Here is a 57,671-nt window from a genome sequence, read left to right on the forward strand (position 1 = left end):
GGATGGCCGCAGGAGCACGTGGTGAAATGCCTGGTGTTTTATCATCCCAAGGATAGCGAGGCGATGCGGCTGGAGCAGGAAGCGCTAATCTCCGAGGTCTATCATGCCTGCTGCCAGTCCGGCCATGAACTGCTGCTGGAAGTGATCCTTCCAGAGGACAATCCGGACCGGGATGAAAGGTATTATAGCGAGATCCTGTCGCGTTTTTATGCGCTGGGGATCCTGCCGGACTGGTGGAAACTGCCTCCGTTGTCTCCGGCCGGCTGGCGGGATATCGGCCAGATTATCGAACGCAATGACCCTTACTGCCGGGGCGTGGTGATTCTGGGACTGGATGCGCCGGAAGCCTCCTTGAAAGCAGGATTCGCGGCGGCGGCAGACGCGCCCTGGGTGAAAGGATTCGCGGTAGGCAGAACGATTTTTGGCGAACCGGCCACCAAGTGGTTTAAGGGCGAGCTGGATGACGCCCAAGTGGTAGATGCAGTGAAACAGAATTTCCTCAAGCTTATCGGTTACTGGCGGATTTATCGCCCCGAAGCCCTCTGAGGCGTAATACCATAAAATGTCTTCGCGCGGGGGAACATCGTTTTCCCGCGCAAACCTCTTCTCTCCTATAGCCGGCCCCGCTCTTCGCGCATAATTTATGGCTGCGGGCGGCGTTGTCATGCGGGCATCAATGTAATCGCTCCCGCTCTCAATGGGGCTATATTCCCCGATTTATGAAATAATAATTTCATAAAGGAAATTGCGATTTCCATCGAAAATATTTTTATCCGTGGTTTTCGCCAATAAAAAAACACTGGTTCGCTATTTATGACGACGATATTCGCCAGGCTATCCGATAGGGCGCGGCATCGCTGTTCAGATCCGCCATCACCGCCGGAATGTGGCCTGGAACGGGCATCTCATCGCTGCGGCTATCCCGTAATATCTTACCGATCCGGCTAAAAACGGATCTTTCCCTGGCGCATTGAAATGCGTGGCGGATCGGCTGATGAAAAATGGCCTAACGTTTCCAATAGTTTGATCTTTCTCTCATAATAAAATTATTTTTCCATAAACCAATTTTGTGAAATTTTAATGTGTATATACTCATTTCATACTTTAATGCGGGACGAGGATTCGGTCTGGCATCAAGTCAACGTTTTGAGCCGTTGTGCATTGTTTTGAGCAGTTGTGCATTGCGCCGGATGATTCGCACCGGTAGCCGGCATTCATCCCGCTACAGGTGGAAGTTATACCGAAAACAATGATTTATGGTTGTCTCAATTTATTAGGTAATTTCAATTGGTTGAATGTCGGCGGTGTTAAGGCTTCTGATTTCGGGCGTATTCAGCCGGGTATAGCGATGAAACCGTAGGGTCAGAATATTTACACCCATTTATGGAACTAATTTTTTATTGTGAGGATCATTATGTTGAAAATTGCATTATTAGGCGCCGGGCGTATCGCTAAGATCCATGCTAATAATATCCATGCACATCCTGATTCAACGCTGTATTCCGTTTCCGATATTAGCGACGATGCCGCCCAGTCGTTGGCCGGTCAGTATCAGGCCAAGGTTCTCTCCGTTCAGGAAGCGATAAATCATCCCGATGTGGATGTTGTATTGGTCGCGACATCGACGGAAACCCATGCCGAGTTCTCTTTGCTGGCGGCGAGAGCCGGCAAGGCGATTTTCTGTGAAAAACCCATTGATTTGAATATTGAGCGCGTGAGAGCGTGCGTGGCTGAAATCAAGCAGCTTGGCGTGCCTTTCATGATCGGCTTCAACCGCCGTTTCGATCCGAATCACGCGCATCTGCATCGCGCATTGCGTGCGGGTGAAATCGGCGAGCTGGAACATCTGCAAATCAGCTCCCGCGATCCGTCGCCGTTGCCGGATGATTATTTGCTGGCATCCGGCGGTATGTTCAGGGATATGACCATCCATGATTTCGATATGGCGAGATTCCAGCTTGGCGAAGAGCCAGTTTCCGTTTCGGCAATCGCTTCCGCGCTGGTCAGCCCCTCGGTAAAAGCGGTCGGCGATATCGATACGGCGGTCATCACATTGCAAACAGCCTCTGGAAAGATTGCGGTGATCAACAACAGCCGGCGGTCAGGTTACGGCTATGATCAGCGGATTGAGGCTCATGGCCAGAAAGGAGCCTTGCGCGTTGATAACGTCCCCACGACGACACTGGTCAAACTTACCGAAGAAGGCGGCGTACAGGCGCAGAAACCGCTGCACTTTTTCCTGGAACGCTATCACGATGCATTCAAGGATGAATGGAATGCATTTATTACCGCGCTCAAGACCAAGACACCGATGCCCACCACGGCCAGCGACGGTTTGAAAGCATTAATGCTTGCCGAGGCGGCGATCGAATCTCTGAAAACACAGAAGGTTGTTAATGTCTCATTAGAAGGGATTTAACATGAAACTGGGTATCGTGTCAGACAGCCTTAGCCAGCTTGCAACGGATGAGGTCATTAAAACGGCGGCGGAATTGGGGTTGACCCGCATTGAATTCGCGACGGGAAACTGGTCGACCGCGCCGCATCTTAATCTTGAAGCGCTGTTGGCGAGCGCGTCGGCCCGGTCGGAATTAAAAAGCAAACTCAATGATTATGGGTTGACCATCTCCGCCCTGAACGCAAACGGCAACCAGCTGCATCCCGGCGAGTCCGGGACCAAACACGCGGAATGCGTTGATAAGTCTATTCAGCTTGCATCGCTGCTTGAGGTTGAAAATGTAGTCATGATGTCTGGATTGCCGGCGGCGCCGGGGGATAGCTATCCTAACTGGATCGTATGCGCATGGCCGCCTGAAACCCAGGTTATTCTGGAGCACCAGTGGGATGTCGCGAAGAACTACTGGCAGGGGCTGTCGCAGGCCGCCAGGGAGCGCGGCGTTAAACTCTGCATTGAGTTGCACAGCCAGCAACTGGTCTATAACCTGCCGTCATTTTACCGCTTAAGGGATATAACGGGCGATATCGTCGGTATTAACCTCGATCCCAGCCATATCCTCTGGATGGGCGGCGATCCCATCGCCCTTATCCGTGAGGCCGGGAACATGATCTATCATGTTCATGCTAAAGATACCTATATCGATCGTTACAACCGGGCCACCACCAGCGCGCTGGATAACCGTCCGATGACGATGAGTAGGGAAAGAAGCTGGTCTTATGTCACGCTCGGTTATGGGCAGCCGGAAGATTGGTGGAAAGAGTTTTGCTATACGCTGGCGCATTTTTCCAACCCTGAGCTGACGTTGAGCATCGAGCATGAAGATATGAATTTGTCCTGCATGGAAGGGGTTAAAAAGTCAGTGGATCTTTTGCAACGGACTGCAATGTTTGAGCCTTCTGATTACCAACTGCCCGCCATTTAATTCCGGAGTAAATACGGTTGGCCGGCGTCTTGTAGTGAAAACCGGCCTGATGGATGCCGCGGAGCTTTGATAGCCTTAATTTCCGCGCCCAGTAACGGCGAATTATCGTAGGTTCAAAGCCTTTATCGATGCTTGATAAGGGCTTTTCATTTTTTCATATCGCCAAACCGCCAAACCGCTCTAAATTTCCGCATAGGACAATATTCCATTCTGTATTCCCCAACGTTTCGCAGAGTTTCTCTATTTGCTGAAATACCTGCAGGTTTATCGCTGAATAACCCTGGTTAAATGTAAATTTGTTTCACTATCTGGGTACGGCGGGCGTCGCCCCCAATGTTCCCGGCCGCGTGAGCACCGTTCCGCCGGGAGAGCATGGCGGCAATATTGATAACTGGCGTATCGGCGCCGGCGCGACCATGTACTATCCGGTGCAGGTGCCGGGCGCGCTGTTTTCCATCGGCGATCCGCATATTTCTCAGGGCGACGGTGAAATTAGCGGTACGGCCATTGAAGCCTCCCTGAATGTCATCATGCAGATAAAGGTGCGCAAAGACTTCCACTTTCCGTCGCCGCTGCTGGAAACCGCGGATTTCTTTATTACCCATGGCTTTAACGAAGATCTTGATTTGGCCATGCGCCAGGCGAGCGTCAACATGCTGTCGCTGCTGAGCGACCATTTCGGCATGACGCGTGATGATGCCTATTCGCTGATGAGCGTGGTGGTGGATGGCCGGCAAGGGGTGCACGCGAAAATTTCGCGCACGCTGCTCAAAGCGCGTATCGCCTGAGATAAATATGCGCGATGCGCCAGCGGACGGACGCATCGCCATTAAGCGTTAACCTGCCCGTATTGATCTGATGGATCGCCGCTTATAAGCGGCCGTCGGCCGAAAGTTGAATTAACCCACCTCAATGGAGTCTAAATTGCGATACCGAACCCCTTTCACTCAGAAGGGAAGAAAAAGGCTTCCAATCGGTAAATCGCAGCTATCGCAGCTTATGGCAATCTCGCGTTCATAAAAGCGTGTTATTTAAATGATGCCGTGAAAGACTGCATGCTAATAATTAGAGACATAGACTCTATGCTTAATACCCAGGAAAAATTTTCACACTATGCCCATCCCCGGCACTGGTCATTATGGTTTGGACTGGGGGTACTGTTTTTTCTGGTCCAGTTGCCTTATCCCGTACTGGTAAAGTTGGGCGGCTGGTTAGGACGCCAGTCGATGTATTTCTTAAAAAGACGTGTGGCGATCGCCAGACGTAATCTGGAACTCTGTTTTCCTGACGACGACGCGCGGCAAATCAATGCCAAATTAACCGATAATTTCTCCTCCCTCGGCATAGGGCTGATGGAAACGGGCATGGCGTGGTTCTGGCCCGACAAACGGATAAAAAAGTGGGTTGAGGTGATCGGGCTGGCAAATTTGCAGGAAGCGGAGAACAAGCGGCGCGGAGTGATCGTTATCGGCGTCCATTTTATGACGCTCGAACTTCATTTCCGCATGCTGGGGCATTGTAAGCCGATGACGGTGATGTATCGGCCGCACAACAGCAAAATCATGGAACTGGTGCAAAAGAGGGGACGTTCAAGGTCAGGGAATGAACTGGTCAGCCGGAAGAAACTGGTTGGCATGGTGCATAAATTAAAACGCGGCGGCGTCGTTTGGTTCGCCCCCGATCAGGACTATGGCCCCAAGGGCAGCGTATTCGCGCCATTTTTCGGCGTAGAGCGGGCGGCGACCACCAACGGCACTTTCATTATCTCTAAACTGGCCAGACCGGAGCTGGTGACCGCGGTGGTGATCCGTAAACCCGGCGGTCAGGGATATCAATTGAATATCTCTTCCCGGCTGGAAAATTATCCCTATGATGACAATCTGGCCGCCGCCAGCTATATCAACCGGGTTATCGAATGTGAGATCATGAGGGCTCCCGATCAATATCTCTGGCTGCACCGGCGTTTTAAAACCCGTCCGGCTGGCGAGTCATCCTTGTATATTTAATTGATTCGATAAATACCATTAATATGATGGCGTTGCCCGAAGCGTTCCGATCCGCTTCGCTGTTATATTCAACGGCCGGACATTTTATCGACTACACTTGTCTTCTCTCTATACGCTTTTCTTAAATGTCGCTCCCGACATGAGCGAATTCGAATCGTTGACGCATTTCCCATACTAAGTGCCGACATGCCTGCGCCAATAAGGTTTGCCAGCTTTCTGGACGTTACCTTCAATATGCCTGCGCGGATTTTACGTTCAGGCTAAAAGGCGATTATGAAAATATCTCCTCGCGCGCTTATTTTTCTGCGCAAAGCCCCGCCGATCTGGCATGACATTCTGCCGGTAAGAGGCGAACTGTTTGGCATGGAACGCTTGGAACAGCATGGCCGCACGCTTGCGGCCGCACAGCCTGTAACCCTGTCGCCGCCCGCCGTCATGTCTTTACACCATCGCCTGAATGATAATGCCAAAGTGCTATTGGCCGCTTACCGCGCCAGCGCCGCCGAGCTGGAAAAAGGCGGCAGCGTGGTCCCGGCCGCGGAGTGGTTATTGGACAACTACCATCTGGTCGCCGCGCAGATTCGGGAAATTCGTGAAGATCTTCCCCCGCGCTATTACCAACAGTTGCCTAAATTATCGCAGGGGCCGTTTGTGGGTTATCCCAGGGTTTTTGGCCTGGTATGGGCTTTCATCGCCCATACGGACAGCCATGTCGATCCTGAAGCGTTGCGCCGGTTCATTATGGCGTATCAGGGCGTGCAGCCGCTGACGATAGGGGAACTGTGGGCGGTAGCCATTACCCTGCGCATTGTGTTGATAGAAAATCTGCGCCGTCTGGCCGATCAGATGACCGCCGGACGCAGCGCGCGCGCCGAGGCCGAGCTGGCGGCGAATAATCTTTTGCAAGCGGACGACGGACAGGCCGCCCTGGCGAAGGAGATTGCCCGTCATAGCGGCGCGCCGCTATCCGAAACGTTCGCGGCGCAGCTGGTAAAGCGGTTACGCGATCAGGATCCGCGCACCACCCCCGCGCTGGGGTGGCTGGAACAGCGTTTGAACCAGCAGGGGAGTTCGACGGACGAGGTCGTGCAAAATGCGCAGCAGCGTCTGGGGGTATCTAACGTCACCGTGCGCAATATTATCACCAGTATGCGGCTGATTTCCGATATTGACTGGGCGACGTTTTTTGAACGCGTCAGTCTGGTGGACGCGCGCTTGCGGCACGGCAGCGCGTTTGCGCAGATGGATTTTATCACGCGTAATCTCTACCGCAGCGCCATCGAACAGCTTGCCCGCCAGGCGGCCTGCACGGAACTGGATATTGCCGAAAAGGCGTTATCGCTGGCGAACAACGCGCCCGATGGGATGGCTAGCGACGATCTTGACGATCGCAGGCGTGAGCCGGGATATTACCTGATCGCGGAAGGGCGGCCGCAGCTTGAAGCGCTCATCGGATTTCGGCCCAGACCATTACTGCGTTTCAACCGCTTGACGCTGCGTCTGGGCGCGGCGGGCTACCTGGGCGCTATCGGGCTGTTCACCGCGCTGCTGCTTGGCGGCGCGCTATTCGTGCTGTCCGCTTCGTCCGTCTCAACCATCTGGCTGGCGGCTATCGGCCTTATCTGCCTCATTCCGTTCTCTGAAGTCGCCACGGCCTGGGTTAACCGGCTGGCGGCCTGGCTGTTCGGCGCCGCGCCGCTGCCGGGGCTGGAATTTCTGCAAGGCGTGCCGACGCATTGCCGAACGATGGTGGCGATCCCCACTTTGCTCTCCAGCGAGCAGGATATTCTGCAACAGGTAGAGCAGTTGGAAGTGCATTATTTGTCCAGCGGACTGGGGGATATGACCTTCGCCCTGCTGACGGACGGCGTTGACGCCGAAACGGAAACCCTGGCCGGCGATAGCCTCCTGCTGAAGCGGGCGGCCCAGGCGATACGGCAGCTTAATCACCGCTATGGCGCTGGGGAGGCCGGCGATCGCTTTTTACTGCTGCACCGCAGAAGACAGTTCAATCGCGGTGAAAACGTGTGGATGGGGTGGGAGCGTAAACGGGGGAAACTGCATGAGCTTAACCGGCTATTGCGCGGCGCCGCCGATACCAGTTTTATCCCGGTCGAGGGGCTTGCCGTTGGCGTTCCGGCCGATGTCCGCTATGTGATTACGTTGGATGCGGATACCCGTCTGCCCAGAGACGCGGCCTTAAAGCTGATTGGCAAAATGGCGCATCCGCTTAACCAGCCCCGCTGGGATGCCGGCGGGCGGCGCATCGTCGCCGGTTATGCCATTTTGCAGCCCCGAATTACGCCTTCGCTGCCTGCGGGACATGAAGGATCGCTGTATCAGCGTATTTTTTCCGCGCCGGGAGGCATCAATCCTTATGAGGCCGCGGTGTCCGATGTCTATCAGGATCTGTTCGGCGAGGGCTCCTATACCGGCAAAGGGATTTACGACGTCGATGCCTTTGAGCGGGCGTTACGGGATCGCATTCCTGAAAACAGCCTGCTGAGCCACGATCTGTTTGAAGGCATTTATGCCCGTTCGGGGCTGGCCTCGGATGTTGAACTGGTCGAGGCGTTTCCTTCCCGCTACGACGTTATCGTGCAGCGGCAACACCGCTGGACGCGCGGCGACTGGCAACTGCTGCCGTGGCTGCTGGGATTGGCGCGCACGGATTCCGGCAAGGCGGCGCGGATATCCGCGGTCGGGCGCTGGAAGATGATCGATAATTTACGCCGGGCGTTATTAGCGCCCAGCCTGCTTTTGATGCTGTTGTTTTGCGGCGTGCTGCCGTTATCGCTGGCGTGGAAAGGCTTTGTCATGGCGCTGCTGGTGCTGGCGTTTCCCGCCTGTCTGCCCGCGGTATGGGATATGGTTTCCCGCTGCTGGCGGGGGCTGACGAGGCAGCAGCCGTTTAATCAAAGCCGCCCTTTCCGGCGCCTGTTCGGCGATCTCAAGCTGGCGTTTATGCAGGTTTTTCTCTCGCTGGCGTTTCTTGCCGACCATAGCTGGCGGGCGCTGGACGCCTTGATTCGCACGCTGATCCGCTTGACCGTCACCCGGCGGCGTCTGTTGGAATGGACGACGGCCGCTCAGTCGGGGCGGCGTCCGCGGCTGACGCTGGCGGGATTTTATCGGCGGATGCTGGGCGGTCTGTTGCTCAGCGTGGCGACAGTGGGATGCGCGCTGGCGATATCGCCCGCCAATTGGCCGCTTTGGCTGCCGCTCGCGCTGCTGTGGCTGGCGGCGCCGGCGCTGGCGCTGTGGGTTAGCCGGGTACGTCCGATTACGCGGCAGGAAAATATTGATGAATCCGACAAGCTATTGTTGCGGCTAACCGCCCGGCGAACCTGGCGTTTTTTTGAAACCTTCGTCACCGAACAGGAACACCACCTGCCGCCGGATAATTTTCAGGAGCAGCCTAAACCGGTTGTCGCTCACCGAACCTCGCCGACCAATATCGGCCTGTATTTACTCTCCACGGTGGCGGCGCGGGATTTCGGCTGGCTCGGCATCGTCAATACCCTTGAACGCCTGGAAGCGACCTTGGCCACGATGGATCGGCTGCAACGTTTTAAAGGCCATTTTCTTAACTGGTATGACACGCGGGATCTGCAAACGTTGCCGCCGGCCTATGTCTCTTCCGTTGATAGCGGAAATCTGGCCGGCGACCTGATCGCGCTGGCGAATGCCTGCGAGCTATGGCGGGAAGCGAACTGGGATCAGAATATCCGCGAGCCGTTGGCCGACCACCTTCAACTGATTCGCGAGTCGCTGCCGCTGCGCCAGGAAACGCAGGGAGAAGCGGTGTTGCTCCAGCGGTTGGGCAAACTTGACGCGCTGTTGAACAGCAGCCTGCCGCCGGAACGTCTGTTATCGGAATCGGTTTTGCAGTTGGATCAGCTCTTGCTGCGCGCTAATGCGCTATTGCCGCAATGCGTTGATGAGCCCCTCGCCGAACCGCTTTTCTGGATGAACGCAACCCGGTTGATGTTGATGGCGCATGAAAAAGAGCGGATCTGTTCCGTTATTGAGCGCGAGGCGTTGAACGCGCGTTTGCAGACGCTGGCTTCCCGCTCGCGCCAAATGGCGATGGAGATGGATTTCGCGTTTCTTATCGATCCTGAGCGTAAGCTGCTGTCGATCGGCTATTTGATGGCGGAAAATCAGCTTGATGTTAGTTGCTATGATCTGCTGGCGTCCGAAGCCCGGCTCGCCAGCCTGTTTGCCATCGCCAAAGGCGATGCCGGCACGCGCCACTGGTTTCGTCTTGGACGCGCGGCGGCGCTGACCGGTCGCGGGGCGGCGCTTATGTCGTGGTCCGGTTCGATGTTCGAATATCTGATGCCGTCGTTGGTGATGCGCGCGCCGGTGGGGAGTTTGCTGGAGCAGACGACGCGCCTGATCGTTGCGCATCAGCAGGCTTACGGCCGCATCTTATCGGTTCCCTGGGGCATTTCCGAATCCGCCTATAACGCCCGCGATATAGATTTTACCTATCAGTATTCGAATTTTGGCGTGCCAGGGTTGGGGTTAAAGCGTGGTCTGGCGGATAACCTGGTGGTGGCGCCTTATGCGACCGGGTTGGCGGCCATGGTCGATCCGCTCGCCGCCTGCCAAAACTATCAGCGCTTGGCGGGGATAGGGGCTTCGGGCCGTTACGGTTTCTATGAAGCGCTCGATTTTACCCCTGCGCGGCTGCCGGAAGGGAAAAAGGTGGCCATCGTCTACAGTTTTATGGCGCACCACCAAGGGATGACGCTGGTGGCGATCGCCAACACCCTGCATGACGGCAATATGCGCAGCCGTTTTCACCGCGAACCGATGATCCAGTCCTGCGAGCTGCTGTTGCAGGAAGGGCTGCCAGCGCACGTCGCTATCGCCGAACCGCAGCCGGACGATGTGAAAGCCAGCGGGGAAGAAAACCGCAATGAAGCCGCCGCGTTGCGGCGTTTTTCCGCCACGCCCGCCGGAGCGCCGATCACCCATTTACTTTCCAACGGCCGCTATGCGGTAATGCTGACCACCACCGGATCCGGCTATAGCCGCTGGCGTGAGCTGGCGGTTACGCGCTGGCAGGAAGACGTCACGCGCGATAGCTGGGGCAGCTTTGTGCTGTTGCGCGATATGCGCAGCGGCCGGATCTGGTCTGCCGGCGAACAGCTTCAGTTAAGCGAATCGGCGGGCAATCTCCCGGCGCCGTCCGGTATTATCAGCGGCAAAACCGGCGCGCCGGTGCACCGCTATGATGTGGTGTTCGGGGAGGATCATGCCTCTTTCGTTCGCCATGAAAAGACGTTGACCACCCGGCTGGACGTGCTGGTGTCCGGGGAAAGCGATGGCGAAGTGCGGCGGGTAACCCTGACCAACAGCGGACGGCGGCAGCGGGATATTGAGCTAACGTCCTACGCGGAGATCGTGCTGGCGCCTCCGGCGGCCGACAGTGCGCATACCGCTTTTTCCCGGCTGTTTGTGCAGACGGAATATCTGGAAGAATTCTCCGCGTTGATTGCCGCCCGGCGGCCGCGCTCGCCGCATGAACAGCCGGTCTGGGCGGCGCATTTCGTGGTGCTGGAAGGCGCGATCGGCGGCAAGATGCAGTATGAGTCGGACCGGGCCAAGTTTATCGGCTATGGCAAGTCGGTTATGACCGCCGATGCCATTTTAGGCCATCAGCCGTTATCCAATACCACCGGAACCGTGCTCGATCCGATCTTTTCACTGCGTCAGCAGGTGAGTATTCCCGCGGGCAAAACCATTCGTCTGGCGTTTTGGACCGTGGTCGCCGCTTCCCGCGACGAGCTGATTGATGTGATTGATAAGCACCACGATCGCAGCGCCTATGAACGCGATAAAACCTTTGCCTGGACTCAGGCCCAGGTGCAGTTGCGCCACCTGGGCGTGAAGACCGAGGAAGCCGCGGAATTTCAGCGTCTGGCGGCCCCGGTGCTGTATGCCGATCCGCGTTTCCGGGCGCCTTCCGAATCGATCGTTAACGGCGCGGGAATGCAATCCGGCCTGTGGCCGATGTCCATTTCGGGCGATCTGCCGATTGTGCTGTTACGCATTGATGATATTGACGATATGGCGCAGGTTCACCAGTTGCTGCGGGCGCATGAATACTGGCGTCTGAAGCTGCTGAACGTGGATCTGGTGATCGTTAATGAGCGCTCATCCTCTTATATTCAAGACTTGCAGATCGCCATCGAAACGGCGATCCGCAGCAGTCAGTCAAGGCCCAGATTGGGAAGCGCGTCAGCGCGCGGCGAGGTCTTTGCGCTGCGCGCGGATTTAATGTCGGCGGAGTCCAGGGCTTTGTTGTTATCGGTTGCCCGGGTCTCGTTGCTTGCCCGCCGGGGGCCGCTCTCTCGCCAACTGGCGTTAATCCCTTATTCGCCGCCTCAGCCGCGCCTGCCGCATACGCTGAAGCCGAGCGCGCCGGACAGCGCGCCGCAGCTTGAGGAGCTTGAATTTTTTAACGGCATCGGCGGGTTCGCCCGCCAGGGACGCGAATATGTCACGGTGCTGGATGCCGAACACGCCACGCCCGCGCCGTGGATCAATGTCATTGCCAATCCCACATTCGGATTTCAGGTGTCGGCGCAGGGCAGCGGATACACCTGGGCGGAAAACAGCCGTGAAAATCAGCTAACGCCCTGGGGAAATGACGCGGTGGTCGATCCCGGCGGTGAAGCGTTGTATGTGCAAGATGATGTCAGCGGCGTACTATGGACGCCGACGGCGTGGCCGATCAATGACGGCGGACGCTACACCGCCCGCCACGGATTTGGTTACAGCCAGTTTACCCATCAGGCCAATGACATTGAGCTGACGTTATTGCAGTTCGTTCCGCTGGCGGATCCGATAAAAATATCCCGTCTGCGATTGCGCAATACCTCCATGCAAGCGCGGCAGTTGACGATCACCGGCTATGCCGAGTGGGTGTTGGGGCCGTCGCGCAGCGGCAGCGCCCCTTATCTGTTAAGCCGGGTGGATGCGCAGACGGGAGCGATGCTGGTTAGCAATCCCTGGTCCGGCGGTTTCCCCGGACGCGTCGGCTTTGCCGATTTATCCGGTAAGCAGTTGTCGTTCACCGCCGACAGAACGGAATTCCTGGGGCGTAACGGGCATATGCGCTCGCCGGCCGCGCTGGCCCAGGGGCGAAGGCTATCCGGCAATACGGCGGCCGGATACGATCCCTGTAGCGCATTGCAGACGCGCATCAGCATAGAGCCAGGCGAGCAGGTGGAGATCGTCTGGCTTATCGGTCAGGACGCCAGCGTTGAGCAGGCCAGAAACCTGATTGAGAAGTACCGGGAGATCGACCTGGAGCAGATTTTGAGCGAGGTTGAAGCGCACTGGCTGGCGGTAACCGGCGCGATACAGGTTAAAACGCCGGACCGCTCGATGGATATCATGCTCAATGGCTGGCTGCTTTATCAGACGCTGTCCTGCCGTATTCAGGCGCGCTGTGGTTTTTATCAGGCGAGCGGGGCGTATGGCTTCCGCGATCAATTGCAGGACGGCATGGCGTTCACCTTTTCCCGCCCTCAGGAGACGCGGAGCCATCTGCTGCGGGCCGCCGGCCGGCAGTTCCCCGAAGGGGATGTGCAGCACTGGTGGCTGCCCCATTCCGGCGCCGGGGTCAGGACGCATATCTCTGACGATCGTGTCTGGCTGGCTTTCGCCACGGCGACTTACGTGCAGGTCACTCAGGACGACGGCGTGCTCGCCGAGCGAATCGGCTTTCTGGACGGGCCGCCCGTCGCGCCGGGCGAACATGACGCCTTCTTCCAGCCCATGCCGTCGGCCGAATCCGCCTCGCTGTTTGAACACTGCGCCCGCGGTCTGGATCAATGTCTGCTGTTGACCGGAGCGAACGGTTTACCGCTTATCGGCGGGGGTGACTGGAACGACGGCATGAACCGCGTCGGCGAGGGCGGAAAAGGCGAAAGCGTATGGCTTGGCTGGCTGCTGATTCGCACCATCGCCATCTTTGCCCCGCTGGCGGATACCCGTGACGCGGCGCGCGCCTCGCGCTGGCGCGCCCATGCCGAATCGGTGCGGCTCGCCATTGAACGTTCGGCGTGGGACGGCGCCTGGTATCGCCGCGCGACCTTTGATGACGGCGCCTGGCTCGGCAGCCGCGATAACGATGAGTGCGCTATTGATGCCATCGCTCAGTCATGGGCCGTGCTTTCCGGCGCGGCCGATCCCGAACGCGCGGCGACGGCGATGGCCTCACTGGAGGAACATCTGATTCGCCGGCAGGACGGTCTGGCTTTGTTGTTCACGCCGCCGTTCGATCGCACCGCTCACGATCCCGGCTATATCAAAGGCTATCCGCCCGGACTGCGCGAAAACGGCGGACAATACACCCATGCGGCGATGTGGTCGGTGCTGGCGTTCGCCCAATTGGGGCAAGGCAATAAGGCGGGGCAGCTGTTTGCCTTGCTTAACCCGATTAATCATGGCTCGACGCCGCAACAGGTTTCCCGCTACCGGGTTGAGCCGTATGTCATCGCCGCCGATGTTTATTCCGTGCCGCCGCATGCCGGGCGCGGCGGTTGGACCTGGTATACCGGTTCGGCCGGATGGATGTACCGGTCGGGCATCGAAGGCATTCTGGGTATCCGCCGGGAGGGCAATCACCTGCTGCTTAATCCTTGCATCCCGGATTATTGGCCGGAATTTGAGGCGGAAATCACCCTGGGGGAATGCCATTATCATATTTGCGTGATGAATGATAATCGCCGGTGCCGGGGAATTTTACGGGCAATATTGGATGATGCGCCAATACCGGTTGATGAAGGAAAGGTAAATATTGAATTAAAAAAAGGCGGCCATTATCTGACGCTGACGTTATAAGACGATGAATGGCATGGTTATCGAGGTCCGTTATTGATGTCCTGAATAATTCGGGCCGCAGGAGCGTTAAGCTCTCTGCGGCGGGAAATATGACGGGAATAACGGACGTTGATATATCTGGTTGATGTCCGCGATTTATTTTTCCTCGCCGGTTTTGCTGAATTATCAATTATTACATTTCCTGCATGAAGCTTTACGTCAGGGTGCGGAATCTCTCGGTATCGATGGAATGTTTGTCTTTATACTGCCAGAGCGATAATAGCTGCATAAAGGGAATATTATGGATCTCAAATTATTTAAGCATTACGGGAGAATATGCGCTCTCGCATTTTCTCTGCTGCCGTGTCTCTTGACCACGGCGCAAGGCGCGGAATCGGCCAAGCCGGTCGAGTTGAATATCGTCAAACCCGCGGTAGCCTGTTCGACGCTGACGCAATTCGATTTGACGAAGATCGGCGGCGAAGGGAGCCGGATTACCTCGGCGCGGGAAACGCCGATGAACGGCGCGGCATTTTGCGTCGTCGAAGGCGTCATGATGCCGGAAATTACGTTTAAGCTGCTGCTGCCGGTGGAGAGCTGGGGCCAGCGCTATATGCAAATCGGCTGCGGCGGATTGTGCGGGCAGATTAATCTTCAGGTCGGCGCGGCCGCCGGTTGCGAAGCGCTCAAGGCCGATGGCTTTGCGATGGCCGCAAGCGATATGGGCCATAAGGCGAGCGAACAGGACTTCGGCAACGATGCGCAAAAACGCAAAGACTTCGCTCATCGTTCCGTTCATCTTACCTCCGTCGCCTCCAAGGCGCTGATTGAGGCCTACTATCAGCGGCCCGCCGCTCATTCCTATTTCAACGGCTGCTCCGACGGCGGGCGGGAAGCCTTAATGGAGGCGCAGCGCTATCCGCATGATTTCGACGGCATCATTGCCGGTGCGGCGGCGATGAACTTCCAGGTGCAGAATGCGCTGTATCACTCCTGGCAGGCCATCAGCAATACCGGAACGGACGGCAAAGCCATCATTACCGCCGCGGAACTTCCGCTGATCCACCGCGCCGTGCTGGCGCAGTGCGACGCTCTTGACGGGCAGAAGGATGGTTTGATCGCCGATCCGCAAGCCTGCCATTTCGATATGAGCGTGCTGAAGTGCGGCGCGACGAACGCCGGCCAGTGTCTGACGGAGACGCAACTAACCGCGCTGAGGCGGCTGTATGAAGGGCCGAAAGACAGCGCAACCGGTAAAAGACTCACCGTGGGCGGACCGCAGTATGGATCTGAACTGGCCTGGGCCGGCGTCTTTGTTCCGCAGCAGGCCTCCGATCCGATTTTCAGTCAGTTAATCGCCTTGCCCGCGCTGAGGTATATGCACTTTGTGAAAAATCCGTCGGAAACGTTTTCGTTAAAGGATGTGAAATTCACCGAGGCGACCTTTGATGAATTACGCAAACTTCATCCTTTTTATGACGCCACCAACCCCGATCTTAAGGCGTTCGCGGCGGCGGGAGGAAAGCTGATTATCTGGCACGGCTGGTCCGATCCGCATATCTCTCCGCTGAACTCGATTGCCTATCACAATGCGGTCGGCCAGTTTATGGGCGAGGCGAAGCGCGACGAATTTGAACGTTTATACCTGCTGCCCGGCGTTTATCACTGCTCCGACGGGGAAGGGCCGAGCCTGGTTGATTTCCTGACGCCGATGATGAACTGGGTGGAAAAAGGCATTGCGCCGGATAGCGTGATTACCTGGCAGGCCGCCGCGGATGAGAGCAACAGTTTTGGTCAGCCGGTAAAAGACGAAAAACCGGATCGCAACGGCTTGCATCTGGAAACCATCCCGGCAAATGCCGCGTCGCGTCCGGTATTCCCGTATCCATACTATGCGGCATACGACGGCAAAGGCGATGAGAAATCCGCTGCTTCCTATGTCCGCAAACCGCTGCTCAAAACCTATGACCATTATTCGTGGCTGGGTGAAAACTTCTATCAACCCTATACCTTCATCGACTAAAAATTCGCAGGGCGGCGCTAACGCGGCCCTGCGTGCTCCCTTTTTTGCCGATGCGCCCGCCAACCGGTTCAGCCGTTGCGGGCGTCTCGATTAGCGATGCCGGTATTGGGTGGGACTGCATTTTTCGTAAACCCGGAAATAGTGGCGCAGCGTGGCTTCCGACGTATGGCCGGATAACTCGGCGACTTTTTCCACCGACCAGTCGGTATCGCGCAATAGCTGCTTGGCATAGGTCAGCCGGCGTTGCGCCAGCCACTGCATGACCGACATGCCGGTGGCGTCTGAAAAATGGCGCTGCAAAGAGCGTTCCGACATCATCATGCGTCTGGCCAGTGAACTGATGGTATGCGGCTGGATAAAATTCCCGTCAAGCCAGTCCAGCAGTACGGCCATGCGATTTTCCCCTTGTTCCACGATCCGGCTTTGCGCCTGCTGGCGGTGTTTACCCGCGCGCAGGAATGGGATCACCATTCTTTCCGCCACCATATTGGCTATGCGCGCGCCGTGGTCGCATTTCACCAGATAGAGCAGCATGTCCAATCCGGCCGCCGATCCCGCGGAGGTGAGGATTTGTCCCTCATCGATATAGAGCGCGGAAGTCGACACATTAATATCCGGGTATTGCTGCGCCAGCAGGCGGGCATGGTGCCAATGCGTCGTAACCTTCTTGCCGTGCAACAATCCGGCCGCGGCCAGCACAAAGGCGCCGGTACAGATACTGCAAATTCGCACGCCGCGCCGCCAGGCTTCGCGCAGCGCTTGCAGCAAGGCTTCCGGCGGCTGGTCGTGAATATTGCGCCAGGCGGGGATCACGATGGTGTCGGCGGCGCTCAGTATTTCCAGCCCGTAGGGAACCGTGACTTCAATGCCGCCGGCCGCCTTCAGCGTGCGGGATTCCGCCGAACATACTGAAAACCGATACCAGTCGGTTTTCAATTCCGGGCGTTTAACGGCAAAAAACTCCACGACGCAGCCAAATTCAAACGTGCGCAGCCCGTCATAAGCGACGGCGACCACATGGTGTGCTTTTTTGGCGCTTTTTTTACGCATTTTGGCTTTTCTCTGACTGGTTTGATAAAGCGGTGATATATGAAAATGCCATAAGTTTCCTACGTATTCACGTTACTTGATCTTTTTTTGCCGATCGTGGATTGGCGTATTTATGACATTACTATGCTCCTGAAAAATAACCAGGACATGCCTCTAATTATTGGCTTCGGCTATCAGGGCGGCCGGCTTAATCAATCAGGAGTTGCAGCGATGAACAGCGGAATTTATGTGAAACTGATGCTATCGGCATTTTTCTGGGGAAGTTCGGTTGTCGCGGGGAAATATGCATTACAGATTTATCGTCCGTCGGAGGTGTCGTTTTTCCGATTTTTTATTGCCGCGGTGATTATGTTTTTCCTGGTGAGTCCGAAAAAGGCGATATTCGCCGTTAGCCTGCGCGATCATCTGCGGCTGTTTATACTCTCTTTGTCGGGCGTAACGCTGTGCTACTACTTTTCTTTCAGCGGGCTGCATTTAAGCTCTGCGTTTAATACCGGGATTATTGAAGCGACCACGCCGTTGTTAACCCTGCTGCTCGCCGTGGTGTGCGGCATGGAACGTATGACCTTCAATCAACTGGCCGGGCTTATCACGGCCTATCTTGGCATCGGGATCACCATCAGCAACGGCAACTGGCAGACGCTGGTCAATGCCGACTACAACAGCGGCGATATTCTGATACTGCTCAGCACTCTCTGCTTTGCCATTTACAATATCCTCACCCGAAAATGGCAGCTTGCCATTCCCGATCGGGTGTTTATGTTTTACTTTTTCTTTTACGGCTGCCTGGCGCTGTTCCCCTGGCTTATCCTTGATGCGGGAAATCGGGACGCGATCCCCTGGTATGACGCGCTGCGGCCGCTGCCGCTGTTCTCCATCCTGCTTATGGCGGCCGGCGGGTCGGTAATCGCCTACCTATTTTTCAATCAGGGCATCAGCGCCATCGGGGTATCTAAAGCGGCTTCTTTCATTAATCTGGTGCCGCTGGTTACCGTGTTTCTCTCCGTTTGTCTGCTCGGCGAAACGGCGGGGGTTTCCCAGTGGGCGGGCGCCGTTATCATTCTCGGCGGCGTATTCCTGGCCAATAAAAACGTTGCGAATAAAAAAAACGCTATGCGGCTGGCGAAAAAACCGTTGAAAAATCTGGAGTGACGGACGCGGGCGGCTACGCCAGCGCACGCAGCGGTTTCCCCGCCAGGAACGCGTGAATATCTTCAACGGCTTCGGTGAAATAGGTTCGATAGTTGTCGTCGGCTACATAGCCGAGATGCGGGGTCGCCAGCACATTGGGCAGGGAACGGAACGGATGATCGGCGGGGAGCGGTTCAATATCAAAGACATCCAGCCCGGCGCCGGCGATTTGCTGCGTGCGCAGCGCGTGCAGCAGCGCGTTTTGATCGACAATCGCCGCCCGCGAGGTATTAATCAGCAGCGCGGCGGGTTTCATCCGCGCCAGTTCCGCCGCGCCGAGCAAACCGCGCGACCGCTCGCCAAGCACCAGATGAATCGACACGATATCGCTGCCGCTCAGTAATGCCTCTTTTGATTCGGCGAGGGAGACGCCGTGCTCCGCCGCGCGTTCCGCCGTCAGATTCTGGCTCCAGGCGCTGACCTCCATGCCGAAGGCCTGCGCAATGCGCGCCATTCTCTGCCCGGTTTTACCCAATCCCAACAACCCCAGCCGCTTACCGCTTAACCCGATGCCAAGGGTGCTTTGCCACGCGCCGTTCTGGCGTAACGCATTGTTTTCGGTCAGCAGACGGCGGGCCAGACCGAGGATCAGCGCCCAGGCCAGCTCAACCGGCGCCGCCGACCCGCTGCCGGTGCCGCAAACGGTCACGCCGCGGGATTTTGCCGCGCTCAGGTCGATGGCCGCATTGCGCATGCCGGAGGTGATCAGCAGCTTAAGTTTGGGCAGACGGGAAAACAGCGAGGCGGTAAACGGGGTGCGCTCGCGCATGATAACCACGATATCCGCATCGGCCAGCACAGCGGCCAGTACGGTTTCGTCGGCAATATGCTGCGTCAGCGAGCGGCATGTTACCTGAGGCGCCAGCCCCGACCAGTCGGCGAGCGACAGCGCAACGTTTTGGTAATCGTCAAGAATGCAGCATTGCAACGGTGCGGATGCGGACATAGCGCGGCCTTATCAGTAACAGAGGAACACTGATTAAGGGTTATAGCATCAATGCGAAAAATCCAACAGTTCGGCGGCCAAACCTCTGCTGGCAGGTCACGGATTTCTTGTCCGCTATCGGCGCCGGGCGGGGCGTTTTCCCGCGCTTAGCGCCGCATCAGCGCACAAATTGTTACTGTTGAACGGCGGTAATCATGTTTACATTTAGCGTTTAAGATATATCATGAATATGTTTTATACATTGAATGAGAATGATTTCCTTACGCCGGACAATAAATCGCGGTGGATGGCGGCATCACGCTGGGCTAAGTTTTGCCTGCAACCAGAACGAAGGAGAACGATTTTGCGTAATAACGATGAAGAGAATAACAACCGTATTCCACGCCGCGTGCGTAACGAATTGCGCATTCGCCCTATTGAAGTGGTCAGCAAGCGCAAGATTGCAGACTGCTTCTACCGCATTGAATTTGCGGGCGAGGCGCTGGCGGGATTTGCGTCTTTAGGCTTTGACGACCATATCAAAGTGTTTTTCCCCGATCCTGAAAGCGGGGCGCTGCATATGCCCGAAGTGACCGAGCAGGGCGTAACCTGGAAAGACGGCGTGCGTCCAACCGGCCGTGATTACACGCCGCTCTATTTTGACGAGCGGCAGAATCGCCTGACCATCGATTTTTATATTCACCAGGGCGGCGTCGCCAGCGACTGGGCGACGCAGGCGCAGCCTGGCGACGCGCTGGCGGTGGGCGGACCTCGCGGCTCGCTGATTGTCCCGACGGATTACGCCTTTCAGCTCTACGTGTGCGATGAAACCGGGTTGCCCGCGTTTAAACGCCGTCAGCGGAGCATCCGGGCCGAACATGTCAAATTGTTCGCCTTTACCGACGAAGCGGCCGGCCGCGCCTATCTGGACAATCTGAGCGGCGTGGCGGCGAGTTGGCTGGGCAGCGGCAAGATGCAGCCGGAAAACCTGACGGGGCTGATCGCTGAACTGGATAGTATCGATCTGCCCGACGAGGATTATTTTATCTGGCTGACCGGCGAGGGGGACGCGGTTAAAAAGCTGAGCGACTACTTTATTGAACAGCGCGCGCTGGATCCCGATTTCGTGCGTGCGGTGGCCTATTGGCATCGGAAATAACGCCGCCGCGCCGATTCACCGAATCCTACCGCCGCCTGTGTTGAATTTCGCCGGGTGGCGCACTACCATCAACCCCCTTTACATTTTGGCTTAGGCAGGCGATGAAACTTCAGCAATCTTCCCCTTTGCGGCAATCCGACGATGAACGGCGTTCAGCATGCGTCAAGCTGCGCAGAAAGCGTCGCGATAAAATGCTGGATGCCAATGATATCCGTTTGCTGATCCTCCACTTCCTGTCGCAAGGCGCCGCGCATGGCTATGAGCTGATTAAATCGATTGAAGATCTCTCCAAAGGCGAATATACGCCAAGCCCAGGGATTATCTATCCCAGTCTTACCCTGCTGGAAGAGATGGCATGTATTCGCGCGCTGGACGATAGCGCCACGCGCAAAGCCTACAGCCTGGAAGCAAAAGGTCGGACGTTGCTGCAACAGAATCAGGATAGTTTAACCGTCATCATCGGGCGTTTAACGTCACTGGCTATTTTGGTCAATAATCGCAGTATTCCCGAGGTCGAGCGCGCTATTCATAATATGAAAACGGCCCTGAATTCCCGCCTTTCCAAGCAAGATCTTTCCCAGCAAACGCTCCATACCATTATTGATGCGATGGATGAAGCGGCCAAGAAAATAGAGCGGAGTTGATGTTCTGACTTTTATTACCGCGCCGGTTCGGCATTATCTCGCCGGAATGTTAAATTCCATGTGAACCAGTGCCGCTGTAATTTTAAATTAATGTAAAATTTTTGGTTTATCGAAAAAGACATGGGTATTGTGTGGGCATATCATTGTTGAGAGAGACCCCGCCATGTCGAAGTCAGAGCGCTTTTCCGGTGTGCAGATTGCGTTGCACTGGGCCGTATTTATTCTTTTGATCGTGACTTACGCCACCATCGAACTACGTGGTTTGGCTCCGCGGGGAACCCTTGCCCGTCAGATTGTTATGGGCCTGCATTTCAGCTGCGGCTTTACCATCCTGCTGCTGATGGTCGCCCGCCTGTTTTATAAGATGAAATACGCCACGCCGCCCGTCGAACCGCCTTATCCGCGCTGGCAGCACTATCTGGCGCACCTGACGCACGGACTTATCTACGCGCTTTTTCTGGCGCTGCCTATCCTGGGGCTGTCCTCTCGCTATTTGCGCGGCAATGACTGGGCGCTTTTCGGCATCGGGATGCCGGTGGCGTCGGCGCCCAATGCCGAACTGGCGCGCTCCCTGATTGATATTCATGAAACGCTGGCGCCGTTGGGATATTGGCTGATTGGATTGCACGCCGCCGCGGCGCTGTTCCACCACTATTTCATGCGCGACAACACGCTGCTCAGAATGATGCCCGCCAGAAAAAAACGCACCTCGGCGTAAACGTTCCGGGGATGTTTATCCGGCGGGGCGCGATATTTACAGCGCTCCGCTGGTGAAATGCTCAGGATATTCCATCAGATCGGCGACGGTGGCCAAATTCTCTTCACACATCTGACGATTGTAAGCGCCGCCGAGGCACAGGCGCAGCGCGGCGGGCGGATTATTATCGGTGCTGAACGCCGCGCTGGATACCGCGCTAACGCCTTGTTCTCGCAGCCTGATCGCCACATCGGAAGGGTTCCAGTGCCAATGCCTGGGCAGATGGAGCCACAGGTGAAAGCCGTCGCTATCCGCCTGATAGTGGAATTTATGCAGGTATTTGGCCGCCAACTGCTGACGCAGACGCGCCTCGTGACGGATGGCCGCCAGCACGGTATCGGCGGTGCCGTCGCCGATCCACTGGGTCGCCAGCGCGTTGGTTATCGGGCTGGACATCACGGTTAATGCTCTGAGCGCTCCCGCCAACAGTTGGGTGGAACGTTTGCCCGGACCTTTGATATAGGCAATGCGCAGACCGGCGCCAAAACATTTCGACAACCCGGTAACGTGCCAGGTGAGCTCCGGCGCCAGCTCGGCGAAGCTGGTTACGCTATGTGCGGGCAACGCCGAGTAGGCATCGTCTTCAATAATCGGCACGCTGTAGCGCAAGGCGATATCGGCCAGCGATTCCCGGCGGCGCAGCGGCACCGTCAGCGTGGTGGGATTATGGATGGTCGGATTGAGGTACAGCGCGCTGACGTGGTTCGTCTGGCATTGATTCTCAAACGCGCGCGGCAGCGGGCCGTCGCCATCGCACTCCAGCGCCTGTAGCGGGATATTCAACTGACTGGCGATGGCTTTCAGACCGGGATAAACCAGACTCCCCACGCAGATTACCCCGCCTTTGCGCCCGAGCAGCGTAGACAATCCCACCAGCGCACTGTGGATCCCAGGACAGACCAGCACCTCGTCCATTTCCAGTTTCGGCAGCCGTTTTCCCAGCCAGATCATCGCCGCTTCTTTATCGCCGACCGTACCGCCAAAGTCCTGATAGCGCAGCAGGCTATAAATATCCTTGTGAGCGAACAGATTGAGAGCGCCCTGGCGGATGGCTTCCGCGATACCCGGCGCTTCCGGTTCGATCGGCGAATTCATGGTCATATCGTAGCTGCTGCCGCTGCTCAGCGGGATGGCGGGGACTTTTCCCCGGATAAAACTGCCCAGTCCCGGACGCGAGTCGATCAAACCGCGTTTTTTGGCTTCGGCATAGCCGCGCGTCACCGTGGTGTAGTTGAGCGATAGGATCGCCGCCAGATCGCGCAGGGGCGGAAGGCGGTCGCGCGCCTGAAATTCGCCGTTATTGACGCCATCGGCGATCAGGTCGGCAATCAGCAGGTAGGCGGGGCGTTGCGTTTGCTGGCGCAGACAGTTAGCCCAACGTTCGTAAATGCGGTCAATCATGGCGTCGGTTACCTCTCGATTACGTTTCATTGCCGTGGTCATCCCGCGGCGGCAGGCGGGAACACCGGCAACGCCGATGGTATATAAACAGGCTTGCGCCACTTTAGGCTGAAAAACAGTCAGTAATCAATCATTGAATACTTGATTGCATCATTGATTGCATATTGATTTTTTATGTGTGCATTAATAGTGCATTAAAGCATCAAAATAGTGCGAAACAGGTGATGGTTATTCGTGTGTTGTGTGTAATTTGTGAACGATAGTGAGTTAAAGTGAATTTTTTTTGCCGAGATTTTGAGCGAATGATTTAGCAATGATTGCATCGCCCATTTTGGGACTGGCACAGGCTTTGCTCTGATTATGAGGTCGCGCTATTTGCGGGATACATCGCAACGGGAAGCCTCAGGTTTTCCCTCTTATAAAGACAATGCGGAGCACACCATGCCAACAGTAACTTTACCTGCCCATAAAACCGGTGATTTTCTGGTCGACTATGAAGAGAAGGTGTTTGAGGACGTCAAGGCCGAGCCGGGACAGAAAGCGCTGGTCACCTTTCATACCGTCGCGTTTGAAGGATCGATCGGTTTCGTCAATATGCTGCAGGCCACCCGTTTGCAGCGCAAAGGCTTCGAAACCTCAATATTGCTCTATGGTCCCGGCGTGACGCTGGGCGTGCAGCGCGGCTTTCCGACGCTGGGCGCGGAAGCGTTTCCCGGCCACCAGAACTACAACAACCAACTGACCAAGTTTATGGCGGAAGGCGGCAAGGTGTACGCCTGCCGTTTCGCGCTCCAGGCGCTGTACGGCCACGGCGAACCCTCGTTGATTGAGGGCATCCGGCCGATCAATCCGCTGGACGTACTGGATCTCAAACTGCTGCATACGCGCGATAACGCACTGATTATCGATACCTGGACGATGTAAGCGGAGGCGCGAGATGGCTCAGTCACGTACGGTTCGTGCGGCTGCGGTACAGATCGCGCCGGATCTCCATGAGGCCGGCAAAACGCTGGCCCGGGTTCTGGACGCCATCGATCAGGCAGCAATCAAAGGCGCGGAGATAGTGGTTTTTCCGGAAACCTTCGTTCCCTATTATCCCTATTTCTCTTTTATCACCCCGGCGATGACCGCGGGCGCCGCCCATCTGCGGCTCTACGACCAGGCGGTACGGGTGCCCGGCCCGATAACCCAGGCGGTGGCGGAGCGCGCCAGACAGCGGGAAATCGTGGTGGTGCTGGGCGTCAACGAGCGGGATGGCGGCACGCTGTACAACACGCAACTGGTTTTCGACGCCAGCGGCAAGCTGGCGCTCAAGCGGCGCAAAATCACCCCGACTTACCATGAGCGCATGATCTGGGGCCAGGGCGACGGCTCCGGGCTGAAAGTGGTGGACACCGCCGTCGGGCGCGTCGGGGCGCTGGCCTGCTGGGAACATTACAACCCGCTGGCGCGCTATAGCCTGATGACCCAGCACGAAGAGATCCACTGCAGTCAGTTCCCCGGTTCGCTGGTGGGGCCGATTTTCGCCGAGCAGATGGATGTCACCATTCGTCATCATGCGCTGGAGTCCGGCTGCTTCGTGATCAACGCCACCGGCTGGCTGAGCGACGCGCAGATTGAGGAACTGACGCCCGATCCCGCGCTGCAAAAAGGACTGCGCGGCGGTTGCCACACCGCCGTCATCTCCCCTGAAGGCCGGCACATCGTACCGCCGCTCACCGACGGCGAGGGCATTCTGATCGCCGATCTGGATATGCATCTCATCACCAAGCGCAAGCGCATGATGGATTCGGTGGGGCACTACGCCCGGCCGGAACTGCTGAGTCTGCGTCTTGACGATCGCCCGGCGCGTTATGTGACGCCCGGCTACACCGATTCCGCTCGTGAAAGTGAAGGAGACCATGATGACGACTTCCAGCCAGTCCAGACAACAACTGATCACTGAATTGCTGACGCAGGGCGTCAATGTGGTGAATCCGTCGGCGCAGCACGTCAGCCGGCACGGCGGCGCCGGTCCGTCGGATCATCAGGCGGTGACCATCGACGGCGTGACGGTCATGGTGCCGATCTACACCCAGACGGCGCGCCACTCGGCATGGCAGGTCAAACACGCCGGACAGGGGAAAACCACCCTGCTGAAAGACAGCATTCCGGTACGGGATATTACCTTTGCCCGCAAACCGAAGTTTTACGATTTGCAAACCGAGGATGGCATTCCTTATTCCCATATCGCCACGCTGCACGGCACCGACGTGCTGGCGACCACGGTGCTGCAAACCTGCATCCGCTATGAGAACCGCCGCAAGGCCTGCCAGTTCTGCGCTATCGGCCAGTCGCTGGCGGCGGGGCGCACCATCGCCCGTAAAACGCCGCAGCAGTTGGCCGAGGTCGCTAAAGCTGCCGTGGAGCTGGACGGCGTCAAGCATATGGTGATGACCACCGGTACGCCGTCCGGCAGCGATCGCGGCGCGCGTATTCTGGTGGAGAGCGCGCTGGCGATCAAAGCCGCCGTCGATCTGCCGCTGCAAGGCCAGTGCGAACCGCCGGGCGATCCGCTGTGGTTCAACCGAATGAAGGAGGCGGGCATCGACGCGTTGGGCATGCATCTGGAAGCGGTAACGCCCGAAGTACGCGCCCGCATCATGCCCGGCAAGGCGCAGGTGACCATTGAACAGTACCTGGTCGCTTTCGCTCAGGCGGTGGCGGTTTTCGGGCGCGGCCAGGTCAGCACCTATATTCTGGCCGGCATGGGAGATACGCCGGAGGCGATTCTGGCGATCTCGGAGAAGCTGATCGCGCTGGGCGTCTATCCGTTCGTGGTGCCGTTCGTGCCGATCAGCGGCACCCCGCTGGAGCATCATCCGGCGCCCAGCAGCGCGTTTATGACATCGATCCTGGAACCGCTTGGCCGCATGCTGCGCGAAGGGCGGCTGCGCTCTTCGGATATCAAGGCCGGCTGCGGCCGCTGCGGCGCCTGCTCATCGTTATCCAGCTATGAAAAGGCCGGCGATGAGCCGCTCGGCTACCAACCATCCGGCCTCGTACGGGCCAGCGCCTGAAGGAGAAAGAGGATGTCCGGTTATCCTGAATACACGATTAAGTGGGTCACCCTGCCTTGGGAGCGCCGTCAGGCTTATGCCCTGCGCCAGCGCGTGTTTTGTCAGGAGCAAGGGCTGTTTGAACAGCACGATCTCGACGAGATCGACAGCCAGGCTAAGTTACTGGTGGCGTTGGGAACGCTGGCGGGCTGGCATGAGGAAGTGGTGGGAACGGTACGCATCCATCAACCGCGGCCCGGCGTCTGGTTTGGCTCGCGGCTGGCGGTGGACGATCGTTTTCGCCGTCAGGGACAGCTTGGCCCGATGTTGATCCGTCTGGCGGTCAGCAGCGCGCACGCGCTGGGCTGTAAGGAATTTTATGCCCATGTGCAGCAGCAGAACGAACCGCTATTCAAGCGCATGCACTGGCACACGCTGGAGAGCGTAACCTTACGCGGCATCCCTCATGCTTTTATGCAGGCCGATCTGACGCACTATCCCCCTTGCCGCGATCCGCTTAGCGGCATGGTGCTGGGCGGCCGCTTGCCGCGGGTGCCGGCGGAGCTGGCGCCGCTGATGATGAGGGTCGCCGGATGAGCCTCGCCTTATCCGAACTCCTTGATTCCGTAAGGCGCGCCAGCGGAATCGCGCATAAACGCGATATTCAGCTGGTCGCCGATGCGCTGCGGGACGCCTGGCCGAACCGCTATCCCAACGGCGATGACTGCGCGGCGATCGATGCCGACGGAGGCTTTAATCTGCTGGCGATGGAGGGATTCATCAATGACTTCGTGGAACAGGATCCGTGGTTTGCCGGCTGGTGCGGCGTGATGGTCAACCTCAGCGATATCGCCGCGATGGGCGGACGCCCGCAGGCCATCGTCAACGCGCTGTGGAGCGCGCAGGACGCGAAGGCGGAGCGGATTTTACAGGGGATGGCGGCGGCGTCGCGCGCTTATCAGGTGCCGATTGTCGGCGGGCACGCCAATCTGCGCAGTAACCAATCGCAGCTGGCGGCGGCGGTGTTAGGCCACGCCCGGCGGGTACTGAGCAGCTTTGCCGTAAGGCGCGGCTTAACGCTGGTGGCCGCCGTCAATTTACAGGGGCGCTGGCATCCGCCCGGTCTGAACTGGGACGCGGCGACCCATGCCGACCCCGCCGGGCTGCGCCGGGCGTTGGCGATACTGCCTGAACTGGCGGAGGCGCAACGGGTGGTGGCCGCCAAAGATATCAGCCAGGCCGGATTGTTGGGCACGCTGGTGATGATGCTGGAAAGCGCGCGGCTCGGCGCCAGTATCGATCTAGAGGCGATCCCCAAGCCGGACGAATGCGACTGGCGATCCTGGCTATGCGCCTTTCCCAGCTTCGGCTTTTTACTGGCCGTTGCGCCGCAGCAGACGGAAACGGTCGTCGCCCGTTTCCGCGACGCCGGGATCGGTGCGGCGGCTATCGGCGAATTTGACGATTCGCGCCGTCTCACCGTCTCCCGCAACGGCGAGCGCGACTGTTTCTGGGACTTAAACACCACGTTATTGACCGGCATGGGCCGGTAACTTCTGGAGGTAAACATGCCTGCTATGAACTTTGTCGTATGCTGGCCGGACGGCAGCAAAGAGAAGTGTTACTCCCCGTCCACCGCGATCGAGAAACACCTTATCGTCAATCATCCTTATACGGTGGAGTCGTTTGTGCGTATCGCGCAGACCGCCCTGAGCGAAGCCAGCGACCGGGTGGCGGCCAAATTCGGCTATGCCTGTTCCAGCGCGATGGATCAGTCCCGCGCCATTGAACAGAAAGCCCGGCAGTTCGCCGCCGCCGATCCGGTGGTGGTGGAAGAGATCACCGTTATCGGTCAATGAATCAGGTGGATATCGACATGCAGCGTAAAGAGTTTCCGGTGGTGATTATCGGCGGCGGACAGGCGGGGCTGGCCATGAGCTATTGCCTGACGCAGAGACGCATCGACCACGTTATCCTTGAACGGCGCCGGCTGGCCTGGGCGTGGCGCGAACAGCGCTGGGACAGTTTCTGCCTGGTGACGCCCAACTGGCAGTGCAAGCTGCCGGGCTTTCCCTATGACGGCGACGATCCCGACGGCTTTATGGTGAAAGATCAGATTATCGATTACATCCAGCGCTATGCGGACAGTTTCAACGCGCCGCTGCGCGAGGGCGTCGGCGTCAAGCTCGTCAGCCGGGAGGGGGAGGGCTATCGGCTTGCCACCAACGACGGCGATTACCATGCCAAACAGCTGGTGGTGGCGGTCGGCAACTATCATCGCCCGCGTTTTCCCGATATTTCAACGCGTTTACCGCAGTGGATCACCCAGGTGCATTCGGCCGGTTACAAGTCTGAACGGCAGTTGCCGGCAGGAGAGGTGCTGGTGATTGGCTCCGCGCAGTCCGGGGCGCAGATTGCCGAGGATTTGCACCTCGCCGGGCGGCAGGTTCACCTGTGCGTCGGCAGCGCGCCGCGCGTATCGCGCTTCTACCGCGGGCGCGATGTGGTCGCCTGGCTGGAGGACATGGGTCATTATAAACTCACGGTTAACGACCATCCGCTGGGCGAGGACGCCCGGCGCAAAACCAACCATTATGTAACCGGGCGGGACGGCGGACGAGACATCGATCTGCGCGCCTTTGCGCTACAGGGCATGCGGCTTTACGGCCGGCTGACGGATTACCGCGACGGCAAGCTCATCACCGCCGACGATCTGGCCCATAACCTTGATGCGGCCGACGCCACCTCGCAGAAAATCAAAGACAGTATTGATGAATGGATCGCGCAGCAGGGCATCGATGCGCCCGAAGAGCCTCGCTATCAACCGCTATGGCGGCCGGAGAATCCGCCGACGGAAATCGATCTGAGCAAAACGAATATAACCGTTATTGTCTGGGCGGTCGGATTCAAAACCGATTTCAGTTGGATCGATGCGCCCGCTTTTGACGTCCGTGGATATCCTATCCATACTCGCGGCCGTTCAAGCTCGCCGGGGCTCTATTTTCTTGGCCTGCCGTGGTTGTGGACCTGGGGTTCGGGACGTCTCGAAGGCGTGGGCGAGGATGCCGAATATCTCGCCCGCCATATTGAAGAGCGCAACGGTGTTATCGCGTCCCAGACGAAGGTGGCGAGCGATGGCGATGTTTTGTGATAAAACAGCGGCGCGCCCTGCGCCGATAATGTCCCCGGTATGCTGGTCATTCGAGACCCCCTGAGGCCGGGCGGCATAACGTTGAACACGATCAGCGTTACTGGCGGCAAGAAAACGATCGCTGGCTCTATTTCACGCACGATCGCGCGGTGCGCAAGGGGCGATTTGCGTGTTGGGAAGAATGGACGATGTGATCAACGGCGCGCATTGCAGCAGAAGATTCGGCGGCGGGTGATTACCGGATGCGGCCGTCATGCAATACCCCGGCATATTTATTTTGTCCCCGAACTACCGCGCACTTTTTCCGGTAAGGTGGTAAGGCAACAACTGGCGGTTTAACCGGGGATGTCGTCTCGTCCGCTTAAGTTTGGGCGATCAGCCGGGTTTTTATATCGGCGGGCGGCGCGTAGTAGGGGGCGGAGGTTATCAGCAGCGATACGCCGGTGCGGGCGTAGTCTTCGATGCTTTGCAGATTGATCCCTCCGGCCAGCGCCAGGCGGCATGAAGGCGCAACCTGCGCGGCGAGCGTTTTCAAGCGCAGAATATCTTCAACGGCGAACTTGTCCAACTGCAGGATATCGGGCGCGGCCTGGAGCGCGCGCTCGGCGTCCTGGAGGGTATTCGCCTCAACGACGAGCGTTTTTTCAGGCGCGTTGCGGCGTAGGGCGGCGATCATTCCCGGCCAGTCTTCCCGATCTGGCCAGAACTCGCGATGGTTGGCGAACAGCAGAATGCTTTCCGCCGTACCCAGCCGGTGGATGATTCCGCCGCCGGCGATAACGGCCTGCGTGGCCAACAGCTTGGTGCCCGGAATGGTTTTGCGGGTACAGGCGATTTTGCCGTCCTCGCTATGGCGCCGCAGGATTTGCATCATCCTGAACATATAGTCCGTCACGCCGCAGCTCCACTCCAGAATATTCTGCGCGGTTTTCCAGCCCTGATGCAGCGCATCCGCCCGGCCTTTGGCGGCCAGCAGGATATCGCCCGCTTCCAGAAGCTGTCCGTCCTCGGCGGCCGTTTCGATCTCCAGTCCAAGGCGCAGCAGTACGCGGCGGGCGGCGTCGATGCCGCTGACGCATCCGCCCCGGCGGTGCTGATAGACTATCTTCCCGCGGCGGGCGCCGATGCCCAGCGCCCGGGTGGTCAAATCGCCGCCCTGAATATCATCTTGCAGCCATTGTTCGAGCTGAGAGTCCGGTAGAAAAACCATGCTGCGCCCCTTCAACGCCGATGCCTGTGATGAATAAGGATAAGCGCGCCGGGAGAATTACGCCATCACCCAGTGGCCCTGGCCGACCTCGCGGTAGTGGCGGGGTTGCGGCTGATAGCCCAGCGCTCGGATAGGGCTTTTCAACTCGTCGACCGCCAGATTGCGTTTCATATGCCGCCGCGCGGGATCGGGGATCGGCACCGAGGCAATCAGCTTGCGCGTATAGGGATGCTGGGGATTATCAAAAATCGCCGCCCGCGGGCCGATTTCCACAATTTCGCCCAACAGCATCACGGCTACCCGGTGGCTAATGCGTTCGACCACCGCCATATCGTGGGAAATAAACAGATAAGACAGCCCCATACTCTCCTGAAGATCCATCAGCAGATTAACCACCTGGGCTTTTACCGATACATCCAGCGCCGAAACGGATTCGTCGGCCACGATAACCTTGGGGTCTAGCGTCAAGGCGCGGGCAATACAGATCCGCTGCCGCTGACCGCCGGAAAACTCATGGGGATAACGCTTCATCATCTCCGGCGACAGCCCGACCTTGGTCATCAACCCGGCGGCTTTTTCTCTGGCCTGCGCCCGCGTACCCAGCCGGTGCTGCAGGAAAGGTTCGGTCAGGGTTTCCTCAACGCTCATTCGCGGGTTCAGGCTGGCGAACGGATCCTGAAAAATCATCTGAATCCGGCGGCGCATCAGCCGCAATTCATGCGAACTCAGGTTGAGCACGTCATAGCCGTCAAAATCGATATGGCCGTCCAGCGGTTTTACCAGCCGGGTAATCGATCGTCCGGTGGTGGATTTGCCGCAGCCGGATTCCCCCACCAGCGACAGCGTTTCACCCGGCAGCAGGTCGAAGCTGACATTCTCCACCGCGTGCACCGCCCCAACCGGCCTGTTCAGTATGCCGCCCCGAACGCTAAACCTGGTGGTCAGGTTGCGAACCGACAGCAGCGGTCTTTGTCCGGCGGGCAACGCATGTCCGGTGGTTTTCGGCGATGACATCTTACCAGTGACGGCGTCACTCTCAGGAAACTTCATCGGCCACGGCTGGTCTTTCATCGAGCCGAGCCGGGGAACGGCCGCCAGCAACGAACGCGTATAAGGCGTCGCGGGCGCGGAGAATATCTGCCGGGTGGCGCCGGTTTCCATGCAGTCCCCGCGGTACATCACCAGCGTGCGGTCGGCCGTTTCGGCCACCACGCCCATGTCGTGGGTGACGAACAGGACGGCGGTTCCTTCTTCGGCCTGCAATGTTTTGATCAGATCGAGAATTTGCCCCTGAATGGTCACGTCAAGGGCGGTGGTCGGCTCATCGGCAATCAGCAGTTTGGGCCGGAGCGCCAGTGCCATGGCGATCATCACCCGCTGGCGCATTCCGCCGGAAAATTGGTGGGGATAGTCGTCAAACCGCGAGCCGGCGTTGGGAATGCGCACCTTTTCCAGCAGGCTGATGGTCTCTTTGCGCGCTTCACGGGATGTCATATTGCGGTGGTTAATCAGCGATTCGGCGATCTGGTTGCCGATGCTGAACGCCGGGTTAAGGCTGGTCATCGGCTCCTGGAAAATCATGGCGATTTCATTGCCGCGGATTTGCCGCATCTGCTTTTCACTGAGCGTCAACAGTTGCCGGCCGTTAAGCTCGATGCTGCCGGCGATGCGGCTTTTCCGGGCGTCCAGCAACCGCATAATAGACAGCGAGGTCACGCTTTTTCCAGAACCCGACTCGCCGACGATCGCCAACGTCTCTCCGGCATTGATTTCAAAGGAGATATCATTGACGACCGTTCGCCATTGGTCGTCGTCTCTGAAGGCGGTGGTCAGGCGTTCCACCTTGAGCACCGGCCCGGAAGCAGCCGCTGAAATGCGATTCACTGATGTCGTCATAATCTACTCTCAGGACGGAAACCGCGCCGAACAGCATACGTTCGGGCTGAACTTTGCATCTTGATCAAAGGGAAAAGTAGGGCGCGTTTTTCTGTTTCGAGCCAGGCGCTCCACATACTGATCCACCACGCCCTGCGACAAAGCCATCAGGTTGGGGTTGGCCAGCGGCGCCAATTCGGGAGAAAGATAGCCGGACTTCACTACCACGATGGCGGCGGTTTCCGGGGTTAGTCCCAATAGATGGAAATCCGCCAGATAGTGGTAAGGACGACGACGGTCGGCCACCACCAGTTGGATCCCGCCGGTGCGTAATACCGCCTGCCGGGCGGCCGAACGGGATTCGTCGCTCAGGGTGACAACCTCAAATTCGGCGGTGACCTGAACGCCGGCCGGATCGAGTGTGGCGCCGACGGTAAGCGTCAGGGTTTTGCCTACGCCGGCGGCGAAAGCCGCGTCGGTGGCGGGCTTATCGGTGATGCCGGCGACAATGACGCCCTGCGCCCGCTGGCGAATCAACTCCGCCAGAACATCGGCCCGATCGCCCACGCCGCCGCCGGTCGGGTTATCGCCGGAGTCGGCCAGGATAACCGGACCGGTGGCGCTGGCAATCGCCTTCGCGACGCATTCGCTGACCGAACCGGTTTCACAGCCGAATTTGAAATCATGGCGAGCCTGCCAGTATGACGCGGCGATTTCAATGGCCCGCGCCGACATCAGTTCCCGATCGGTGCCGGTGATGATCGAGGCGGCGGTGGCGCGCGGCTCATCGGCCCACACGTAACCGACCATCAGCGAGGCATCCCATATTCCTTCCTGGGCGTCGATAGCGGGCAGCGCGGCATACAGGCTTTTCGCCGGTTCATCTTCGGTGCTGGTGCGTTCGCCGGGCAGCACCACCGGCACCGGCGCCCAGAGTACGCCGGGGCGCACGCCGGTTTGCAGACACTTGACCAGCATGGAAACCGAACGTTGCATTGTTTCCCGCACATCGATATGCGGCGCGGTGCGGTAGGTGGAGAACATATCAATGGCGTCGACGATCCGCTGGGTGACGTTGCCGTGCAAATCGTAGCTTACGCTCAGGGGGCAGTCGCCGCCGATGAGTTCGCGCGTGGCGCTGATCCAATCGCCTTCCGCATCTTCCATCCCCTCAACGTACATAGCGCCGTGCATCGCCAGATACACTCCGTCGACCGGCAGGCTGGCGGCGAGGCGGGTAAGAAAATCCCGCTTAAAGTTTTCGTAGGTTTCGCGCGCGATCGGCCCGCCGGCGATGGCGCGGGCGTGGAACGTCGGAATAAACGTCGCCGGGTAATCTTTCAGGAAGGCAAAGTATTCGTTTTCAGTCAGTTGTCCGCCCCGCAGAACCCGAAAATCATCTTCGCGGTTAAGAACCGGATTATAGGTGCTGCATTCTATGTGAATGCCGCCGAAAGCGATGCGCATATCAGCCTCGTTAATCAGGTAAATGGATAAGGAAACGGTGAGCCGCAATACTGGCGGCGGCCCGCGCCCAGGTATCTTCGTTAATGATGATGGTGGATACCGGCGTTTTGCCGGAAATGCCCGGCAGAACATTCGACTCAATCGACTGCAGCACCACGGTGCGCAGCAATCCTTCGAATGCCTGGGGATGATGGGCGATAACCACCAGTTCCGGATCGTTCAACTGGATGATATTGGCGATAGCCAGACCCAGCGCGCTTCCGGCACGGTGTAAAATGGCGATGGCCGAGGTGTTGCCCGCCGCCGCCAGCTTTTCCAGTTCGTCGACGGAACCCGCCGGCAGCCCTTTTGCCTGCGTCATTTCACGAATGGCAATCAGCGACGCAATGGTGTCCAGGCAGCCGCGTTTGCCGCACCGGCAGGGCGTGCCGCCCAGTTCGATGGTGCAGTGTGCGATTTCGCCGGCGCCGCCGTGAGCGCCGCGGTTCAGGTTGCCCTGCAGATAGTGGGCCGAACCGATGCCATCGCTGTGGGTGATGACGGTGAAATTTTTGATGTCTTTTGCCACGCCGAACAGCTTTTCACTGACGGCCAGCGCTTTGGCGTCGTTTTCCAGGGAAACATCCAGCCCGGTTTTTTGTTTAAGCAGCGCGGCGAGAGGCACATTTCGCCAGCCCAACAGTGCCGACTGAACGCAGGTTTCCTGTTTTTCATCGACAAACCCCGACAGGGTGACGCCGAGGCCGATGACCTGTTCGTTCCTGATTTTTTTGCTGACCAACAGATCGGGCAGCGCCCTGGCGATCCCTTCGGCCAGCGCTTCCGGCTGCGGCTCAAGGGGAATGGCTTTGCGGATCAGCGTCTTGCCATGCATGTCGATCAGCACCATGCGCGTCTCTGCGCCCAGCAGCGACACGCCGATAAAATAGGCGCTATCCGCGCGCATTTTTAAGCGAACCGCAGGCCGGCCCTGTCCGTTGGCTTCCGCGTCGGTCTCGGCGAGCAGACCGTCAGCCAGCATTTCCTTAATCACGCCGCTGATTGCGGCTTTGCTGATTCCCATCTTTTGGGCAAGCGCTGTGCGGCTCATCCCCTGAGAGGCGATGATCAGGCGCAGAACCTGCTGTTGTTGTGGCGTTAACATATCCGATCCCTGATGTAGTGCGGTGATATCTGATGCGACAATAATCATAAGATATGAAATTATCAACATAATTTAGTTCATTAAAATTACTAAACAACGATTATAAGTAAAATATATGAACAAACTTGAGAGACTTTGTTTACCATCATTCTCGTTGGGGCTTCAGTGACTTAATTGCAAGCGTACATCTATGGACGAGGGGTATATGAAAATGAAAACCATAAGCAAATCGTTTTATAAGCGTCGGCTCACGGTGTTGAGCTGCCTGATTTCCGCCATCGTATGTGCGCCGCTACAGGCCGCGACGCTGACCGTTATGCAGAGCGAGCCGCCGCGCAGTATGGATCCGGGCAACCAAACCGCGACTTTTACTTCCACCGTGCTCGATCCGATGTATGAAGGGTTGACCCGGCTGAATGCGGAAGGCAAGGCCGAGCCGGCGCTGGCTCTCTCCTGGGAGTCCGACGCCGGCGGACTAAACTGGACTTTTAAACTTCGTCCCGGCGTAACCTTCCATGATGGCACGCCGTTCAACGCCGATGCGGTGGTCGCCAACTTCAACCGCCACCTGGATACCCAGCGCGGGCTGGCCGCCAGCGGCAAAATCCGGGCATTTCTCGGCTCGGTAAACAAAAAAGACGACATGACCGTCGAGTTTCATCTCACCAAACTTTATCCCGCATTCCTGAATATTCTGGCTTCCGGGCCGGGGCTGATGGTCAGCCCGAAGGCCGATAAAGACGGCAATATCGGTATCAAGGCCGACGGCACCGGTCCTTATAAACTGATTCAGTACAAAACCGGCGAATATGTTCTGGAAGGCAAAAATCCGGGGTATTGGGGGAAATCGACCGGTCCTGATGAAATTAAATGGACCTGGAGCAGCGAGCCCTCGGTGATGAACATGGCGCTTCAGGCCGGTCAGGCCGATGTGATCAATCCGGTGCCGCCGCAGTTTGCCGGCATGCTGAAAAACAACGCCGCGGTAACACTGCATCAGGCGCCCGGCGCCGCCGTGTTCTGGGTGGCGCTGAACACCGAAATCAAGCCGCTGGATGATGTCCGGGTCCGTCAGGCGTTGAACTTCGCCACCGATCGCGGCGCGCTGGTTAAAGCCATCTCTTTTGGTTACGCCACGCCGGCTAACTCGCCGCTGGCAACGGTCAATGCCGGTTACGATAAAACCCTGAACGACTATCCGTTTAATGTTGAAAAAGCCAAGGCGCTGCTGAAAGAGGCGGGCTACGGCGATGGTTTTTCCATGTCGATAGCGGTACAGGGGCCGGAGGCGCGCATAGCTCAGGTGTTGCAAAGCATGTGGGGCCAGATCGGCGTTAAGGTCAATGTGAAGCAGATGGAAAGCGGCGTCTGGGCCAAAGCCGCGTTCGCCGATCGGGAAGAGAAAAAAGCGCAGGGCGTCAGTTCCGTTCTCGCATCCTGGTCTTCCGGCTCTTACGGCGCCGATCTGCAACTGCGTCCGCTGTACCACAGCCAGAGTTTTGCCCCCGCCGGCGCGAACCTGGGATTCTTCAACGATAAGAAAACGGATGAACTGATCGATCAGGCGGCCAGTACGCTGGATGAGGCTCAGCGCAATGCGCTTTATGTTCAGGCGCAGAAACAGATCAGCATTCAGGCGCCGCAGGTGCTGCTGTTCTATCAGGACGATCTGTACGCTACGCGGAAAAATATTTCCGGCGTGAGCATGATGCCGGGCGGTCAGCTGGTGGTTCGTGATGCCCGCAAGGATTGATAACTTTCGAACAGGTCATCGGATAACCGCAGGCCGGAGGCGTGAATGAAAGCCTATGTCGCTAAAAAAATATTGTCGCTGCCGCTTATCCTTTTCGGCGTTTCGATCATTATTTTCATGGCCATACGCGCCTTGCCGGGCGATCCCGCCCGCCTGATGGCCGGACCGGAAGCGCCGCAGGAAGCGGTTGATCACATGCGTACCCGGCTGGGGTTGGATAGGCCGCTGCCGGTGCAATACCTGAATTTCGCCGCCGATGCGCTGCATGGCGATCTGGGCGTTTCTCTCCAGTCCCAGCAGCCGGTGATCGGCGAGATAGGCGAGCGGCTGCCCTATACCTTGTCTTTGGCGGTGTTAGCCTATCTGCTGGCGATCGCCGTCGGCGTGCCGGCGGGGATGATCGGCGCGGTTTACCGGCAGCGCAGCGCGGACCATATCGTGATGGTCCTGACCATCGCCGGGGCGTCTATCGCCAACTTTTGGCTGGCGTTGATGGCAATGAACACCTTTTCGGTGCAACTGGGCTGGCTTCCTTTATTGGGCGCCGATTCCTGGAAAAGTTATGTGTTGCCGACCGTTATTCTGGCCATTATGCCGATGGCGATGATGGCCAGAATGACCCGCTCCAGCATGATCGACGTCCTCAGCGAGGATTACATCCGCACCGCGCGCGCGAAAGGGCTGCCGCCGGCTTGCGTATACTGGAAGCATGCCTTTCGCAACGCGCTGATTCCCATCGTCACCATTATCGCCCTCAATTTCGGCAGCCTGATTGGCGGCGCCGTCGTTACCGAATCGGTTTTCAACTGGCCGGGGATCGGCCGCCTGCTGGTTGACTCGGTGCGCTACCGCGACTATCCGGTGATCCAGGGCGTAACGCTGATTGCGGTTACGGGCGTGGTGGTGATGAATTTAGTGGGGGAGATCATCATCGGCATGATCAACCCGAAAATAAGGTTCGACTAATGAACGGTATTGAAACGCCAGCCGCCCGCCGCCGCTCAGCTTCAGGGGCGGCGCTGAAATGGCTTTGGGCTCATCCGAGCATTACTTTCGGCGGCGGCCTGATAGCCCTGGTGGTGTTGATGGGGTTGATGGCGCCGTTTATCACCCGCTGGGATCCGACGGCTCAGGATTTGCTGAATACGCTTCAGCCGCCTTCGGCGGCGCACTGGTTCGGCACCGATGATTACGGACGGGATATTTTCTCCCGCGTGATTTATGGCGCGCGCATCTCAATGTTCGAGGTGATATTAAGCGTCGGCCTGTCCATGCTGGTGGGGATCCCGCTGGGGATTATCGCCGGATTGGCCGGGCGCAGCGCGGATCACGTCATCATGTGGGTGATGGATATCATTTTCGCCTTTCCGGGCATTGTTCTGGCGATCCTGATCGTCAGCGTGCTGGGCGAAGGGCTGATGAACATGCTGATTGCCATTTCGCTGTTTTCCATCCCGGTTTACGCGCGCCTGAGCCGCAACCTCACGCTGGGCCTTAAGGGGATGGAGTATATCGAAGCGGCGCACTCGCTGGGCATTCGCTACCCGCGCATTATCGTGCACTACATTCTGCGCAACGCCATCGGTCCGCTTATTGTGCAATCGACCCTGACGGCCGGCGCCGTGGTGCTGTCTGCGGCCAGTCTCTCCTTTCTCGGCCTGGGCGTGCAACCGCCGATGCCGGAGTGGGGCACCATGATGAGCGATGGGCGAAATTTTCTTGGATTGAACATCTATGTGTCGCTCTTCCCCGGATTAGCCATTTTGGTTACCGTTCTCGGCTTTAATGTGCTGGGCGATGGCTTACGCGACTTATTGGATACACGTACATGAATCAACTTTTAAAAAATCCGCCGGTCATTTGTGTGGATATCGGCGGATCTTTTATCAAATTCGGCGTTTCGCACCGGCAAGGTGAGGTGACGACGCTGGATAAAGCGCCGATGCCGGCCGACTCGTGGGAGATGTTTGCGGCCGCGTTGGAAAATCTTATACAGACCTACCGCGATCGCTATCCTGCCGATGCGGCGTTGGCCATCTCCGCCGCGGGGATTGTTTCACCGGAATCCGGCGAGGTGTTTGCCAGCAATATTCCCGCGTTTAAGGGGAAAAAGCTGGTGGACGAACTGGGCACGCGGCTCGGGCGTGAAGTCTGCATCGCCAATGATGCCGACTGTTTCGCCCTGGCGGAAGCGGTCGCCGGCAAAGGGAAAGGGCACCGGGTGGTCTTCGGCGTCATCCTGGGGACGGGCGTCGGCGGCGGTCTGGCGGTTAACGGCCGGATCCTGTCCGGCGCCGGCGGCCTGACGGGAGAGTGGGGACATGGCCCGATCACCCGAACCGAAATCATTCTTGACGGCAAACCCCGCTATTTGCCCCGCCTGGCCTGCGGCTGCGGACAGCAGGGCTGTTTGGACACCTATGGCGGCGCGCGCGGGCTGGAACGCCTTCATCACGCCCTGCATAACCAGACGGCCGACAGCTTCAGCATTATCAACCGCTGGCAACAGGGCGAACCGCTGGCCTGCCGGACCATCGACGCCTGGACGCAGGTGGTGGGCGAGCCGCTGGCTTACAGCATTAATCTGACGGGCGCTTCGCTGGTGGCCGTCGGCGGCGGACTTGCCGGCGTTCCGGCGCTTATCGAGGCGCTGGATAACGCGGTGCGCCCCCTGATCCTGCGCAAAAGCGAACGACCGGTGGTGGTGGCCGGCTGCTTTTCCCAGAATGGCGGCATGGTGGGCGCGTCCGTGCTGGGACGCGCGCAGGTCCGTTGTAAGCAGGAGCCTTATGAACATGCTTAGAAAATTGGAAGTCTGCTGTTACGGTCTGGAAAGCGCGATAAAGGCGGCTCAGGCGGGGGCCGACAGGATTGAACTGTGCAGCGCGCCCAGAGAGGGCGGTTTGACGCCGTCCTATGCCGCGCTTTGTCTGGCGCGGGAGACGCTTTCCGTTCCGGCGTTTCCGATTGTCCGGCCTCGGGGCGGCGATTTCTGTTATAGCGACGCCGAGATCGCCGTGATGGAGCAAGACCTGAAATTTATCCGGCAGGCCGGGTTTAAAGGGGCGGTTTTCGGCGTGCTCGACGAGCAGGGGGCGGTTGATGTTAACCGTATGGAAAGACTGCTGAAACAGTGTGACGGTATGGAAATTACCTTTCATCGCGCTTTTGATATGTGCCGTTCCCCTTTTGATGCGCTGAAAACGCTGGAGGATCTGGGCGTCAAACGGATCCTCACCTCCGGCCAGCAGCCGACGGCGGAACGCGGGATCGAACTGCTGGCGAAACTTCATCATGCCAGCCGCGGGCCCGTCATTATGGCGGGTTCCGGCGTCAGAGCCGCTAACATTGCCGCCTTTCTGGCTATCGGCCTGAATGAGGTTCACTCTTCCGCCGGGTTGCGCATCCCCTCGGCGATGCAATACCGCAATCCCAATGTTTGCATGAGCCATGAAAACAACGATGAATATCTTATCGATACGGTAAGCGAAGAGGGGGTGAGAGAAATGAAGGACATCATGCGGAATTTTATCCTATCTCAATAAGCCGGCTGCGTTGACGGCGCCGTTTTTATCCGCCATTTCGGCGCAGATGGCCGTCAATATCGCGCGATTGGCGGCGTCCGGCTATCATTAATAGCCAGATGCATGAGAGACAGGGAGAATGCCGATGAAGAAACGATTTCATGGGGGTGGCTGATGCGCGCATCCCTTTCTCGCCGCCAATTGCTGCGCCTCGGCGCCGGATGCGCCGTTTCCGGGGTGCTGGGAGCCGGTGCGCCGATGGTCTATGGCGCGTCAGGCAATCGCCTTGCCCGCGCTTCAGAACCGTCCGCTATGCCGACCCGCATTATTCCGTCCTCGCGTGAACCGTTGCCGATCGTCGGTCTGGGAACCTATCGCAGCTTCGATTACGGCCCGGATAGCCCCAATTATGCGCACTTGCCCGCAGTGCTGGATGCGCTGTTTGCCGCCGGAGGCCGGGTTATTGACAGTTCTCCGATGTATGGACTGGCGGAGCGCACGGTCGGCGAGCTGCTGAGTATGCGGCAGCCCCGACCCAGCGCGTTTCTCGCCACTAAGGTATGGATCGCCGGCCGTGAGGCGGGGATCAGGCAGATGGATGAATCCTTCCGTCTGTTGCGGACCGATCGCATCGACCTGATGCAGATTCATAATCTGCTGGACTGGCGCACGCATTTGCCGACGCTGCGGGAGATGAAGGCGTCAGGCCGTATCCGCTACATCGGCGTCACGCACTATACCAGCGCGGCCTATGATGAGTTAGAGAGCGTAATCAAAAGCACCCCGTTGGATTTTCTGCAAATCAACTATGCGCTTGACGACCGGGCGGCCGGAGAACGGCTGCTACCGCTGGCGCAGGACCACGGGATCGCGGTGATCTGCAACACGCCTTTTGGCGGCGGCGGACTGCTGCGCCGTCTCGGTTCGACGCCGTTACCCGTCTGGGCTAAGGACGCCGGCGCCGTATCCTGGGCGCAGTTGGCGTTGAAATTCATTCTCGCCAATCCGGCCATTACCTGCGTGATACCGGGAACGGGCAACCCGAAATACATGACGGAAAATGCGGCTGCCGCGATGGGGCCGCCGTTGACCGCGCCGCAGATCCGCGAGCTGATCGCGTCAGTCTGATCTATTCCGCTATTTCCGTAAGGTCGGGGATCTCCGTGTCACCGGCGATCGGCCGACGTTATCGATACGCTGAACGGCTATGGCGGCAATATATAAACTGTTTGACTGTCCGCGTACTAATGGATACATTGCGACGATGATGATAAACCACCCCGAACGCGATCAAATCCGACTGGAAAATGTGCTGGCGGCGCTGGGCAATTCCCTGCGGCTGACGGTGGTGCGCGTGTTGGCCAACGGCGGCGAGTTCGCATGCAGCGCGGTGTTGAAGGGGATTCCGAAATCGACGCTGACCCATCACTGGCGCGTGCTGCGCGATAGCGGCGTTATCTGGCAGCGGCCATATGGGCGGGAAAATCTGCTCTCGCTGCGCCGGGACGATCTGGATGCGCGCTTCCCAGGATTGCTTGATTCGCTGCTGAATGCCGTTCAGCAAGATCCCATCACCGAGGAGTCGACGTCAAGAAATCTGCCCTCTGCCTGAATGTTGACGCCATTTTTCGATTAATTCCCCCCCTTGTTCCTCTTCTTTCCGCGTCGGCGATATCAAGATATTGGCTGATGGAATAAATCGCACAATTCGGTCCGATTTATCTTCAAATAGTATATTATTCGTCAAATCCGTTTATACCCCGCGCCCTGAGCGGCGACGGGATATATAGCTTTTTATCCAATCAGAAAGACAGGTCTATGAGCGACAAATATCGTGTATTTATTGACGGTCAGGCGGGCACTACCGGGTTGCAGATACAGCAACGCCTGGTCAACCACCCTCATATCGAACTCCTTTGCATAGAAGAGGCCAGACGTAAACAGGCTGACGCTCGTCAGGAGATGATGTCCACCGCCGATATCACTATTTTGTGTTTGCCGGATGCTGCCGCGCGTGAAGCGGTTACGCTCGCCGATGCCGTTGGCGCACGCATATTGGATGCCAGCTCGGCGCATCGTACTGAACCGGGCTGGGTTTACGGTATGCCGGAGCTGGCTGACGATCAGCGCGAAAAAATCCGTCAGGCCGGCCGCGTCTCCAACCCCGGCTGTTACGCCACCGGTGCGATTACGCTGTTGGCGCCGCTGGTGCGCAAAGGCTTAATCGGTGCGGAAACCCCGCTGTCGATTAATGCGATTTCCGGCTATAGCGGCGGCGGCAAAGCGATGATCGAACGCTACCAGCATGATGCGCCGGGTTACGCCGCCTATGGCCTGGGATTTGATCACAAGCATTTAAAAGAAATGCAAAAATGGAGCGGTCTCTCGGCGCGGCCGATATTCCAGCCGGCGGTGGGCAATTACGCTCAGGGGATGCTGGTGTTTATCCCGCTGAATACGGGCATGGATGGCGATAGCGTTTACCGCGCGCTGAATGAATTCTATGACGGCGAACAGTTCATCAAGGTGATGCGCTATAACGCCTTGCCGGAAGAGAGCGCGCCTTATTTGCTGCCGGAAGCGCTGAATAACAGCAACATGCTGGAACTGTTTGTTTTTTCTCATCCTGAATATCAACAAACCCTGCTGGTATCGCGGTTGGATAATTTAGGCAAAGGGGCATCGGGCGCAGCGGTTCAGAACCTGAACATTATGCTGGGGCTGCCGGAAGATATCTGCGTCAATCTGTCTGCCTGATAGGCTATTTGCCAGTCGGATAAGCACCGGGGTGGTTTGCCGCGCCTGGTGTTATGCCGCAGACTCCGGTTAACCAGAGATGACGGATAGCGGTCAGGATTTAGGCAGCAATGTCTCGACCAGCGACGTCCATGATTCGACGCCGGGCTTAATCAGTTCGTCATTAAAATCGTAATAGGCGTTATGCAGCGGTTTGGATGGTTTTGCGCCGTCGGAACCCAGCCAGAAATACGCGCCGGGGCAGCTTTCCAGCATACAGGCGAAATCCTCGGAAGCCATGGACGGATTGATTTGCCAATGCACGTTGGACTCGCCTAATACGCGGCTGAGGGCGTCACGCGCATTCAGCGCTTCCTGTTCGTGATTCAATGTCACCGGATACCCTGGGTAGTAGGAGATGGCGCCAGTCACGCCGAAAACGCGGGGAAGATCGTTAACAAATTCATTTATCAATGCCTTAACCTTAACTCTTACGTCGTTCTGTAAACATCGCATGGTTCCGCGCAGCGTCACCTTCTCCGGGATAACGTTAATCGCTTCTCCGCCGGCAATCTGCGTAATGCTGATAACCGCGGAAGACTGGGGCGACAAGCGGCGGGCGGGGATCGTTTGCAGGGACAGTACCAGTTGGGACGCGGCGACGATGGGGTCTGCGCCGTTCTCCGGCATTGCGGCATGGCAGCTTTTTCCGGTAAGGACGATTTCAAACGAGTCCAGCGATGCCATCATCACGCCGCTGCTTAAGCCGGCATGGCCGACCGGTAATCCGGGCCAGTTATGCAGGGCGTAAATGCCGTCCATCGGAAAGCGTTCGAATAATCCATCGGCGACCATCTTGTAGGCGCCGCCAAGATTCTCTTCGGCCGGTTGAAACACAAAATGCACCGTTCCACTGAAATTGCGGGTTTTGCTTAAGTGCTTGGCGGCGGCGAGTAAAATCGCGGTATGACCGTCATGGCCGCAGGCATGCATTACGCCCCGGTTGCGGGATTTGTAGCTGATATCGCCGAGCTCGGTAATGGGTAACGCATCCATATCGGCACGCAGTCCGATAGTCGGCCCCTGGCCGTTTTCCAGCGTCGCCACGATGCCCGTGCCGCCCAGGCCGGTATGAATCTGCAGACCAAATGACGCGAGCAATTCCGCCACGCGTTTAGATGTGGCGTGCTCTTCATACCCTAATTCGGGAACGGCATGAAACTCATGACGCCATGCGGTGGCCTCAGCGATTAAATGTTGTGAAACAGGCATCAGGTTATTCCTCATACAGCGCCATGATTAAAACCAAACAGTGGGCTTTCGGCCGTTTATCTTCCAGATTGTCAACATGATTTTGGCGGAAGCCGCGGCTAAATCGGAAATGAATTTTTCGAATATCGTATTCCTAACTGATAGGTGCGAAGCCGGCGCATTTCTGATTTTACGCTGCCGGGAACGGGCTCGTTGCGCACGGCAAGGGGAGTGAGCGGAATAAAGCGGGGTAATACGCTTAGCGAAACAGGGAGTGAATGACCGCGCTCAGAAGATCGCCTGCGGCGGTCGTACCGTCCAATGCACGATCAACCACTAAGCTACGGGTCAGCGCCATCAGGCATCCCGCCATTTCTTGCGGTGGCGCGGGGGGCGCTTTCCCGGCTAGCGCAAAGAGATGCTCAAGTAGTTCGGCATAGGATTGACGTTGATCCGCCATCAGCGCGGTGTACTGCTCGCCAAAGGCGGGATTGCGCGCGGCGTGCAGATGCAGCTCCGTGGCCAGCATGGCTTGTTGGGCGTCCATAGCGAATCCTTTCGCCCAATGTTCGAGCGCGGCCAGCGCCGCGGTAAAGTCTTCCCCGGCTCCCATGACGGCCTGGCGGACCTGTTCAAGCTTTTGCTCTTTATGCTGGCGCAAAAGATCGATCAGTAATGCTTCCTTGCTTTTGAAATTCGAATAAAACGCGCCCTGTGTGTAACCCGCTGCATTAGCGATGTCACGTACTGAAGCCGCGTCGTAGCCTCGTTCTGCCACTTGCTGGCAGGCTGCTGCTATCAGCCGCTGGCGAGTCTGTTCCTGGCGCGCTTCGCGCGTTAGCCGGGGAGAAGGGGAATGGGTCATAGAATTACAGATACCAGTTGCTATTTAAGTTGACGAGGAACGTGTTCCAGAATAGCATGGTACTTTCAGATAGCAATTGCTATCTGAAATGGCGCCGGCTTGCTCTTTTCACCACGTCTTGTTGAGGAGCCCACTATGTACCACGCTATCGCCGCCCGGCGGATGCCGCGAGCGTCGTTATCAAATCCAAGAGAGGTTTTTCAACCATGAAACTGCATACAGCCTTCGTCACCGGCGCGACAGGACTGCTGGGTAATAATTTGGTGCGTGAACTGGCCGAGCGCGGTGTTCGCGTTCGTGCGCTGGCGCGTTCGCCGGAAAAGGCCCGCCGGCAGTTTGCCGATTTGCCTCAGGTTGAGATTATCACTGGCGATATGACCAATATTGATGGTTTTGCTCAGATGCTACAGGGCTGTGATGCGGTATTTCATGTCGCGGCCTATTTCCGTGATAACTATAAAGGCGGTAATCATTGGGATGAGCTCAAACGTATCAACGTTGACGGTACGGCGGCCCTGATCGCTGCGGCCTATCGCGCGGGTGTCCGGCGCTTCATTCAGACCTCGTCGATTGCGGTTCTCGCTGGTGAACCGGGTCAGGTTATTGATGAAACCTGCGATCGCGCTCTGGATGATGCGGACGATTACTATCGCAGCAAGATCCTGGCGGATCGCGCCGTGCGCGATTTTCATGCCGCGCATCCGGATCTACATGTCTGTTTCGTTCTGCCGGGCTGGATGTGGGGACCCGGCGATATCGGCCCGACTTCATCGGGGCAACTGGTTAACGATATCGTCCGTGGCAAGCTGCCCGGACTGGTGCCGGGCAGCTTTTCCGTCGTCGATGCCCGCGATGTGGCGCTGGCGCAGATCGCCGCCGCCGAGCAGGGCCGTTCCGGGGAGCGCTATCTGGCTGCCGGGCGGCACATGACCATGAAGCAACCTTATTCCGCTGTTGGGGGAAATCGCCGGCGTTAAGACGCCAACGCGCCAACTGCCGTTGCCGCTGCTGTATGGATTGGCATTTATCCAGGAAACCTATGCCCGCCTGAGCGGTAAACCGGTGCTGCTGGGTCTGGCAACGGTGCGCCTGATGGTGCGTGAGGCCGATCGGACTCGCTTCGACCCTTCCCGTAGCGAACGTGAACTGGGATTGCGCTTCCGGCCTGTCGAGGAAACGCTGTCCGATACCCTGGCGTGGTATCGCGAACACGGCTGGTTTCAGGATGTCGCCGGCGGTTCCCCGGCTTAAACTTTCTGTCGGCGGGCGGCCGCGCCCATTAGCGGGCCGTCACGGCCATATATCCAATAGATTTCGAGGTGCGGGCCTGAAAATAATGAGTCTATTCTCAGGCCGGAGGCGGTGTTAAATCCGGTTTGCTATTTTGGCGGCAAATCTGATGTTTTCAAAATCAATATCCTTCGGCACGCTGCAATCCGCGCCCAATAGCAAACCTGCCTTGCCATTATGAGCAATAATGTCACAAGTCTGTTTTTCAATTTCATCGGCGACGCCTTTATACAAGGCGCCTTGGGTTGTATTGTCAAAACCGCCCAGGAGCGCTTTGCCAGGAAATATTTTCTTGCCTTCTTCCAGCGTAACTTTTTCGACAAAGGTCGCCCAGTTTACCGCTTTAACCGGGTAGTGGGAGAAATGGCGCAAATCATTTACGCGTCCTTCGAAACCACAAATATGCAGCACATTAGAATCGCTTAAGCTATTAGCCGCATTTAACACTCGTAATTGACTTGGCTCGATATATTTACGGTAATTTTCTTCACTGAAGGTTGGGCTCTGTACGCTTTGCACACAGAGATATATTCCATCAATTTTTGCTTCCTGGATGAGTTTTTCCACTAATATGACAATATCATCTGCTATTTTCTCTAAAGCCAATGAGAATAAATAGGGATCTTCTTCAACGAGGCGAGGGAATTTGTTTCTGTCTTCATCGACCATATCGAATTTTAGCCGAAAATAATATGCAGGGGCGAAGATGTTATATATTGAAGCTATTTCCCCCTGATACGAGGATACGATTTCCTTTACCGCGGCGACTTGTTTTGTTATCCATTCGTTATCTTTCCCTATCGACGCTATCTTTTTTAAATCCTGAACGCTATTGATTTCCGTATTAAGAACGGAAGGATGAATAAGAAACGCATCGCTCATTATTTTAGTAAAATCGGGGTGGCTGTTTTTATAAAATTTTTGCTGTGCAATAACACTTTTTTTGATTATCTCATCATCTTTATAGCCATAAAGTTGCTCATCACTATTTAAGAAGTGATGCCAGATGCTGGCCAGCACCGTTTTGTTTTTACATTCTAATGAATCAAAGAAAATCTGCCGTTTGTTTATCGCCATTACAATATCGCCTTTTGATAACATGGGTAAATAAAAACTATTTACATAATTCGCTATTCATTTCCTAATTTCAATAGCATAACATATACTCTTATATTATTTTGGAAACTATAGATATTCGGTAATATTATATGGTAATAATGGTTGGCAATGTTAGTATCCGAAAACGGAGGTTGCTATATGTATCATTTTGAATTACTAGGGTAGAACATCAACGAAACGTTTTGTTCACATTATGAAAAAGACATTGTTACCGATTAATGGCGACTTCATTAGTAGCATAGGAAATATTAATGATAAGGTTAGAAAATATTCATAAGCGTTTTGATGATGAAGAAGTATTGAAAGGCGCATCAATAGATATCAAGAAAGGTCAGGTGGTTTGCCTTATCGGACCAAGCGGCTCGGGTAAAACAACATTATTAAGATGCATAAATTTCCTGGAAAGAGCTGATAAAGGTCGTATTACCATTGGTTCAGTCTCCGTGGACTGTGAAAAAGCAAGTAAAAAAGATATCGAAAATATCCGTGCGAAAACCGCGATGGTATTCCAGTCATACAATTTGTTTAATAACAAAACCGCATTAGAGAATGTTATGGAAGGGCTGGTTTACGCTAAAGGAATAGCCAAAAAAGAAGCCAAAGAAATTGCCGAAAATTTGCTGCGTAAAGTAGGGCTGGCCCATAAACAAGATACTTACCCCAGTAAATTATCCGGCGGCCAGAAACAGCGCGTCGGCATAGCCAGAGCCCTGGCGATGAATCCCGATGTCCTCCTTTTGGATGAGCCTACCTCAGCCCTGGACCCGGAAATTGTCGGCGAAATATTAAAGCTGATTAAGGAAATTGCTCAGGAAGGGCAAACCATGATTATCGTCACGCATGAAATGAGTTTTGCTAATGAGGTTGCTTCAAATGTGATCTTTATGGAAAAAGGGTTGATCGTTGAAGAGAACGTTCCTGGTGAAATATTCAGTAATCCTAAAGAAAGCAGGACGAAAGAGTTTTTGGAACGCATTAACTTCACGATATAAACCGGTGACATGAGACTATTATAATGGAAAGTAAATTTATTGACACATCTCAAATTATTGAAATTTTTCCTAAGCTATTAGAAAATTTATCAGTAACCTTATACATTTCTATCACTTCGCTGGTCTTCGGTTTATTACTTGGCCTGTTGTTGACCATGATGCAAGGAAGTAAACGCCTTTTGCTAAAGGCAACGGCATCAATTTATATTGATGTAATGCGGAGTACGCCGTTACTACTATTAATCTTTCTGGTTTTTTTCGGTTCAAAGGTTCTTTTGAGTCAATTGGGCATCAGCCAAAGATTATTTAGTGATAGTTTTTTTGCAATCCTGGCTATCACTTTAGGAATGAGCGCCTATTTTTCTGAAATGATGCGCTCGGCCTATAACTCCGTTGATAAAGGGCAGCTTGAGGCGATAAATAGTCTGGCTATTCCCGTTTTTGGCGGATTCATCCGCATCATTTTGCCCCAGGCCACGATCATCGCCATTCCTAATCTGGGAAATTTAATGATTAATATTGTTAAACTGACCTCGTTAGTCAGTTTGATTGGTATTGTAGACGTGTTTGGCCGCGCTAAAAAAATCTCAAACAGTAATTATGGAGTAAACCAGCTAGAGGCGTTTATTTGCGTCATTATTATTTACTGGTTAATTAATGTGCTAATTGATGTTGCCATGAAGTTCTTAGAAAAGAAATATCGCTATCTATTAGATTAAAAGGTATATATTGTGTTCAGCTTAGATTTCTTCATTGTTAACTTTCCAGTCGTTTTACAAGCTGTTCCGTTGACATTAGGCATTGCTTTAGCATCAGTTATATTATCGACTCTGTTCGGGTTCATTCTGGCTGTCATAAAAATAAGACGCACACCGGTACTTTATCCTATATCGTCTATATTCATGTCGTTTAGCCGTTCTGTGCCAAACCTGGCTGTTCTCTACTTTTTATATTTTGCTTTTCCTTATTTTGTCGGCGCATTAAGAGGGGATTACTCCATTGCGTTGGGCGCTAATAAATTAAACCCTAATCTGGTGGCGATAATAACCTTTACCATTACGTTTAGCGTCTATTTTGCCGAGGTTTTTCGCTCTGCGTATTATTCCGTCGATAAAGGGCAGTTTGAGGCGGCATGGTCGATTGGTTTGCCGACCTGGACCTATTTACGGCGAATTATTTTTCCTCAGGCCACAATCCAGGCGTTGCCTAATTATACAAGCGTAGTTATCGATTTAATTAAAGATACGTCTTTGGTTTATACCATCTCCGTAATGGACATTATGGGGAAAGCGACATTTGTCGCAGCCAGAGGATTTCACTATATTGATGCCTATCTTATTGCATTTGTGATTTACTTGATTATTTGCTTCACCATCTCAAAATCATTGCGTTGTTTAGAAGTTAAACTGAGTTGTTACAAATGAGAAATTATAATTTATCACAGGAGTTAGTTAATATTATGAGTAAGAAATATTTATACACAATAGTTGCAGCTCTGGCCATTGGTTTATCGGGATGTGATAATTCATCTGAGCCTGGCAATACTGCTGCGAACAATGGCAATACTCCGGCGAGCAGTCAGGTGAAAGAAGTTGAAATTGTTATCAATGAAAACTCTTTTCCATTTTCTTTCGTTGATGATGAGGGTAAATTTTCAGGCTATGATGGCGAATTGTTAACTATCATTGATGAAAAACTGCCGGAATACTCATTTCATTTTAATGCCGTATCCAGAGATGCGATGTTGGTCGGTTTATCGACCGGAACCTATAATTTAGCGGCGAATCATTTCTATATTAATAAGGAACGCGCTGAAAAATACGATTACTCAAAAGAGCCTACCGGCTTAAGCGATTTGCGGTTGATCGTAAGAAAAAACGATACCGAAATAAACTCCCTGGCTGATTTTGCCAAATCGGGAAAACGACTTGTGCCTATTCATGTCAGCGATGCGCGCTATCAGGTTATTGCCGATTACAATGCGGCTCATCCTGATAACCAGATTGTGTTACAGGCGACGGGCGAACAAACGGCGGCTGATATCTTCAAATCTGTTGCTTCCGGTGAATACGATGCGGCGATTTATCCGATCGGCGCATTCCTGGCCGTTACTAAACAAATAGATTTGAATTTAAAAGTCTCCAACTCTGTGGGTATCTTCCCGAATGTCTTTTTATACAGTAAAACGCCGGAGTCGGCTGAGTTATTAAAAGCGGTTGATAAGGTATTGGTCGATCTTAAAAATGATGGAACATTAGCCAAATTGTCGGTTAAATGGCTTGGCGAAGATGTTTATGCGTTGGATGGCGCCAAAGATATTAAAGTGCCAACTAATTTTTAAGCCATACTTTCATCCCAAATGATGCGTGATTTTCAAACGGTAAATCACGCACTTTGAAAGAATTGATTTTAATCATTGGTTTTATTGGTAATAAAGCTATTCTATAAATAGTTAGTAAATTGAAAATAATAAGTATGAGGCTGCAATGATGAGTGATGAACTGTTAGATAAAATCAGGGGAAATAATACCCCATCATTAACCGATGAGGTAACTCTGGCGTTAAGGGGCGTGACGGAAAAAAGAGCGTCCACTATTGCCAATATGATTGATGAGGCCCAAAGCAAAGGGCTTGATGACGGCTTCGCTCGTGCGGCTATTTATAATTATGGCGCCGCCAACGGCAACGATATGGCTCAATCTATGCAAGACCCTAATGATATGCTTGAGTTTTCACAATCATTTACCTCCGGTTTGGAAGCTAAAGTTTATGAGATGGAATTAATTAAAGCGACGGAAGATGAGTTTCAGGTTCATTTTCATTATTGCCCGTATGTTAATAAATGGTTGCAACAAAATAGAAGTGTCGGTGAATTGGCGAATTTATGCGATATTTGCATGGAAGGCGATAAAGCATTGGCTACGGCCTTTTCGGATTTAGAATTCGAACTGGGTAATACCATAGCTAAAGGCGGCCGCGTATGTGAAATTACCTATCGTAAGTCACAATGTTAAAATAATTAATTGTTCGCCGGTTGTAATTGCGGCGATGCCGTATTCTTGCAAAAACCTTATCGCCGGTGTTTCCCTTGCCGTGATATATCGCCAGCGACGATTCATTAGGACAACCCCGGAGATAAGGTGAGAGATTTTTGTTTTTAACGGTATTGTAAGCTAATTGGCATCAGCCTGGTGATTAGTCTTATCAAATAGTATTATTTGTGCTGTTGTATTTTTTAATGCATTTGCCAGAGAAATAATGAATTTATTGTTTTAACAAGCATTTTCAGGGATGATGATTTTTTTCATTGAGATAATAAAGTAATCGTCCTTTTTAAATATTTTTCCGCCTCGATCTGCACTCATCATAGCAAGTTTGAAAAAATCATCGCTTCCGATATCAAAGGCCAACTTTATTTTTTTAGCAATGCCGGATTTAATTAGCTCTTCAGCCTCATGATATGTAGATGCCTGAACTAATGACATAATAACTCCTTCAATGAAGTGTTGTGGGTAATCCTTATGTGTCAAATATACTTTATTTTTATTTCACTAAAATGAATAATTGTTTACAGTTTAATGAATTGGCGCTATTTGATTATAACCGGTTGATTCCGCAGGGAAGGGGGCGGCCGGCAAAGTAGCTGCGCTAACCCGGATACGGCCTGAAGTATGACGCGCATATGGAGCTTTTTTACTTTTTTGACATGCTTCTGACACAGAAACGCGTTATGGTTGCTCCGTTATCTGCTTACCACGTTCGTTGAGTTGTTCCTGGAACAATCGGGAGGATGTATGAGCTATGTTAATAACATCATCATAGTACATGGATTCTTATCAACGCCACGGCACCATTGGTTCCAATGGTTGCGCCAACAGTGTGAAGACGCCAACGTCCACGTTCTTATCCCCAAAATGCCTATGCCGCGTGCGCCCAAGCCAGATAAATGGCTGGCGAAACTGAGTAAAACCATTGATATACCAAATGAAAAAACCTGGTTTATTGGTCATAGCCTGGGGTGTATCACCGTTTTACGCTACTTGTCTTCTTTGCGCGGGCGGTTGAAAGTCGGGGGCGTAATCTTGGTTTCCGGTTTTTCAGAACAGATTGAAACGCATCCGGAACTTAACGATTTCACCGCAGCACAGATTGATTTCGATTTATTACGCCAAACGATAAAACATCGCATCGCCATCCTGTCGTCCAACGATCCCGTCGTTGCCCCGCATCATACGGTAAAACTGCGCGAGCAGCTGGATGCAGAACTATACAGCTTTACCGGATGCGGACATTTTCTAGGCTGTGATGGTTTTCATCAATTTCCCGCATTGAACAACATACTGCGTAACTACTTAAAATAGTCCCGCTTATCAGCGGATTTTATCAAGACGCAAAATTTTCCATCACCAGGTGTCCGGGGGCGACTTCCGTATAGATTCGCTGCGGAGGCGCATAATCGAGAGGCCGGACGGGGCTCCTCAACTCATCAATGGCGGCGTTGCGGCGCACTCGCCGGCGCGCAGGGTCGGGAACCGGTACGGCGGCAATCAACTTCTGGGTATAGGGATGCTGCGGGTTGGTAAAGATCGCCGCGCGCGGGCCGATCTCGACGATTTCCCCCAGACACATCACCGCCACCCGATGGCTGACGCGCTCCACGACGGCCATATCATGAGAAATAAAGAGAAATGCAATCTTGAACTGCTCTTGTAGGTCGAGCAATAGATTGCAAATCTGTGCTTTGATCGACACATCAAGGGCGGAAACGCTCTCATCAGCAATGATAACCTTCGGATTGAGCGCCAATGCACGGGCAATCGCCACGCGCTGGCGTTGGCCGCCGGAAAATTCATGGGGGTAGCGATCCATCATCGCTGGCGATAGTCCTACCCGTTCCAGCAGGTCGGCAGTCCGTCTGCGCGCTTCGCTATGGGTCGCCAAGCGGTGCTTGATCATCGGCTCGGCGACGGCGGCTCCCACCGTCATGCGGGGATTAAGGCTGGAGAACGGGTCTTGGAAGATCATCTGTACGCTGCGGCGCATGGTGCGCAGCCCGATTAGATCGAGATTCAGCACATCGAATCCGTCAAGCATGACTTCGCCGCTGCGCGGTTCAATCAGCCGGGTAATTGAACGGCCGGTGGTCGATTTCCCACAGCCGGATTCCCCCACCAGCGACAGCGTCTCTCCCTGAAAAAGATCAAACGAAATGTTTTCCACCGCATGTACCGCGCCGCTTGTGCGGCCAAGCAGACCGGAGCGAATATCGAATCGCGTCACCAGGTTCTTTACCGACAGTACCGGCGTGCGGCCGCCTTCGACCGTATCCGGCACATCTTTGGCTTCCGTGATCGCTCCGCTTGCCATATCGATGTGCGGGAAGCGGAGCGGCCAGGCGTGGCCCTCCATGGAACCGAGCTTCGGTACCGCGGCCAGCAGCGCTCGCGTGTAAGGATGTTTTCCATGATGAAAAATATTGGCGGTTTCGCCGGTTTCCACCTGATCGCCGCGGAACATCACAATCGTGCGATCGGCGATTTCCGCTACCACGCCCATGTCATGGGTGATAAACAGCACGGCCATGCCTTCTTCTTCCTGCAACTGCTTGATGAGATCCAATATCTGGCCCTGAATGGTAACGTCCAGCGCGGTAGTGGGTTCATCGGCGATCAGCAGTTTGGGGCGGGAGGCCAGCGCCATGGCGATCATCACGCGCTGGCGCATCCCGCCGGAAAACTGATGGGGGTATTCATCGAACCGCCCCTGAGCATTGGGGATTCGCACCTTTTCCAGTAGACGGATGGTTTCCGCCCGGGCTTCGGCTTTATCCATGCCCTTATGACGGCGCAGCACCTCTGAAATTTGTCTGCCGATGGTGAACACCGGATTGAGCGACGTCATCGGTTCCTGAAAGATCATGGCCGCGTCATTACCGCGCACGCCGCGCATACGCTTTTCCGACAAAGACAGAATATCTTTGCCGTTGAGTACGATCTTCCCTTCAATACGGCTTGCGCGGGGATCGAGCAGACGCATAATGGAAAGCGAAGTGACGCTTTTGCCGGAACCGCTCTCGCCGACGACCGCCACCGTTTCTCCCGCCTTTACCTCGAAGGAAATATCACGAACGACCGGTTTCCATTGTCCGTCCACCAGGAAGGCGGTAGTGAGATTCTGAACCGAAAGTACGGTTTCCGGCGTCGGCTTTATCTCATTTATGGTCATGTTTTTCCTCAACATCATGCTGCTGTCTGTCGTGTATCGAACCATCGGCAAGCCCGCCGGTTCGATAACCGTCCGCTTTGAGCCAATTTGTCATCGGCCAATCGCATATGCCTGCATCAGGCGCGGCGTGGCGGCCGCGTGCAACAGGCCATCGGGATCGCGTCGGGCGGCGGTTAAGCGCCCGATCGTCCAGGGAGCGGCGGTGGAAATTTTATGGCCCCGCGCGCTTAACGCCGCCAATACGGCTTCGCCAATACTGCTTTCGATCATCACATTGCCGGGTTGCCGGGTACGCGGATAGAACGAACCGGGAAAATGCGCGGTATGGAACAGCGGCAGGTCGATGGCTTGTTGCAGGTTCATACCGAAATGCGCGTAACGCAGAAAGAACGACAGCTGCCACTGGTCTTGCTGATCGCCGCCGGGCGTACCGAACGCCAGCGTCGGCCTGCCCTGATACAGCGCCAGCGAGGGCGTCAGCGTGGTGCGCGGCCGCTTGCCGGGCGCCAGCGATGTCGGCAGGCCGGGCTTCAGCCAGAACATCTGGGCGCGGGAATTGAGGCAGAAGCCAAGCCCCGGAATGATGGGGGACGATTGCAGCCAGCCGCCCGACGGCGTGACGGAAACGATATTGCCTTCGCGATCGATGACATCAATATGCACCGTGTCGCCGCGTTTCTCTGTGAGGTGCGACATGGTAGGTTCATAGACGGCGCCGGTGCCGCGCATGGCGTTCAGCATCCGCAGGGTGAGATCGTACTGTTCCTCAAAGCCGGGCAGGCGGCCGGGGCGCAAATCCAGCGACGCTTGCGCGCCAATCAGTTTGCGGCGCTCCCGGTTGTAACTATCGGAAAGCAGCGTCTCAATCGGCACCTGGGAAAATGCGGGATCGCCGTAATAAACTTCGCGGTCGGCGTAGGCCAGCTTCATCGCTTCCACTACGGTGTGTACAAATTCAACTCCGGCCGGATCCATTGCGCCGATATCGATGCCTTTCAGTAAAGCCAGCGATTGCAGTAGCACCGGCCCTTGTCCCCATGGCCCCGTTTTGGCGATGGTCCAGCCGTGGTAGTCGTAGGTGAGGGGTTCTTCGATGGTGGCGCGCCAGTTAGCCAGATCTTCGGTGGTCAGCACCGCCTTGTTACGCTTGCCGCTGGCGTCCATGACTTCGGCCGTCTTTAGGTAGTCGCCGATCGCGTCGGCGACGAAGCCGCGATAGAACGCATCCCTTGCCGCTTCAATGCCCGCTTCGCGGCCGGTTTTGGCTTCGGCTTCGCTGATGATCCGCCGCCAGGTATTGGCCAGAACCGGGTTTTTGAAATTTGACAGCGCTTCCGGCGCTGCGCCGCCCGGCAGCCAGGTGGCATAGGAGGTCGGCCACTCTTTTTTGAAAAATTCGCCGAGATCGCCGATCGTCGCCGCGACGCGCGGCAGCAGCGGATGGCCGTTTTCCAGATAGTGGATCGCCGGCTCCAGCACCTGGCGCACGCTCATGGTGCCGTAATCGCGCAGCATCAGCATCCAGCCGTCAAAGGCGCCGGGAATGACGGTGGCAAGCAGGCCGTCGCCGGGGATCAAATCGAGTCCTTCGTCGCTATAGCGCTCGATGGTGGCGCCGGCCGGCGCGGTTCCCTGCGCGCAGATGACTTCTACTTTGTCTTTCCTGCGGGAATAGATGACGGCGGGCATATCGCCGCCGGGGCCGTTCAGATGGGGTTCGAATACCTGCAAGGCAAAGCCGGTCGCCACGGCGGCGTCAAACGCGTTGCCTCCCTTTTCCAGAATGCTCATGCCGACGGCGGAGGCCATCCAGTGGGTTGACGTCACAACGCCGAATGTGCCGAGGATTTCGGGGCGAGTGGTGAATGCGTGCATAACGATATCCTTTTGTCTGTGTTTTAATTTTCGCGCGGATCGAGCGCATCGCGCAGACCATCGCCAAGGAGATTGAAACCGATAACCACCAGGAAGATCGCCGCGCCGGGCCACAAGGCCATCCATGGCGCCTGCGTCAGGAAGTTTTTGGCGACGTTGAGCATGGAGCCCCAACTGGCGGCCGGCGCCTGCTGGCCCAAACCGAGGAAGGAAAGACTGGCTTCCGCGATAATGGCGGTCGCCACCGTCAGCGTAGACTGAACGATAATCGGCGGCAGGATGTTCGGCAGAATATAGCGCAGCAGAATATCGCCATGCCCGAGACCGATGGAGCGGGCGCCTTCGATATAGTCCTCGTTTTTTACCGCCAGCACCTGCGAACGCGTCAGACGCACGAAAATCGGCATGGCCGAGAGGCCGATTGCGATCATCGCGTTGGTCAGGCTCGGTCCGAGAAATGCCGCCAGCGCAATCGCCATGATCAGAAAGGGCATAGCGAGAAACGCTTCGGTAATGCGGGAGATGACCTGATCGATCCAGCCGCCGAAGTAACCGGAGATCAGGCCGAAGGGAACGCCCGTCAGCACCGCGATGGCGACGGAGATCACGCCGGCCATCAGCGACGCCTGCGCCCCCCATACCATGCGCGCAAGCACGTCGCGGCCGATATCGTCCGTACCGAGCCAATGAACGGCGGAAGGCGCCTTGCGGATGGCGCTCCAACTGGTGGCATAAGGATCGGCCAGCGGCAGGAAGGGCGCCAGAATCGCCAGCAG

General features: G+C 55.9%; 49 protein-coding genes (2 of these 49 cut by a window edge). 35 read left to right on the plus strand and 14 right to left on the minus strand.

Going from position 1 to position 57,671, the window contains the following annotated elements; translation table 11 throughout:
- From HC231_RS07625 to HC231_RS07655, 7 genes are all read left to right on the plus strand, one after another.
- Window positions 1-546, plus strand: partial view of a bifunctional 5-dehydro-2-deoxygluconokinase/5-dehydro-2-deoxyphosphogluconate aldolase gene (locus HC231_RS07625; RefSeq protein ID WP_208230456.1) — the 3' portion only. Its footprint begins 1,383 nt before the window's first position; 546 of the gene's 1,929 nt are visible here — the last part of the coding sequence; the start codon falls outside the window, past its left edge; its stop codon occupies window positions 544-546.
- Between the two features lie 868 nt (window positions 547-1,414).
- A complete protein-coding gene (gene iolG, locus HC231_RS07630) occupies window positions 1,415-2,419 on the plus strand; it encodes an inositol 2-dehydrogenase (RefSeq protein ID WP_208230457.1) in 1,005 nt (334 codons plus the stop codon).
- A 1-nt stretch (window position 2,420) separates the two neighbouring features.
- Window positions 2,421-3,380 (plus strand): sugar phosphate isomerase/epimerase family protein, encoded by a 960-nt coding sequence (locus HC231_RS07635; protein ID WP_208230458.1) that lies wholly within the window; start codon window positions 2,421-2,423, stop codon window positions 3,378-3,380.
- Between the two features lie 296 nt (window positions 3,381-3,676).
- The gene (locus tag HC231_RS07640; protein ID WP_208230459.1) at window positions 3,677-4,168 is read left to right on the plus strand and encodes an acetamidase/formamidase family protein; all 492 of its coding nucleotides are present in this window, start codon (window positions 3,677-3,679) and stop codon (window positions 4,166-4,168) included.
- A 294-nt stretch (window positions 4,169-4,462) separates the two neighbouring features.
- On the plus strand, window positions 4,463-5,386 hold the full coding sequence (gene lpxL, locus HC231_RS07645; protein ID WP_208230460.1) for an LpxL/LpxP family Kdo(2)-lipid IV(A) lauroyl/palmitoleoyl acyltransferase: 924 nt from the start codon (window positions 4,463-4,465) through the stop codon (window positions 5,384-5,386).
- 273 nt (window positions 5,387-5,659) lie between these two features.
- Complete coding sequence (locus HC231_RS07650) at window positions 5,660-14,251, plus strand: glycoside hydrolase family 94 protein (RefSeq protein WP_208230461.1); 8,592 nt, start codon at window positions 5,660-5,662, stop codon at window positions 14,249-14,251.
- A gap of 280 nt (window positions 14,252-14,531) precedes the next feature.
- The gene (locus HC231_RS07655; protein WP_208230462.1) at window positions 14,532-16,253 is read left to right on the plus strand and encodes a tannase/feruloyl esterase family alpha/beta hydrolase; all 1,722 of its coding nucleotides are present in this window, start codon (window positions 14,532-14,534) and stop codon (window positions 16,251-16,253) included.
- Between the two features lie 90 nt (window positions 16,254-16,343).
- Here the strand turns inward: HC231_RS07655 and ftrA are convergent, their stop codons facing one another.
- The gene (ftrA, locus tag HC231_RS07660; protein ID WP_208230463.1) at window positions 16,344-17,303 is read right to left on the minus strand and encodes a transcriptional regulator FtrA; all 960 of its coding nucleotides are present in this window, start codon (window positions 17,301-17,303) and stop codon (window positions 16,344-16,346) included.
- Window positions 17,304-17,513: 210 nt separating this feature from the next.
- Here ftrA and HC231_RS07665 point away from each other — a divergent pair, with 210 nt between their 5' ends.
- Complete coding sequence (locus tag HC231_RS07665) at window positions 17,514-18,455, plus strand: DMT family transporter (protein WP_208230464.1); 942 nt, start codon at window positions 17,514-17,516, stop codon at window positions 18,453-18,455.
- 13 nt (window positions 18,456-18,468) lie between these two features.
- Here HC231_RS07665 and HC231_RS07670 read toward each other — a convergent pair whose 3' ends face one another.
- Window positions 18,469-19,440, minus strand: coding sequence for a D-2-hydroxyacid dehydrogenase family protein (locus HC231_RS07670; protein ID WP_208230465.1), 972 nt, complete (start codon window positions 19,438-19,440; stop codon window positions 18,469-18,471).
- A gap of 343 nt (window positions 19,441-19,783) precedes the next feature.
- On the opposite strand from HC231_RS07670, the gene HC231_RS07675 reads away from it, so the two are divergent.
- The 3 genes from HC231_RS07675 (at window position 19,784) to cybB (ending at window position 21,940) form a co-directional block, all read left to right on the plus strand.
- Window positions 19,784-20,578: a siderophore-interacting protein gene (locus HC231_RS07675; RefSeq protein ID WP_246494716.1), complete on the plus strand. Its 795-nt coding sequence runs from the start codon at window positions 19,784-19,786 to the stop codon at window positions 20,576-20,578.
- Window positions 20,579-20,679: 101 nt separating this feature from the next.
- The gene (locus HC231_RS07680) at window positions 20,680-21,222 is read left to right on the plus strand and encodes a PadR family transcriptional regulator (protein ID WP_208230466.1); all 543 of its coding nucleotides are present in this window, start codon (window positions 20,680-20,682) and stop codon (window positions 21,220-21,222) included.
- A 163-nt stretch (window positions 21,223-21,385) separates the two neighbouring features.
- Window positions 21,386-21,940, plus strand: a complete 555-nt coding sequence (gene cybB, locus HC231_RS07685; RefSeq protein ID WP_208230467.1) for a cytochrome b561 — start codon at window positions 21,386-21,388, stop codon at window positions 21,938-21,940.
- Window positions 21,941-21,976: 36 nt separating this feature from the next.
- Here cybB and HC231_RS07690 read toward each other — a convergent pair whose 3' ends face one another.
- The gene (locus HC231_RS07690) at window positions 21,977-23,410 is read right to left on the minus strand and encodes an aminotransferase-like domain-containing protein (RefSeq protein WP_246494718.1); all 1,434 of its coding nucleotides are present in this window, start codon (window positions 23,408-23,410) and stop codon (window positions 21,977-21,979) included.
- Window positions 23,411-23,821: 411 nt separating this feature from the next.
- Here HC231_RS07690 and HC231_RS07695 point away from each other — a divergent pair, with 411 nt between their 5' ends.
- From HC231_RS07695 to HC231_RS24330, 8 genes are read left to right on the plus strand one after another with little or no spacing between them, the layout of a single operon-like run.
- Window positions 23,822-24,304, plus strand: a complete 483-nt coding sequence (locus HC231_RS07695) for an MSMEG_0572/Sll0783 family nitrogen starvation response protein (RefSeq protein WP_048638200.1) — start codon at window positions 23,822-23,824, stop codon at window positions 24,302-24,304.
- Window positions 24,305-24,317: 13 nt separating this feature from the next.
- Window positions 24,318-25,325, plus strand: coding sequence for a Nit6803 family nitrilase (locus tag HC231_RS07700; protein ID WP_208230468.1), 1,008 nt, complete (start codon window positions 24,318-24,320; stop codon window positions 25,323-25,325).
- The gene (locus tag HC231_RS07705) at window positions 25,285-26,439 is read left to right on the plus strand and encodes an MSMEG_0568 family radical SAM protein (protein WP_208231254.1); all 1,155 of its coding nucleotides are present in this window, start codon (window positions 25,285-25,287) and stop codon (window positions 26,437-26,439) included. The genes HC231_RS07700 and HC231_RS07705 overlap by 41 nt, the downstream gene beginning before the upstream one ends.
- A 12-nt stretch (window positions 26,440-26,451) precedes the next feature.
- Window positions 26,452-27,015: an MSMEG_0567/Sll0786 family nitrogen starvation N-acetyltransferase gene (locus HC231_RS07710; RefSeq protein WP_208230469.1), complete on the plus strand. Its 564-nt coding sequence runs from the start codon at window positions 26,452-26,454 to the stop codon at window positions 27,013-27,015.
- Entirely contained in the window at window positions 27,012-27,971 is a 960-nt protein-coding gene (locus HC231_RS07715) for a sll0787 family AIR synthase-like protein (protein WP_208230470.1), read from the plus strand. Before HC231_RS07710 ends, HC231_RS07715 begins: the two co-directional genes overlap by 4 nt.
- Before the next feature lie 15 nt (window positions 27,972-27,986).
- Entirely contained in the window at window positions 27,987-28,277 is a 291-nt protein-coding gene (locus HC231_RS07720) for an MSMEG_0570 family nitrogen starvation response protein (protein WP_208230471.1), read from the plus strand.
- A 17-nt stretch (window positions 28,278-28,294) separates the two neighbouring features.
- Window positions 28,295-29,569 carry an MSMEG_0569 family flavin-dependent oxidoreductase gene (locus HC231_RS07725; protein WP_208230472.1) on the plus strand — a complete coding sequence of 425 codons (1,275 nt, stop codon included), beginning with the start codon at window positions 28,295-28,297 and terminating at the stop codon, window positions 29,567-29,569.
- 39 nt (window positions 29,570-29,608) lie between these two features.
- Window positions 29,609-29,908, plus strand: a complete 300-nt coding sequence (locus HC231_RS24330) for an AMP-binding enzyme (protein ID WP_425490516.1) — start codon at window positions 29,609-29,611, stop codon at window positions 29,906-29,908.
- A gap of 22 nt (window positions 29,909-29,930) precedes the next feature.
- Here the strand turns inward: HC231_RS24330 and modD are convergent, their stop codons facing one another.
- From modD to HC231_RS07750, 4 genes are read right to left on the minus strand one after another with little or no spacing between them, the layout of a single operon-like run.
- Window positions 29,931-30,779, minus strand: coding sequence for a ModD protein (gene modD / locus HC231_RS07735; RefSeq protein WP_208230474.1), 849 nt, complete (start codon window positions 30,777-30,779; stop codon window positions 29,931-29,933).
- Window positions 30,780-30,836: 57 nt separating this feature from the next.
- Window positions 30,837-32,675: an ABC transporter ATP-binding protein gene (locus tag HC231_RS07740; RefSeq protein ID WP_208230475.1), complete on the minus strand. Its 1,839-nt coding sequence runs from the start codon at window positions 32,673-32,675 to the stop codon at window positions 30,837-30,839.
- Window positions 32,676-32,684: 9 nt separating this feature from the next.
- Window positions 32,685-34,121 (minus strand): M81 family metallopeptidase, encoded by a 1,437-nt coding sequence (locus HC231_RS07745; RefSeq protein WP_208230476.1) that lies wholly within the window; start codon window positions 34,119-34,121, stop codon window positions 32,685-32,687.
- Between the two features lie 10 nt (window positions 34,122-34,131).
- A complete protein-coding gene (locus tag HC231_RS07750) occupies window positions 34,132-35,265 on the minus strand; it encodes an ROK family transcriptional regulator (RefSeq protein WP_208230477.1) in 1,134 nt (377 codons plus the stop codon).
- 211 nt (window positions 35,266-35,476) lie between these two features.
- Between HC231_RS07750 and HC231_RS07755 the strand changes: the two genes are divergently transcribed.
- From HC231_RS07755 to argC, 8 genes are all read left to right on the plus strand, one after another.
- Window positions 35,477-37,018: an ABC transporter substrate-binding protein gene (locus HC231_RS07755; protein WP_208230478.1), complete on the plus strand. Its 1,542-nt coding sequence runs from the start codon at window positions 35,477-35,479 to the stop codon at window positions 37,016-37,018.
- A 45-nt stretch (window positions 37,019-37,063) separates the two neighbouring features.
- Window positions 37,064-37,984 (plus strand): ABC transporter permease, encoded by a 921-nt coding sequence (locus HC231_RS07760; RefSeq protein ID WP_208230479.1) that lies wholly within the window; start codon window positions 37,064-37,066, stop codon window positions 37,982-37,984.
- Window positions 37,984-38,850: an ABC transporter permease gene (locus HC231_RS07765; RefSeq protein WP_208230480.1), complete on the plus strand. Its 867-nt coding sequence runs from the start codon at window positions 37,984-37,986 to the stop codon at window positions 38,848-38,850. Before HC231_RS07760 ends, HC231_RS07765 begins: the two co-directional genes overlap by 1 nt.
- Window positions 38,847-39,821, plus strand: coding sequence for an ROK family protein (locus HC231_RS07770; RefSeq protein ID WP_208230481.1), 975 nt, complete (start codon window positions 38,847-38,849; stop codon window positions 39,819-39,821). Before HC231_RS07765 ends, HC231_RS07770 begins: the two co-directional genes overlap by 4 nt.
- Window positions 39,814-40,563 carry a copper homeostasis protein CutC gene (gene cutC / locus HC231_RS07775; RefSeq protein WP_208230482.1) on the plus strand — a complete coding sequence of 250 codons (750 nt, stop codon included), beginning with the start codon at window positions 39,814-39,816 and terminating at the stop codon, window positions 40,561-40,563. Before HC231_RS07770 ends, cutC begins: the two co-directional genes overlap by 8 nt.
- 153 nt (window positions 40,564-40,716) lie before the next feature.
- A complete protein-coding gene (locus HC231_RS07780; protein WP_208230483.1) occupies window positions 40,717-41,670 on the plus strand; it encodes an aldo/keto reductase in 954 nt (317 codons plus the stop codon).
- A gap of 136 nt (window positions 41,671-41,806) precedes the next feature.
- Window positions 41,807-42,154: an ArsR/SmtB family transcription factor gene (locus HC231_RS07785; protein WP_208230484.1), complete on the plus strand. Its 348-nt coding sequence runs from the start codon at window positions 41,807-41,809 to the stop codon at window positions 42,152-42,154.
- 206 nt (window positions 42,155-42,360) lie between these two features.
- Window positions 42,361-43,299, plus strand: coding sequence for an N-acetyl-gamma-glutamyl-phosphate reductase (argC, locus tag HC231_RS07790; RefSeq protein WP_208230485.1), 939 nt, complete (start codon window positions 42,361-42,363; stop codon window positions 43,297-43,299).
- Window positions 43,300-43,392: 93 nt separating this feature from the next.
- On the opposite strand, the gene HC231_RS07795 is transcribed toward argC, so the two are convergent.
- Complete coding sequence (locus HC231_RS07795) at window positions 43,393-44,550, minus strand: M20 aminoacylase family protein (RefSeq protein WP_208230486.1); 1,158 nt, start codon at window positions 44,548-44,550, stop codon at window positions 43,393-43,395.
- Between the two features lie 238 nt (window positions 44,551-44,788).
- The gene (locus tag HC231_RS07800; protein WP_208230487.1) at window positions 44,789-45,394 is read right to left on the minus strand and encodes a TetR/AcrR family transcriptional regulator; all 606 of its coding nucleotides are present in this window, start codon (window positions 45,392-45,394) and stop codon (window positions 44,789-44,791) included.
- A gap of 206 nt (window positions 45,395-45,600) precedes the next feature.
- Between HC231_RS07800 and HC231_RS07805 the strand changes: the two genes are divergently transcribed.
- Together HC231_RS07805 and HC231_RS23865 are read left to right on the plus strand one after the other, a co-directional pair.
- Window positions 45,601-46,371, plus strand: a complete 771-nt coding sequence (locus HC231_RS07805; RefSeq protein WP_246494722.1) for an SDR family NAD(P)-dependent oxidoreductase — start codon at window positions 45,601-45,603, stop codon at window positions 46,369-46,371.
- Window positions 46,349-46,645 carry a Rossmann-fold NAD(P)-binding domain-containing protein gene (locus tag HC231_RS23865; protein ID WP_246494723.1) on the plus strand — a complete coding sequence of 99 codons (297 nt, stop codon included), beginning with the start codon at window positions 46,349-46,351 and terminating at the stop codon, window positions 46,643-46,645. The genes HC231_RS07805 and HC231_RS23865 overlap by 23 nt, the downstream gene beginning before the upstream one ends.
- Window positions 46,646-46,759: 114 nt before the next feature.
- Here the strand turns inward: HC231_RS23865 and HC231_RS07810 are convergent, their stop codons facing one another.
- Entirely contained in the window at window positions 46,760-47,761 is a 1,002-nt protein-coding gene (locus HC231_RS07810) for a uroporphyrinogen decarboxylase/cobalamine-independent methonine synthase family protein (protein ID WP_208230488.1), read from the minus strand.
- A gap of 293 nt (window positions 47,762-48,054) precedes the next feature.
- Between HC231_RS07810 and HC231_RS07815 the strand changes: the two genes are divergently transcribed.
- The 5 genes from HC231_RS07815 to HC231_RS07835 all read left to right on the plus strand — a co-directional run bounded on the left by HC231_RS07815 (window position 48,055) and on the right by HC231_RS07835 (window position 51,809).
- The gene (locus HC231_RS07815) at window positions 48,055-48,795 is read left to right on the plus strand and encodes an amino acid ABC transporter ATP-binding protein (RefSeq protein ID WP_208230489.1); all 741 of its coding nucleotides are present in this window, start codon (window positions 48,055-48,057) and stop codon (window positions 48,793-48,795) included.
- A 23-nt stretch (window positions 48,796-48,818) separates the two neighbouring features.
- Window positions 48,819-49,514, plus strand: a complete 696-nt coding sequence (locus HC231_RS07820; protein WP_208230490.1) for an amino acid ABC transporter permease — start codon at window positions 48,819-48,821, stop codon at window positions 49,512-49,514.
- Between the two features lie 12 nt (window positions 49,515-49,526).
- Window positions 49,527-50,219 carry an amino acid ABC transporter permease gene (locus tag HC231_RS07825; RefSeq protein ID WP_208230491.1) on the plus strand — a complete coding sequence of 231 codons (693 nt, stop codon included), beginning with the start codon at window positions 49,527-49,529 and terminating at the stop codon, window positions 50,217-50,219.
- Window positions 50,220-50,254: 35 nt separating this feature from the next.
- Window positions 50,255-51,136 (plus strand): transporter substrate-binding domain-containing protein, encoded by an 882-nt coding sequence (locus HC231_RS07830; RefSeq protein ID WP_208230492.1) that lies wholly within the window; start codon window positions 50,255-50,257, stop codon window positions 51,134-51,136.
- Between the two features lie 145 nt (window positions 51,137-51,281).
- Complete coding sequence (locus HC231_RS07835; RefSeq protein ID WP_246494725.1) at window positions 51,282-51,809, plus strand: L-2-amino-thiazoline-4-carboxylic acid hydrolase; 528 nt, start codon at window positions 51,282-51,284, stop codon at window positions 51,807-51,809.
- Between the two features lie 258 nt (window positions 51,810-52,067).
- Here the strand turns inward: HC231_RS07835 and HC231_RS07840 are convergent, their stop codons facing one another.
- Window positions 52,068-52,280 carry a hypothetical protein gene (locus HC231_RS07840; protein WP_208230493.1) on the minus strand — a complete coding sequence of 71 codons (213 nt, stop codon included), beginning with the start codon at window positions 52,278-52,280 and terminating at the stop codon, window positions 52,068-52,070.
- Between the two features lie 309 nt (window positions 52,281-52,589).
- On the opposite strand from HC231_RS07840, the gene HC231_RS07845 reads away from it, so the two are divergent.
- Complete coding sequence (locus HC231_RS07845; RefSeq protein WP_208230494.1) at window positions 52,590-53,156, plus strand: RBBP9/YdeN family alpha/beta hydrolase; 567 nt, start codon at window positions 52,590-52,592, stop codon at window positions 53,154-53,156.
- 22 nt (window positions 53,157-53,178) lie between these two features.
- Here the strand turns inward: HC231_RS07845 and HC231_RS07850 are convergent, their stop codons facing one another.
- The 3 genes from HC231_RS07850 to HC231_RS07860 form a co-directional block, all read right to left on the minus strand.
- A complete protein-coding gene (locus tag HC231_RS07850) occupies window positions 53,179-55,020 on the minus strand; it encodes an ABC transporter ATP-binding protein (protein WP_208230495.1) in 1,842 nt (613 codons plus the stop codon).
- 90 nt (window positions 55,021-55,110) lie between these two features.
- On the minus strand, window positions 55,111-56,895 hold the full coding sequence (locus HC231_RS07855; RefSeq protein WP_208230496.1) for a gamma-glutamyltransferase family protein: 1,785 nt from the start codon (window positions 56,893-56,895) through the stop codon (window positions 55,111-55,113).
- 23 nt (window positions 56,896-56,918) lie between these two features.
- Window positions 56,919-57,671 carry the 3' portion of an ABC transporter permease gene (locus tag HC231_RS07860; RefSeq protein ID WP_208230497.1) on the minus strand. 120 nt of this gene lie beyond the right edge of the window, so the window shows 753 of its 873 coding nt (coding positions 121-873); its start codon lies off the right edge, out of view; the stop codon is at window positions 56,919-56,921.

The sequence above is a fragment of the Brenneria izadpanahii genome (assembly GCF_017569925.1).
Lineage (GTDB): Bacteria > Pseudomonadota > Gammaproteobacteria > Enterobacterales > Enterobacteriaceae > Brenneria > Brenneria izadpanahii.

Coding starts and splice junctions, on each gene's coding strand:
- HC231_RS07830 (WP_208230492.1), top strand. CDS start 50,255: ATGAGTAAGAAATATTTATACACAATAGTTGCAGCTCTGGCCATTGGT.
- HC231_RS07740 (WP_208230475.1), bottom strand. CDS start 32,675: ATGACGACATCAGTGAATCGCATTTCAGCGGCTGCTTCCGGGCCGGTG.
- HC231_RS24330 (WP_425490516.1), top strand. CDS start 29,609: ATGCTGGTCATTCGAGACCCCCTGAGGCCGGGCGGCATAACGTTGAAC.
- iolG (WP_208230457.1), top strand. CDS start 1,415: ATGTTGAAAATTGCATTATTAGGCGCCGGGCGTATCGCTAAGATCCAT.
- HC231_RS07815 (WP_208230489.1), top strand. CDS start 48,055: ATGATAAGGTTAGAAAATATTCATAAGCGTTTTGATGATGAAGAAGTA.
- HC231_RS07850 (WP_208230495.1), bottom strand. CDS start 55,020: ATGACCATAAATGAGATAAAGCCGACGCCGGAAACCGTACTTTCGGTT.
- ftrA (WP_208230463.1), bottom strand. CDS start 17,303: ATGCGTAAAAAAAGCGCCAAAAAAGCACACCATGTGGTCGCCGTCGCT.
- HC231_RS07695 (WP_048638200.1), top strand. CDS start 23,822: ATGCCAACAGTAACTTTACCTGCCCATAAAACCGGTGATTTTCTGGTC.
- HC231_RS07760 (WP_208230479.1), top strand. CDS start 37,064: ATGAAAGCCTATGTCGCTAAAAAAATATTGTCGCTGCCGCTTATCCTT.
- HC231_RS07810 (WP_208230488.1), bottom strand. CDS start 47,761: ATGGCGATAAACAAACGGCAGATTTTCTTTGATTCATTAGAATGTAAA.
- cybB (WP_208230467.1), top strand. CDS start 21,386: ATGTCGAAGTCAGAGCGCTTTTCCGGTGTGCAGATTGCGTTGCACTGG.
- HC231_RS07785 (WP_208230484.1), top strand. CDS start 41,807: ATGATGATAAACCACCCCGAACGCGATCAAATCCGACTGGAAAATGTG.
- HC231_RS07820 (WP_208230490.1), top strand. CDS start 48,819: ATGGAAAGTAAATTTATTGACACATCTCAAATTATTGAAATTTTTCCT.
- HC231_RS07780 (WP_208230483.1), top strand. CDS start 40,717: ATGCGCGCATCCCTTTCTCGCCGCCAATTGCTGCGCCTCGGCGCCGGA.
- HC231_RS07755 (WP_208230478.1), top strand. CDS start 35,477: ATGAAAACCATAAGCAAATCGTTTTATAAGCGTCGGCTCACGGTGTTG.
- HC231_RS07770 (WP_208230481.1), top strand. CDS start 38,847: ATGAATCAACTTTTAAAAAATCCGCCGGTCATTTGTGTGGATATCGGC.
- HC231_RS07805 (WP_246494722.1), top strand. CDS start 45,601: ATGAAACTGCATACAGCCTTCGTCACCGGCGCGACAGGACTGCTGGGT.
- HC231_RS07680 (WP_208230466.1), top strand. CDS start 20,680: ATGAAACTTCAGCAATCTTCCCCTTTGCGGCAATCCGACGATGAACGG.
- HC231_RS07750 (WP_208230477.1), bottom strand. CDS start 35,265: ATGTTAACGCCACAACAACAGCAGGTTCTGCGCCTGATCATCGCCTCT.
- HC231_RS07650 (WP_208230461.1), top strand. CDS start 5,660: ATGAAAATATCTCCTCGCGCGCTTATTTTTCTGCGCAAAGCCCCGCCG.
- HC231_RS07710 (WP_208230469.1), top strand. CDS start 26,452: ATGTCCGGTTATCCTGAATACACGATTAAGTGGGTCACCCTGCCTTGG.
- HC231_RS07655 (WP_208230462.1), top strand. CDS start 14,532: ATGGATCTCAAATTATTTAAGCATTACGGGAGAATATGCGCTCTCGCA.
- HC231_RS07725 (WP_208230472.1), top strand. CDS start 28,295: ATGCAGCGTAAAGAGTTTCCGGTGGTGATTATCGGCGGCGGACAGGCG.
- HC231_RS07800 (WP_208230487.1), bottom strand. CDS start 45,394: ATGACCCATTCCCCTTCTCCCCGGCTAACGCGCGAAGCGCGCCAGGAA.
- HC231_RS07795 (WP_208230486.1), bottom strand. CDS start 44,550: ATGCCTGTTTCACAACATTTAATCGCTGAGGCCACCGCATGGCGTCAT.
- lpxL (WP_208230460.1), top strand. CDS start 4,463: ATGCTTAATACCCAGGAAAAATTTTCACACTATGCCCATCCCCGGCAC.
- HC231_RS07745 (WP_208230476.1), bottom strand. CDS start 34,121: ATGCGCATCGCTTTCGGCGGCATTCACATAGAATGCAGCACCTATAAT.
- HC231_RS07665 (WP_208230464.1), top strand. CDS start 17,514: ATGAACAGCGGAATTTATGTGAAACTGATGCTATCGGCATTTTTCTGG.
- HC231_RS07700 (WP_208230468.1), top strand. CDS start 24,318: ATGGCTCAGTCACGTACGGTTCGTGCGGCTGCGGTACAGATCGCGCCG.
- modD (WP_208230474.1), bottom strand. CDS start 30,779: ATGGTTTTTCTACCGGACTCTCAGCTCGAACAATGGCTGCAAGATGAT.
- HC231_RS07765 (WP_208230480.1), top strand. CDS start 37,984: ATGAACGGTATTGAAACGCCAGCCGCCCGCCGCCGCTCAGCTTCAGGG.
- cutC (WP_208230482.1), top strand. CDS start 39,814: ATGCTTAGAAAATTGGAAGTCTGCTGTTACGGTCTGGAAAGCGCGATA.
- HC231_RS07635 (WP_208230458.1), top strand. CDS start 2,421: ATGAAACTGGGTATCGTGTCAGACAGCCTTAGCCAGCTTGCAACGGAT.
- HC231_RS07835 (WP_246494725.1), top strand. CDS start 51,282: ATGATGAGTGATGAACTGTTAGATAAAATCAGGGGAAATAATACCCCA.
- HC231_RS07840 (WP_208230493.1), bottom strand. CDS start 52,280: ATGTCATTAGTTCAGGCATCTACATATCATGAGGCTGAAGAGCTAATT.
- HC231_RS07720 (WP_208230471.1), top strand. CDS start 27,987: ATGCCTGCTATGAACTTTGTCGTATGCTGGCCGGACGGCAGCAAAGAG.
- HC231_RS07715 (WP_208230470.1), top strand. CDS start 27,012: ATGAGCCTCGCCTTATCCGAACTCCTTGATTCCGTAAGGCGCGCCAGC.
- HC231_RS07705 (WP_208231254.1), top strand. CDS start 25,285: ATGACGACTTCCAGCCAGTCCAGACAACAACTGATCACTGAATTGCTG.
- HC231_RS07845 (WP_208230494.1), top strand. CDS start 52,590: ATGAGCTATGTTAATAACATCATCATAGTACATGGATTCTTATCAACG.
- argC (WP_208230485.1), top strand. CDS start 42,361: ATGAGCGACAAATATCGTGTATTTATTGACGGTCAGGCGGGCACTACC.
- HC231_RS07690 (WP_246494718.1), bottom strand. CDS start 23,410: ATGAAACGTAATCGAGAGGTAACCGACGCCATGATTGACCGCATTTAC.
- HC231_RS07670 (WP_208230465.1), bottom strand. CDS start 19,440: ATGTCCGCATCCGCACCGTTGCAATGCTGCATTCTTGACGATTACCAA.
- HC231_RS07855 (WP_208230496.1), bottom strand. CDS start 56,895: ATGCACGCATTCACCACTCGCCCCGAAATCCTCGGCACATTCGGCGTT.